This window comes from Streptosporangiales bacterium, assembly GCA_009379825.1.
In the GTDB taxonomy this organism is placed as follows: Bacteria; Actinomycetota; Actinomycetes; order Streptosporangiales; family WHST01; genus WHST01.
In genome coordinates, this window is record WHTA01000034.1 from 1 (window position 1) to 55,027 (window position 55,027).

The window sequence follows — 55,027 nt, forward strand, 5'->3', positions numbered from 1 at the left end:
AGTGGTGCGCACCAGTTGGTCGCAAGAGAAGGCCCCGACGGGCTGCCACCCGCCGAGGCCAGATGCGAAAGCCAGCTCCCCTGCGAGAGGAACAGCCATGCGTAGCCAGCCTACGGCGCGTGTAACCCTGAACGACAGTCCTGTCCCGGTCGCACCTGGATGGGCTGACCACATCGGCGATCGAGGGCCGGTCGTGGTCGACGTGAGCATGCAGGTTGGCCTCGATGCCGACGACGTCGCTGCCGCCCTGTGGATTCACCTGGACAGCTGCCCAATCAGTGACGTGGCCTTCGAGGACCCCTACACCTGGGAAATGATCGCCGACGTCCTCGTCAACAACGGTCTTGGTTCCACGATGACGGCGGCACGGGAAGCTACCGCTTACCCGGCCGGCTCTGAGAACCCGGCACTTGCGGCATGGTGCAAGCAGCGCGCCACCGAGCTGCTCACCCACCGCATCACCGGCGGCGTCGACGCTCCGGTCCTGGCGGTGGCACGGTGAGCGCCGCCAAGACCTCGCTCACTGCCCACGTGAGCCTCAACGGAGCATCGCACACGGTTCGGCCAGGACTGGCCGACGCCATCGGCCAGCGCGGCCCTGCCGCGTTCACCATGAGCATGCACGTCGAGCTGGACGCCGCCGACGTCACGGCGGTCATGCTCGTTCACCTGGACAGCTACTGCGGTACCGTCGCCGACCTGTCGAGTGACGCAGCCGCGCTCCGCATTGTCGCTACTCGTCTTGCGGACCACGGTCTGGGCACCGAGGTGCTGGAGTACCGCGACGCGATCCACCTCAAGGCCGCACCAGCATGCGAACCGCAGTGCGCCAGCCTGCCCGGCGACCGGCACGACGACGAGTGCCTGGTCCCGTGGTGCCTGACGCGGGCACAACGACTGCTCGCCACTGTGGACGGTCCCCGCGCGGAGGTCTCCGATCCTGCGGACCAGGACCGGACCGCGGACCGGGACCGGCCAATTCTGCGGTGGCCCTGTGACCGCCGGGGACCGGACCCCACCCACCAGGACCCTGCCCGTGGGGACCAGGGTCCGGCTGCGGTCCAACGTGCTCGATGCCGCTGTCATCGTCGCCACCCACGACCGGTGCCCACGTGCGGGTTGCCCGATGCGTGCGTACACGGTCAAGCGGGAGCCGGGCAGCTTCCCGCACTGGCGGACCGACGAGGGACTGTGGCACGCCTCCGACACGGTGGTGGTGGTCCCGTGATCGACCCGACCTGCTACGGACCACCCGATCCGGTCCCCATCGAGGGACCCGACGGACCGGTTGCGTTGGACCGCGAGGACCAGTGGTCCGGTGAACCGGTCGCACCGGAACCAGGACCAACCGCCAGGAGACTCGTGCTCACCCAGGCGTCGTCGATTCCACCACGACCGGTCCGCTGGCTGTGGACCGGACGCATCCCGACCGGGCTCATCACGCTGGTTCCGGGCCGCGAGGGCATCGGCAAGTCGCTGTTCATGTCCTGGCTGACCGCATGCATCACCACCGGCACACTGCCTGGCGCCAGCCAAGGAACACCACGTCCAGTGATCTACGCGGCCACCGAGGACTCCTGGGCACACACGATCGTCCCGCGACTACATGCCGCCGGCGCCGACCTCGACCGGGTCTACCGCGTCCAGGTCACCGAAGGCACCAGCACGCACCAACTCACCCTGCCGCACGACTGTGCCGACCTGGCCGACCAGATCAACGACCTCGACGTCGCATTGCTTGCCGCCGACCCGCTGCTGTCGCTGATCGCCGCCGAAATCAATACCCACCACGACCGCGATCTGCGTACCGCTCTAGAGCCGTTGGCGCAGCTAGCAGACACAACCAGCTGTGCCGTCGTCGGCCTGGCGCACTTCAACAAATCCACGACGACCACCGACGTGCTGAACCTGATCACCGGCTCCCGCGCGTTCAGCTCCCTGACCCGCGTCGTGCTGGCGATCGCCCGTGACCCCGGCGCCGATGATGACTCGTGCGTCCTGTCGCTGGAGAAGAACAACGTGGGACGCAAGGACCTACCGTCGCTGCGATACGTCATCGACAGCGTCGACATCACCACACCCGAAGGTCCCGCCGAGGTCGGCAAGCTCCGGTTCATAGGGGAGACCGACCGCACCGTCAGCGACATCCTCAACGCCGGCAACCAGCCCAAAACGCACGGCGACAACGACCGAGTCGGCCAGTGGCTGCACGACCAGCTGACCGCACTCGGCGGACAGGCACCGACTGCGCAGCTGCTCGAACTTGCTGCCGAGAACGGGATCGCAGAGCGCACGTTGCGGAGGGCACGGGAGCGGATCGGCGTGATCGCCACACGCTCCGGGTTCGGCACAGGCTCGGTCTGGCAACTCGCCGAAGATCGCGCTCCGTCTGCCTCCACGCAACCCGGCCACGTTCCGGCCAACTCCGGCCAGGACACAAACGCTGGCCGGAATGGCCGGAATGGCCGCAACGACACCGCCACCGACCACACGCCGTCACTGCACGTCGTCAAGAACCCCGCCGGAGACGCCTCATGACCAGCCCTGCCACCATCGCCCAAGACGACCAGTACAAGGCCGCCTGCCGCGACGCTCTCGGCGTCCTCCACGCCCTGGCGTGCGCCCAGAAGATCCCGGTCCACCACGGCGCCACCGATTGGCTCAGAGAACACCTCCGAGCCCTTGAGGGCGCCATCAGGGCCGGCACAGCCCGACCTTGCCCACACCTACGGCCAGCACCGCGAGTCATCCACGCTGCGGTCTGGGCACCCGGCCGCCTGACGTGCGGTCAGTGTGCCCATGAGCTGACCCCAGACGCCATCGAGGACGCCACCTGCGACCGGTGCCGCCGCTACGTCACCCGCATCCATCCCTGCATGGTCGCAGCCGGCCCAGTGCTGTTCAGCTACGGGCTGTGCCGCGCCTGCCACGCCGTCACGATGCCGCACCGCGTTCGAGAGGACCGCCACTCATGACGAACGTCCTGCCCTTCACTGCCCGCCAGAACGGCGACGACGGCGCCGAGCATGCAGAGCTGGCGGCCGTCCTGCGGATGACGAACTCCCCCGCCGTCTTCACCGTCCACGAGGTCGCCCACCTGCTCTCGCTCTCCCCCGGGAGCACCTACCAGCTGTGCCGAAGCGGCGAGATACCCGCGCTGAAGCTCGGCAACCGGTGGGTCATCCCCAAGCGCAGGTTCCACGCCTGGCTGGACAACCTGCCCACCGCTGACCCGGACGAGGAGGTCTGACATGGGCTGGGAGATGCGCACACCAGCCGGAACCTGGCGCGCGAACTGGCGCGACCCGTCGGGCCGCCAGCGCTCCAAGACGTTCGCCACGCGGCGGGCTGCCCGGGAGCACGTCGCAGCCATGGAGTCCGCCAAGAGCCAGGGTGGCTATGTCGACCCCGCCGCCGGCAAGCGACGGTTCGGGCCGTACGCGCGAGCGTGGCTGACTGGGCAGAGTCACGAGAGCACGACGCTGGCGCGGGACCGCTCGATCCTGGAACACCACATCATCGAGCGGTGGGGTAGGTGGCCGATCGGCGCTGTCACGTTCTCGGGGTTGCAGAGCTGGACCACCGAGCTCGGGAGGAGTCTCGCCCCGGCGACCGTGGCTCAGTGCCACCGGATTACCCGAGCGGTCCTCGCGGCAGCGGTGCGGGACCGACTGATCACGCACAACCCGGCCGACGGAATCAAGCTGCCGCGAGCCCGCAAGCGAGACATCGACTTCCGGGTCATCAGTCGCGAGGACCTGCTGACGAAGCTTCTGCCGGCCGTGCCGGAGCGCTACCGGATCCTGCCGTCGCTCGCGGCTGGCGCCGGACTGCGGTGGGGTGAGTGCCTGGGGCTCCAGTGGCGGTCGGTCAACCTGGACTCGGAAACGCTGGACGTAGGCCGCGTCCTCGTCGAGGTCGCAGGACGGGTCACGGAGAAGCCGTACCCGAAGACTGCCGCTGGTCGGCGGACGGTGCCGCTCGCGCCGTTCCTGTCGTGTTTGCTCCGCGACCTGGCCAAGTCAGCCGACCCCGCCCCGTCCGACCCGGTCGCCGTAGGCCCAGCCGGCGGCAACCTGCTACGGGGTAACTTCCGCCGCCGGATCTGGATACCGGCTCTTGTGGACGCAGGCCTGCTGCCGGGTCTCTCGCTCGCCACCGAAGACGGTCAGCTCGTGGCCACCTGGCCTGACGAGGCCGGACGTCCGTGCCGCCGGGCGTACCGCACACGGCGGGCGGCGTACTCAGCGCTCGGGACGCACCTACCGCCGGGTGCCCTGCGGTTCCACGACCTCAGGCACTCCTACGCGACCTGGCTCGTGTCCGCCGGCGTGCCCATCAACGACATCGCAGCCATCCTCGGACACGCCAAACCGACGACGACGCTCAGCATCTACGTGCACCGCTCCGACGACCGATTTCAGCGGGTCCGAGAGGCGCTTGCTGACTTTTCGCTGACTTTCGACGACGACGAGGGCGACGAAGGTGAGTGATGGAGAGCCTCGTTGTGGCTCTCACCTGCGGAAACGTGGGGGTGGGGCTACCTGGACTTGAACCAGGGACCTCTTCCTTATCAGGGAAGCGCTCTAACCGGACTGAGCTATAGCCCCGAGGACCTGCGAACCGGCCCGTGGTGGTGCGGCCGTGGTCAGCGAGCTTACCGCACCCGGTGGCGGCGAGGCGGGACGGGCCCCGTTGGATCGGCCGGGGTTACTCCGCCTCGGAGAGGGTGACCTCGATGCCGCCGACCAGGCTGGTGACGAGGTTGTAGACGAAGCCGCCGAGGGTCGCGAGGGCGGTGATGAGCACGACGTTGACCGCGCCGAGTACGGCGGTCCAGCCGAGGATGGTCTTCGCCGAGAGCCAGGTGGCGACGTCCCAGGTGTCGTTGCCGCCGGCGAGGTCCCTGGCGGTGCTGATCAGCGAGTCGAAAACGCCCATCGCGGACAGCACCGAGTAGAGCACGGCGACGGCGACGAACAGCACCACGAACAGGACGAGCGAGACGACGAAGCTGAACTTCATCACCGACCACGGGTCGATCCTGCTCAGCAGCAGGTGGGCCCGCCGGGGCGCCCGGGAACGGCCGCCGCCGATACGCGGCTGGGTCCCCGTCGTCCTGGTGGGGATCAGCTTGCCCTGCGAACCTGTCTGCGGACCAGACGACTGTTGCGCACCGCCCGACTGTCCAGTCTGGCCGCCTTGCTGGCCGGACTGTTCCTGCGTCGGACGCGCGGCACCCTGCTGCGCGGAACGTCCCTGCGTGCCGGTCGCCGTGGTGCCACGCGTGGCGAAGCGCTTCAAGTCGCTCACGCGTCCCCCTCTCCGGGTTCGTCGACCACCGCCTCGGCGTTCCTGGCGATGCCAACGACCTCGTCGCCATCAGCCAGATTGATGAGACGTACCCCCATGGTGTCACGACCCAACGGGCGGAGTTCACCCTCCGTCACCCGGGTGCGAATCACCCCTCCGGCTGCCGTGATCGCATAGAGCTCGTCGCCCTCCTCCACGATCAAGGCACCGACCAGTGAACCACGTTCGTCCGTCGTCCGCATAGCTTTGATGCCGAGCCCACCGCGGCCCTTCACCGTCCACTCGTCGACGGGGGTGCGCTTGGCGTAACCGGCGGACGTCGCGGTGAACACGTACGAGTCCTGCCGCACGACCTCGAGCGCGAGCAGCTCGTCGCCGTCCCTGAACCGCATGCCGATGACGCCGCTGGTCGCCCGGCCCATCGGCCGCAGCGCCTCGTCGGACGCGTGGAACCGGATCGACATGCCGTCCCTGGAGACCAGCAGCACGTCGTCTTCCGGCCCGATCAGGCGGGCGCCGATCAGCTCGTCGCCGTCGCGCAGGTTGACCGCGATCAGGCCGCCGGTGCGCGGCGAGTCGTAGTCGGTGAGCTTGGTCTTCTTCACCAGCCCGCGCTTTGTCGCGACGACGAGGTACGGAGCTTGCTCGTAGTCGGTCAGCGCGAGCACGCCAGCGATGTGCTCGTCGGGCTGGAACGCGAGCATGTTCGCCACGTGCTGGCCGCGCGCGTCGCGTACCGCCTCAGGCAGTTCGTACGCCTTCAGCCGGTAGACCCGGCCCATGTTGGTGAAGAAGAGCAGCCAGTGGTGGGTGTTGGTCACGAAGAAGTGGTTGACGATGTCGTCCTGCTTCAGCGCGGCCCCACGTACGCCGCGCCCACCGCGTCGCTGCTCCCGGTAGAGGTCCGACTTGGTGCGCTTCGCGTACCCGCCATGGGTGATGGTGACGACGACGTCCTCGCGCGGGATGAGGTCCTCGGCCGTCATGTCGCCCTCGTGCGGGACGATCTGCGTACGGCGCTCGTCGCCGTACTTGTCCACGATCTCCGCGAGCTCCTCGCTGACGATCTCCCGCTGCCGCTGCGGCGACGCGAGGATCGCGTTCAGCTCGGCAATCTCGGCGACCAGCGCGTCGTGCTCGTCCTGCAGCTCCTGGCGTTCCAGCGCGGCCAGCTTGCGCAGCTGCATGTCGAGGATCGCCCGCGACTGCACCTCGTCGATCTCAAGGAACTCCATCAGCGCGGTCTGCGCGACCGCGGCCGACTCGCTCGACCGGATCAGGTTGATGACCTCGTCGATGCGGTCGATCGCCTTGAGCAGCGCCCGCACGATGTGCAGCCGCTCCTCCCGCTTGCGCAACCGGTACCTTGTGCGCCGGACGATCACGTCGATCTGGTGGTCGACCCAGTTCCTGACGAACCCGTCGAGCGAGAGCGTGCGCGGCACGCCGTCGACGAGCGCGAGCATGTTCGCGCCGAAGTTGTCCTGCAGCTGCGTGTGCTTGTAGAGGTTGTTGAGCACGACCTTCGCTACGGCGTCGCGCTTCAGCACCACGACGAGCCGCTGCCCCGCGCGGGCGCTGGACTCGTCCCTGATGTCGGCGATGCCTTGCACCCGGCCGGTGCTGGCGAGGTCCGCGATCTTCTGCGCGAGGTTGTCCGGGTTCACCATGTACGGCAGCTCGGTCACGACGAGGACAGTGCGGCCCCTGTTGTCCTCGTCCACCTCGACGACCGCGCGCATGGTGATCGAACCGCGGCCGGTGCGGTACGCCTGCTCGATGCTGTCCTTGCCGACGATCAGCGCGCCGGTCGGGAAGTCCGGGCCCTTGATCCGCTCCAGCAGCGCTTCGAGCAGTTCCTCGTTGGTGGCGTCCGGGTTCTCCAGGAACCACTGCACGCCGGCGGTGACCTCACGCAGGTTGTGCGGCGGGATACTCGTCGCCATACCGACGGCGATGCCGGAAGCCCCGTTGACCAACAGGTTCGGGAACCGCGCCGGCAACACGTCCGGTTCCTTGGTCTTGCCGTCGTAGTTGTCGGAGAAGTCGACGGTCTCCTCGTCGATGGAGCGGACCATCTCCATCGCCAGCGGTGCCATCCGGCACTCGGTGTACCGCATGGCCGCGGCGGGGTCGTTGCCGCGGGAGCCGAAGTTGCCCTGGCCGTCGACCAGCGGGTACCGCATCGACCACGGCTGCGCCAGCCGGACGAGAGCGTCGTAGATCGCGCTGTCACCGTGCGGGTGGTAGTGGCCCATCACATCGCCGACGACGCGAGAACACTTGCTGTGACTGCGATCCGGGCGATAACCGCCGTCGTACATCGCGTACAGCACGCGCCGGTGCACGGGCTTGAGTCCGTCGCGCACGTCCGGTAGCGCGCGGGACACGATGACGCTCATCGCGTAGTCCAGGTACGAGCGCTGCATCTCGACCTGGAGGTCGACGGGTTCGATCGAGTCCCTGCTGGGCACCGTGGCGTCTTCGGTCACGCTGATTCCCTCCGTGATACGCAGCCACTCACCGGCGTACGTACATCGCTATCGCTCGACTGCCACATGTCCATCAGATGTCGAGAAAACGTACGTCCTTGGCGTTGCGCTGGATGAACTTGCGACGGCTCTCGACGTCTTCGCCCATCAGCACGCTGAAGAGTTCGTCGGCCTGTGCCGCGTCGTCCAGGCTGACCTGAAGCAGTACGCGCTTCTCCGGGTCCATCGTGGTGTCCCACAGCTCGTTGGCGTTCATCTCGCCCAGGCCCTTGTAGCGCTGGATGCCGTCGGCCTTGAGACGCCTGCCTTCCTGCTGGCCGAGCTTCAACAGCCCGTCGCGCTCGCGGTCGGAGTAGACGTAGTCGTCCGCGGCGTTGGTCCACTTGAGGCGGTACAGCGGCGGCTGCGCCAGGTAGACGTAGCCACCCTCGATCAACGGGCGCATGAACCGGAACAGCAGCGTCAGCAGCAGGGTGCGGATGTGCTGCCCGTCGACGTCGGCATCCGCCATCAGGATGATCTTGTGGTAGCGCAGCTTCGCGACGTCGAAGTCCTCGTGGATACCCGTGCCCAACGCGGAGATCATCGCCTGGACTTCTTGGTTCTGCAGCACCTTGTCGATGCGGGCCTTCTCGACGTTCAGGATCTTGCCCCGGATCGGCAGGATCGCCTGCGTCCGAACGTCCCTGCCACCCTTGCCAGAACCACCCGCGGAGTCGCCCTCGACGACGAACACTTCGCATTCCTCGGGCACGGTGGACTGGCAGTCGGCCAGCTTGCCCGGCAGGCCGCCGGCGGAGAGCAGACCCTTACGGTTGCGGGCCAGGTCGCGCGCCTTGCGTGCGGCGATACGTGCGGTGGCCGCGGCGAATCCCTTGCGCGCGATGTCCTTGCCCTCGGTGGGGTTCTTGTCCAACCAGGCGCCGAGCATCTCGCCGACCGCGGTCTGGACGAACGTCTTCGCCTCGGTGTTGCCGAGCTTGGTCTTCGTCTGACCCTCGAACTGCGGCTCCCGCAGCTTCACGGAGATGATGGCCGTGAGGCCCTCACGGACGTCGTCACCGGTGAGGTTCGGGTCCTTCTCCTTCAGCAGGCTCCACTGGCGCGCGTACCGGTTGATCAGAGAAGTGAGCGCTGCGCGGAAGCCTTCCTCGTGGGTGCCACCCTCGACGGTGTTGATGGTGTTCGCGAACGTGTACACGCTCTCCGCGAAGGTGGTGTTCCACTGCATGGCGACCTCGAGCGAGATGCCTCGCTCGAGGTCCTCCGCCGTCCACGAGATCACCGAGCTGTGCACCGGGTCCTTCGTCGCGTTGAGGTGCCGGACGAAGTCGACGATGCCTTCCTCGTAGTGGTACGACACCTCGCGCGGCTTGGCCGGCTCGCCGGAGCTCTCCGCCTCCGTGACGTCCTCGGCGCCCGGGCGTTCGTCGCGCAGGCTGATGCGCAGCCCCTTGTTCAGGAACGCCATCTCCTGCAGCCGCCTGGCCAGGACCTCGAAGACGTAGGTCGTGGTCTCGAACATCTCCGTGTCGGCCCAGAACGTCGTCGTGGTGCCGGTGCGGTCGGACTCGCCGTCGGCGGTCACCGGGCCGGTCGGCTCACCCCGTTCGTACGACTGCCGCCAGATCTTGCCGTCGCGGTGTACCTCGACGTCGACCCGGCTCGACAGCGCGTTCACGACGGACACACCGACGCCGTGCAACCCACCGGAGACCGCATACCCGTCGCCGCCGAACTTCCCGCCGGCGTGCAACGTAGTCATGATGACCTCGAGCGCCGGCCGTTTCTCTACGGGATGTTCGTCCACGGGGATGCCGCGACCGTCGTCGACGACGCGGAGTCCGCCGTCGGCAAGCAGCGTGACCTGGATGATGGTGCAATAACCGGCAAGTGCCTCGTCGACCGAGTTGTCCACGACCTCGTTCATCAGGTGATGCAGGCCGCGCTCCCCGGTGGAGCCGATGTACATGCCGGGCCGCTTGCGTACCGCCTCGAGACCCTCGAGAACGGTGATCGACGTTGCGTCGTAGGACACGGGTCGCTAGTCCCTCCTTGCCAGTGCCGCACCAGCGGCATGGCACTGCCACGACCGCACTCCGCGCCAGGCAGCGTGAGCAGGCCCACGCCGACGGGAGTGGCCGCGCCGAAGACGGCGCGAGTGCCCCGAACTACTCAGGACCGTGCTGCCCCCAGGGTCTTGTACCGAGCAGATTCAGGGCTAACGGGCGGCCAGCCGGCCCCCCGTCTCGATGCTGCCCCCATCCTACCCGTACGCCAGTTCTAGAAGGGTCACCAGAGGTCCATAGAGGCCGCTGTCGGCCTTTCGTGCGGGAGTCGCGGGACGGGGGACGCGGCCGACCCCCGCTCGACCGCGAGAGCAGCCTTACCGCGGCGACGCTCAGGCACCACCGATCAGCCGTACGTGTCCCTCGGCCCGCGCCCGCGGACGTGCCTGGGACCGTGTCGCCAGCTCGGGGCCGTCGGGCCGGTAATCCGGACATCTTGGACAATGTTCGGGCCCAGCTCCTCCGCCAGCCGCTCCAACAGCCGCGGCGCGAGCGCCCGCAGGTGCGTGGCCCAGACGGTGGAGTCCGCCGTGACGTGCAGCTTGCCCTCGTCGTAGCTGCGCGGCCGGCAGTGCTCGGCCAGCTGGGCACCGACCAGCTCCGGCCAGCGCGCGAACAAGGACGCGATGGTGACCCGCTGGTTCCAGCCGCGCTGGGCCAGCAGGTCGCCGATCGTCGCACCGACCAGCTCGGGGTCGCCCGGACGGGCCTTGGCCGGTGCCTGGCCACGGTCGCGAGACCCGCCGGCCGAACCCGGCCGCGCACCGCGGCGCTGGGCGGCCTCCTTCACCCGCACCAGGGCCTCCCTGGCGAGCTGCTCGGGCCCCGGCTCCGCGCTCACGTCATCGGACACGGGTGACCTCCCCGTCTGCGACGTCGAACCTGGCGCCGGTCAGCACCTCGGGGACGTCCGCCGGCACCGCCGCCGTGACCAGCACCTGGTCTGCCCTGGCGGTGAGCTCGGCGAGCCGGTGCCTGCGGTCGGTGTCCAGCTCGGCGAACACGTCGTCGAGGATCAGCACCGGGTCGCTGTCGAGCTCGCTGCGGAGCAGGTCGTACGCGCCCAGCCGGAGCGCGAGCGCGAACGACCAGGACTCGCCGTGGCTGGCGTACCCCCGTGCCGCAAGCTCGCCGAGCTGCAGTTCCAGCTCGTCGCGGTGCGGGCCGACGAGGCTCACGCCGCGGTCCAGCTCGTCCTTGCGCCGCGCCGCGATGCTCGCCGCCATCGCGGCGGCGAGCACGCTGGCATCCGGCTCGGCGGGCAGCCCCTCGACGGACGAGCGGTAGATCAGCTCCGCCGGGCCGCCGCCGCTCGCGATCGCCGCGTACGCCTTGCGCACGTGCGGCCGGAGCGCATCGATCAGCTGCAGCCGACCAGCGAGCAGCTCGGCGCCGGTGCGCGCCAGGTGGCCGTCCCACACGTCGAGCGTGGACAGCTGCGGCGCACGGCGGGCACCGGTGGCGGCCGCGGACTTCAACAACGCGTTGCGTTGCTTCAGCACGCGGTCGTAGTCGGCGCGCACGCCCGCGTAGCCAGGGCGCCGTGCTATGAGCAGCTCGTCGAGGAACCTGCGGCGCTCACCGGGATCGCCGCGGACCAGCGTCAGGTCCTCGGGGGCGAACAGGACGGTACGGAGGATGCCGAGCACCTCCTTCGCCCGCGGCACCGCACCCCGGTTGATCCGTGCCCGGTTCGCCTTGCCCGGGTTCACCTCGAGCTCGACCAGCGTGCGGCGGCCGTGCTGGTCCACGGCCGCACGGATGATCGCACGGTCCGTGCCCGACCGCACCAGCGGCGCGTCGGTCGCGACCCGGTGGCTGCCGAGCGTCGCCACGTAACCGACCGCCTCGACCAGGTTGGTCTTACCCTGCCCGTTCGGGCCGACGAAGGCCGTCACGCCAGGCTCGAGCGGCACCTCGGCGCCGGCGTACGAACGGAAGTCGGTGAGCGACAGGTGCGCGACGTGCACGGCAGCTCAATCCGTGCCGTCGGCTCGGCGGACCGAGTGCCCGCCGAACTGGTTGCGCATCGCCGCAACCGCTTTCATGGCAACGGATTCCTGCTGCCTGGACGCGAACCGTGCGAACAGCGCGGCGGAGATGGTGGAGATCGGCACGGCGTTGTCGATCGCCGCCTCCACCGTCCAGCGGCCCTCGCCGGAGTCTTCTGCGTAGTCCTCGATCTTCGTCAGCCCGGGGGCGTCGTCGAAGGAACGGGCCAGCAGGTCGAGCAGCCAGGACCGGATCACCGTGCCGTCGCGCCAGCTGCGTACGCACTCGTCCGGGTCGGTGACGATGTCGGCCGCGGTGAGCAGCTCGTACCCCTCGGCGAGCGCCTGCATCATGCCGTACTCGATGCCGTTGTGGACCATCTTCGCGAAGTGTCCGGCACCGACCGGCCCGGCGTGCACGAAACCGGCGTCGTCGCCTGGCGGGGTGAGCGCGTCGAAGATGGGCCGCAGGCGCGCGATGTCGTCGTCGGTGCCGCCGCACATCAGGGCGTAGCCGTTCTCCAGCCCCCAGACACCGCCGGATACACCGCAGTCGACGAACCCGATGCCGCCTTCGTCGAGCGCCGCGGCGGTGCCGGCGTCGTCGGACCAGCGCGAGTTGCCGCCGTCGACGACCAGGTCGCCCGGCTCGAGCAGCTCACCGAGCTCGGCGACCGTCACGGGCACGAACTTCACCGGCACCATCACCCAGACCGCGCGGGGTGGCGACAGCGCCTGCACCAGCTCCGCCAACGACGCGACATCGCGGTTGCTGTCGGCGTCGACGTCGTAGCCGATCACCGTGTGGCCGGCACGGCGGACGCGTTCGGCCATGTTCGCGCCCATCCGGCCCAGCCCGATCATGCCGAGCTCCATGGCCCCCTCCCGGCGGTCGTCGCGTGCAGTGTCGAGCTACTCGGGCAGCCGCATCGGCATCAGCAGGTAGCGGTAGTCGACCTCGCTGGCCGTCTCGCCTTCCCGCGCGCCCGGGGTGATAACCACCGGCTTCTTCGACGTGGTGAACGACATGATCGCCACCGGCGCGTCGAGCACACCAAGCCCGTCGAGCAGGTAGCCCGGGTTGAACGCGATCTTTACGTCGTCGCCCTCGATCGCGCAGTCGAGGGACTCCGCGGCCTGCGCCTCGTCGCCGCTGCCGGCCTCGAGCAGCAGCTCGCCGCCGCTGAAGCCGAGCCGGATGGCGGAGTTCCGGTCGGCGACGAGCGCGACCCGGCGCAGCGCGTCGACCAGCGCCGCGGTGTCGACCTTGGCCACCGTGGCGGACTCGGACGGCAGCAACGACCGGTATTGCGGGAAGTCACCCTCGATCAACCGGGTGGTGGTGCGACGACGCGACGACTCGAACCCGACCAGGCCCTCCCCGGCGTCGCCCGAGGACAGCGCCATCGAAACCTTGTCGCCTGCGGTCAGCGCCTTCGCCGTGTCGGCGAGCGTCCGCGCGGGAACCAGCGCGGTGGCTTCCGCCCCCGGGCTCTCCGGCTGCCAGGCGATCTCGCGTACGGCGAGCCGGTACCTGTCGGTGGCCGCGAACGTGAGGCTGTCACCGGAGATCTCCAGGCGCACCCCGGTGAGCACCGGCAGCGTGTCGTCGCGGCCGGCGGCGACGGCCACCTGGCCGACGGCGCCGGCGAAGGCCTCGCTGGGGATGACACCGGACGCGGTGGGCATGTCCGGGAGCGCGGGATAGTCCTCGACCGGCAGCGTCAGCAGCCCGAACCGTGCGGAACCGCAGGTCAGGATGACGCGCGAGCCGTCGGTGCCGACCTCTACCGGGCGGCTGGGCAGGCTCTTGGTGATCTCCGCGAGCAACCGGCCGGAGACCAGCGCGCGGCCCGGCTCGTCGACCTCGATGTCGACGGAGACTCGCGCCGACACCTCGTAGTCAAAGCTGGACAGCAGCAGCTGCCCGTTGTCGGCTTCGAGCAGCATGCCGGCGAGCACCGGCACCGGGGGCCGCGCCGGCAGTGTGCGTGCGGTCCATGCCACTGCGTCGGCCAGCGCATCCCGCTCGACCCGGAACTTCACGGTGAACCGCCTCCCGTTCGTGTCACCTGGCGGGCACGGTGACGTAAGCCTTTGGTGCTGATCCTGCCTCGGAGGTCTGTCAGTGCGTTCGTCGGGTCCGACGGACGAGGGTTGTCCCCAGGCAGGGGTGGTGGAAACAAGCGAACATCATTCTGGTCTAGAGGATTGATGTATGCGCAGGGAGTCTTAGGCGTGGTGGAAACTGTGGAAAAGTCGGATCGCCGCAGCTCAGTTCCGACGGGCCCGTGTTGATCCGTTGTGCGCAGCCACCGGGGGTCGCTGGGACGGGCTGCGGACGACGCGTCGCGGCCCACGACCGGTCGACTCGTTCTCCCCAGCCGTCCCCAGCTATCCACAGACATGTCCCCATCGTGTGCACAAGGAAGTCACTTTTTGTGCTCGTCTAACTGCGATAAGTAGCCAAGGTGTCGGTAGCCGTGGGCTACCCGTGCCTGGCCTGCTGTTTGATCCTGTTGGTGAGTTCGGTGACCTGCTCGAAGACGCTGCGCCGCTCGGCCATCAGGGCGCGAACCTTCTTCTCCGCGTGCATCACCGTCGTGTGGTCGCGGCCACCGAAGGCCTGGCCGATCTTCGGCAGCGACAGCTCGGTGAGCTCCCGGCACAGGTACATGGCGATCTGCCGGGCGGTGACCAGCGTCCGGCTCCGCGACGAGCCGCAGATGTCGTCGACCGAGAGGTTGTAGTACGACCCGGTCTGGGCCATGATCGTCGCGATCGTGATCTCCGGACGCGACACGTCGGGGATCAGGTCCTTCAGCACGATCTCCGCCAGCGCCAGGTCGACCTGCTGCCGGTTGAGCTGGGCGAACGCGGTGACCCTGATGAGCGCCCCCTCGAGCTCCCTGATGTTCGTGACGATCCGGCTGGCGATGTACTCGATCACCTCGTCGTTGATGTCGAGCCGCTCGGTGGCCGCCTTCTTCCGCAGGATCGCGATCCTGGTCTCGAGCTCGGGCGGGTGCACGTCGGTCGTGAGGCCCCACTGGAAGCGGTTCTTCAGTCGGTCTTCCAGCGTGACGAGCTGCTGCGGCGGCCGGTCGGAGGAGATCACGATCTGCTTGCTGGCGTTGTGCAGCGTGTTGAACGTGTGGAAGAACTCCTCCTGGGTCTGCTCCTTGCCCTCGAGGAACTGGATGTCGTCGACCAGGAGCACGTCAACCTCGCGGAACCGGCGCCGGAAGCTCTCGCCCCTGCCGTCCCTGATCGAGTTGATGAAGTCGTTGGTGAACTCCTCCGAGCTGACGTACCTGACGCTCGTCTCGCGGTAGAGGCTCAGCGCGTACTGGCCGATGGCGTGCAGCAGGTGCGTCTTGCCGAGACCGGAGCCGCCGTAGATGAACAGCGGGTTGTACGCCCTGGCCGGTGCCTCGGCGACAGCGACGGCGGCGGCGTGCGAGAGCCGGTTGCTCGAGCCGATGACGAAGGTGTCGAACGAGTACTTCGGGTTGAGGTGGCTGGCGTAGAGCTTGGTCGTGTCCGGTTGGACGAAGGACGTCTGGTTTGGCCCGGAATCCTCGGATTCGTCTACTTCGTCATCCGGATCCGGCATCTCGGGCGGAGGTGGCGGGGCGGTGCCGTTCGCCGCCGGCGGCAGTATCGACCCGTCGACCGCGTCCGGTCCGCCGATCGGGTGCTCGCGCGGGGGCTCCACCCCAGCGTCATACGGTGCGTACGCTGCGTCGGCGATCGGCGCAGGTTCCTGCGGGGCCGGCTCGCTGTACGCGACGTCGACCACGATGCGTACCTGCCGGCCGAGCGCGGTGCTCACCGCGTCCGTCACGACCGCACGAAGTCGCTGTTCGAGGACGTTCTTGACGAACTCGTTCGACGCGGCGAGGAGCGCCGTCTCCTCGCCGATGGCAAGCAGGCGGCACTGCCGCAGCCATTCCCGGTGCTGCGGCTGGACGCTCTCGGCCGGGATCTGTTCGAGCGCACGCGTCCACAGCGTGCCCAGATCCTCGCTGGTGTCGGGCACCGTTCCCCCTCCGCTGACGCACCGCCGGCCCGAAGACCGGACCGGCGCGGCTATCCCGCAACGCTGGTCGACTGCCGGTCGCTCGATGCGCCGCGTACTCCCCGCTACGGACGCATACGGGCCTCCGGGTCCACACGTTTGTCCACAGGTTGTGAACGGAGTGTCGCAGCCGCTCTGCGTCACCCGCGCGTGCCCGTATCGAGGCCATCGAACCGCCACGAACGATCCATGATGGCCTAGCCAGAAATCGGGCCATGCACGGGGTTTCGCGCACCACAGGCGGTGACGGCCGGCCACCGTACTGGCGTGGTGGGGGAAGGGTCCGAGCGTCGCACAGTAGTCCGCCTGACGGTGACCAGGCAACCCGTCATCCACAGGCAGCTCATACCTTGGTACAACGGGCCATCCGGGCAATGGACCGGGCCATCGGGGTCAGGCTCCGGTCCCGTACGCTAGATTGGTTACCTAGACGTCTGTCCGGGGCGTGTCGTCCGTGCGTCAGCGCCACTTCCACCTGGCCGGCCGACGTAGCCTTCCTCGACGATTCAGCGGAGTTCTCAAGTGAGCAAGCGTACGTTCCAGCCGAACAACCGGCGCCGGTCCAAGAAGCACGGGTTCCGGCTGCGCATGCGTACCCGCGCCGGCCGGGCCATCCTCGCGGGGCGGCGGCGGAAGAGCCGCAACAAGCTCAGCGCCTAAGCGATCCGCGACGGACTCGAGAAGGCGACCGGTGTTACCCGCGTGTGCGCGAATGCGAAGGCGGCGGGACTTCGACGCCACGGTACGCCGGGGGCGGCGCACCGGGCGGGCCCTGCTGGTGGCACACCTGGGCGACGCGGCCGACGATCTCCGGTCACCGCAGGTCGGGTTCGTGGTGAGCCGCGCGGTGGGGAACGCACCGACCCGCAACCTGGTACGGCGGCGGCTGCGGCACCTGACGTCTGACCGGCTCGACGCGCTCCCGGAGAACGCCCGGCTGGTGGTCCGGGCGAAGCCGCCGGCGGCGCGAGCGGGCTTCGACGAACTCGGCACCGAACTGGACGTACTGCTCGGCCGGTTGCTCACCCGGTCGCCGGACGGAGCGGATCGGCGATGACCACGGCGACTGCGCGCTGGACCGGCCGGGTGGCGAGCCTTCCCACCCGGCTGCTGATCGCACTGGTCACCGGGTACCGTCGGTTCATCAGTCCGTTACTGGGTCCCCGCTGCCGGTTCTATCCGTCGTGCAGCGCGTACGCACTCGAGGCGTTGCGTACGCACGGCGCACTGCGGGGTGGCTGGCTGACGGTATGGCGGATCCTGCGGTGCCAGCCGTTCCATCCCGGTGGCTTCGAGCCGGTACCCCCAGCTGTGCAGAAAAAGAGGAGCGTGGACGCTGAGCGGGCGTCCGCTGAGACGGAGCGTTCGTGGACGTAAGCTTCGACACCTTTGACTGGTTCTACAGCGGTTTCGCGTGGGTCCTCATCAAGATCCACGCGATGTGGAGCATGGTCTTCGGCCCGGACAGCGGGCTGACCTGGGGGCTTTCCATCGTCGTCATGACGATGCTGGTGCGCCTGCTGATCTTCCCGCTGTTCGTCAAGCAGATCCGCAGTCAGCGGGCGATGTCCGTGCTTCAGCCGCAGATGAAGGAGCTGCAGGCGAAGTACAAGGACGACAAGCAGAAGCTTCAAGAAGAAATGATGAAGCTCTACAAGGAGAACGGGGCAAACCCGCTCTCCGGCTGTCTTCCTGTGCTCGCCCAGGCGCCGTTCCTGATCGCCATGTACCACGTGCTCAACGCGATCTCGCGGCACCACGTGAAGTACGGCCTGACCCAGGAGCTGGTCGACTCCGGGTCGCGGGCGAAGATCTTCGGCGTCCCGATCGGCGCGATCTTCCGCGAGCCGGAGCGGATGGCGGAGCTCGGCGCGAACGTCGACCTGGCACGGGTCGTCATCGGCATACTCGTGGTGATCATGGCCGTCACCACGTTCATCGCTCAGCGGCAGCTGATGCTGAAGCAGACCGAGCAGCAGAAGGCGGCCGGTCAGCCGACACCGTTCCAGCAGCAGCAGAAGATCATGCTGTTCATCTTCCCGGCGATGTTCCTCATCTGGGGCTTCTTCTTCCCGATGGGCCTGATCGTCTACTGGACCACGTCGAACGTCTGGACCATGGGTCAGCAGTTCTGGGTGCTGCATCGCATCCCCCACCAGCCGGTCGAGAACGGCAAGTCGACGACGGCCGCGAAGGGCGCGAAGACGTCCGGCGGCTCGGCCGCCACGTCGAAGTCGGGGAAGTCGTCGGGCTCGGCGAACGGCAAGTCGAGCGCCAGCGACACGAAGTCCGGCGCACCGTCGAACGGCTCCTCCAGGCTGTTCCGGCGCCGCAAGTCCGAACCGGAGCCCGAGCCGGCTGCCCCTGCGCCGAAGGTCGTCCGGAACCAACCCACCCGAGTGCCGCGCAGCAAGCGCAGCGGCGCGAAGAAGGGCACCAGTTCCAAGAAGAGCTGACCTGGTGCGCCCCGAGACCTGCAAGATGAATCCTGCTACGGGCAACACAAGGAGCTTCTTTCGTGACTGACGCACCCCCTGAGTCATCGGCGGTTTCGTCCGAGGACGACGACGCGGCGGTGGCCGCGGAGCCGACCGATGAGGCATCGAGCCGCTCCGGCCAAGCTGCTCTGGAAGAAGAAAGCGAAGTTGCGGCCGACTACGTGGAGGGCCTGCTCGACATCGCGGACCTCGACGGCGACATCGACATGGATGTGGAAGGCAGCCGCGCGTTGGTCGCGGTGGTCGGTGAGGACCTTGACCACCTGGTGGGCGACGACGGCGCGGTGCTCGAAGCGCTGCAGGAGCTGACCCGGCTGGCCGTGCAGCAGCAGATCGGCGAGCGGAGCCGGCTGATGCTCGACGTCGGCGGTTTCCGGCAGCGGCGGCGCGAAGAGCTGACGAAGCTCGCCGACGACGCCGTGCAGGAGGCGCAGCGTACCGGTGAACCGCAGCGGTTGGCGGCGATGCGGCCGTTCGAGCGGAAGTGCGTGCACGACGTCGTCGCGGCGGCCGGGTTGAAGAGCGAGTCGGAAGGCGAAGAGCCGGCGCGGCGGGTCATCGTCCTGCCGAGTTGACCGTGGATCAGGACGCGGCGGGAGTGCCGCCGACGGCCAACGCGGTCTTCGGTGCGCGCCTGCCGGTGGCTGAGCGGTACGCGGAGTTCCTCGCTACGGCCGGCGTCGAGCGCGGGTTGCTCGGGCCGCGTGAGGGTGCTCGGCTATGGGAGCGGCACCTGGTGAACTCGGCCGTGCTGGTCGAGCTCTTGCCTGGCACCGGAGACGTCATCGACGTCGGGTCGGGCGCAGGCCTGCCGGGGATACCGCTGGCAATCCTGCGGCCGGAGCTGTCGGTGACGCTCGTCGAGCCGATGCAGCGGCGGACCGCGTTCCTCGAGGAGTGCGTCTCGCTGCTGGAGCTGGAGAACGTCTCGGTCGTGCGTGGCCGGGCGGAAGATCTCGCCGGGGAGATCGCCGCGGACGTCGTAGTCGCGCGTGCGGTGGCGCCGCTGGACCGACTCCTCCGGTGGACGCTGCCGTTGGTGCGTCCCGGCGGCCAGGTTTTGGCGATCAAGGGCGCGAAGGTTGCAGAGGAACTGACCGCTCTCGGTCTGTCCACCGAGCCTGGACGCCAGGTACCGCGTCGCGCCTTACGGACACTGGGCGTCGAGACTGTTGAACTGGTGTGTGTCGGAGATGAGATCGTCGACCCGCCGGCCACAGTGGTCCGTGCGACGAGGTCTGGTCGATGACCGGCACCAAGGGGGTGACAGATGCATTCTGCCGTGGGTTGGCCGGAAGAACCGGCCCCTCACTACACGAGTGGTGACCGCGCGGGCGAAGAAGCATCAGGACTAGGCTGGGTCCCTAGTGGGGGGAATGACGACGGGGGCCATGTTTCACGTGAAACGGACGCGATTCGAGTGGACGGCCAGACCGCAAGGTGGGCAGCGCCAGACGACTCCTCGGGCCAGCAGGACGGCACGACGGCGGCGTACGACGATATGGCGGGACCGGGCGGGGTTTCACGTGAAACCTCCACCACGCCCACCTTCTCCACCGCGGCCAGTATCGCCGCCGGCATCGCCGACGGCACGGATGACTTCGCAGACACCCCCATCGCTCGCGAGACGCACGCACTACTGCGTGGGCGCGCGGCGGTGACGGCCGGCAACTGGCCGCGACCGGAACGACCGAGGGTGCTCGTGGTCGCCAACCAGAAGGGTGGCGTCGGGAAGACCACCACCACGGTGAACCTCGCGGCGTCGTTGGCTCTCAACAACCTCCGCGTGCTCGTGGTCGACCTCGATCCACAGGGCAACGCCTCGACGGCCCTCGGCGTTGAGCACCGCACGGGGACGACGTCCGTCTACGACGCGCTTCTGGGTGACACCTCGCTCCTGGACATGGTCCAGCCCGCTTCGGACATCTCCAGGTTGTGGTGCGTCCCCGCCACGATCGATCTGGCGGGCGCGGAGATCGAGCTGGTGCCGGTGGTGTCGCGGGAGAGCCGGTTGAAGCGCGCGCTGGCCGACGTGATCGATAAGGGCGAGTACGACTACATCTTCGTCGACTGCCCCCCGTCACTCGGCCTGCTGACGGTGAACGCGTTGGTCGCCAGCGGCGAGGTGCTGATCCCCATCCAGTGCGAGTACTACGCGCTCGAGGGACTCGGTCAGCTCCTCCACAACATCGACCTGGTGAAGGCTCACCTGAACCCGAGCCTCAGCGTCTCGACCATCCTGCTGACGATGTACGACGCCCGGACCCGGCTGTCCGCTCAGGTCGCCGACGAGGTCCGCGGACACTTCGGTGACAGCGTGCTCTCCACCGTGGTGCCGCGCAGCGTCCGGATCTCCGAGGCGCCGAGCTATGCCCAGACCGTCATGACGTACGACCCGAGCTCGACGGGCGCGCTCTCCTACCTGGAGGCAGCACGCGAGATCGCCGTACGGACCTCCTAGCGGTGACCAGATTTCGCTGGGGATACCGACGGCCGCTCCCGGCCGACTCGGTAGCTTGTGACTGACAGGCTCACGGCGCAGTAAGACCCCGAAATGGTGAGGTGCGGATGAACGACCAACGGCGCGGCCTCGGACGCGGACTCGCCGCCCTCATTCCCACGAGCGGCGAGCCTCCCGTCGTGCCGAGCACCGACGACGCGGTCGCGCACCAACCGGCGGAGGTCCCCGGCGCGCGCCTGGTCGAGGTGCCCATCGCGTCGATCCAGCCGAACCCCCGCCAGCCGCGCCAGGTGATCGACGAGGAGGCACTCAACGAGCTCGTCGCCTCGATCAAGGAAGTGGGTCTCCTCCAGCCGGTCGTCGTGCGCCACCTCGGCGACGGCACGTACCAACTCGTGATGGGTGAGCGTCGCTGGCGCGCGGCCACCCAGGCCGGCCTCGAGAACATCCCCGCGATCGTCCGGGAGACCGGTGACGACGCGTTGCTCCGCGACGCGCTCCTGGAGAACCTGCACCGGGCCCAGCTGAACCCGCTGGAGGAGGCCGCCGCCTACCAACAGCTGCTGGACGACTTCTCCAGCACCCACGACGAGCTCGCGCGGCGGATCGGGCGCTCCCGCTCCCAGATCACGAACACCCTCCGACTGCTCCGCCTCTCGGCACCTGTGCAACGACGGGTCGCCGCCGGCGTGCTCTCCGCCGGGCATGCCCGCGCGCTCCTCGGGATCGAGGACAGTGCGGCGCAGGACAAGTTGGCGTCCCGCATCGTCGCCGAGGGCCTGTCCGTGCGCAACGTGGAAGAGCTGGTGACCCTCGGCGCCGCCGACACCTCGGACGACCGCACTCCCCGCGCGCAGAAAAAGAAGAAGCCGGTGGCCCCCGGCGTCCAGGACCTGGCGGAGCGCCTCTCCGACCTCTTCGAGACCCGGGTCCGAGTCGACCTCGGCGCACGAAAGGGCAAGATCATCGTCGAGTTCGCCTCGGTGGAAGACCTGGAGCGCATAGTCGGCCTGATGGCACCGTCCCTGGACCAACGCGCCCCTGGCGCCGAGTGACCGCGGCCCAATCCTCAAGGTTTCACGTGTAACTGCGCCAATGCCCGATCCGAGCTGCCGCCCCCGCGCCGGCCCGAAGTGATCGCCGCCCTGGATGCGGCGACGGCCAGCCGGCCTCGGTGCGGCGTTCCTGGGAGTCACTCGCTAGGTCGGCGACCGCGGCAGGGGTGCGGAGTGTCCGCGGGTCGGTGTCTGCGATGAGAGGCGACCTCCGGGCTGGCCTGCTCGCCGGGCCTGTCACCGCACGTGGCGGGGAATGGCGGCGAGCAAGCGTGCGTGGTGATTGCCGGCCTCGGTGCGGCGTTCCTGGGAGTCACTCGCTAGGTCGGCGACCGCGGCAGGGGTGCGGAGTGTCCGCGGGTCGGTGTCTGCGATGAGAGGTGTCCTCGAGGTGGCCTGCTTGCCGGGTCTGTCACGGCACCCGGCGGGGAATGGCCGCCAGTGGGTGTCCGCGCCACCGGTGCGGAGTTGGCGTGCGATAGGTGACCGCCTGCCTCGGGGCGGCGTCGATGCCGGTTAGGGCGCTGATGCCACGGCGACCTCGATGAGGTCGCGGCAGAGTTGGCCGAACGGCTTGCCCGCGTGGGTGGCGGCCATCGGTAGCGTGCTGGTCTCCGTCATCCCCGGGGCGACGTTCACCTCGAGGAGGTAGACCTCGCCGCGTTCGTCGACGATTAGGTCGCTGCGGGAGATGTGGCGCAGGCCGAGCGCCGCGTGTGCCCGCAGCGCCGTCTGCTGGACGGCTTCGATCACCGCGTCATCGAGTCGGGCCGGGCAGAAGAACTTGGTCTCCCCCGCGGTGTACCTGGCGGCGTAGTCGTAGCCGCTGGCGTCCTCGGGCACGATCTCCACCGGCGGCAGTGCCTCCGGGCCCGAGCCGGTGTCGACGACGCCGACCGCGAGCTCCGTCCCGGCGATGAAGTGCTCCACCAACGCGGTGTCGCCGTACGAGAAGCAGCCGACCATGGCCGCCGGCAGTTCCGCCGTGTCATGGACCACCGACATGCCCAGCGCGCTCCCCCCACGTGCCGGCTTTACGACCAGCGGTGGCTTCAGGCGCGCGGCGATGCGCTCCAGCACGGCCCCGGCGCCGAGGTCGCGGAACGTGGCATGCGGCAGCGCGGTGCCCGCCGGCGTGGTGATGCCGGCCTCGGCGACGACCGCCTTGGCGATGGTCTTGTCGAACGCGAGCCGGCACGCGTTCGGGCGGGCACCGACGTACGGCACGCCGAGCAGCTCGAGCACTTCGCGGACGGCACCGTCCTCACCGGTGGCGCCGTGGACGACGGGGAAGACGGCGGCGGGATGGTCGTCGGTGAGCGCAGGGATCAGCTCGGCGTCCACGTCGCGCTGGTACACCTCGACGCCGACTTCGCGCAGCGCGTCCACGATCCGCACGCCGGAGCGCAGCGAAACGTCGCGCTCGTTGGAGAGGCCGCCGGCGAGGACGACCACGGGACCGGACAGATCACTCATGACGGGCTCACTTCAGCTAGGGATGATCAGGCCAGGTTGGGCGGCGGCCGGTCGAGCCCACGCGCTGGCGTACCGCCCGTGCCGAACGTCTCGTGGACCTCCAGCTCTTCCTCGATCACACCACCGAGCCGCCTGATGCCCTCCCGGATCCGGTCCGGCTCGGGGAAGCAGTACGACAGCCGCATGTGGCGAGCGCCCAGCGCGCCGTCGGCGAAGAACGCGCTGCCCGGTACGTACGCGACCCTGGCACCGATGGCCCGGGCCAGCATCGCCTTCGTGTCGATGCCTTCCGGAACCGTCAGCCACACGTAGAAGCCGCCGGCCGGACGGGTCCACGTGCAACTCTCCGGCATCACGGCGTCGAGCGTGCCGAGCATCGCGTCCCGCCGCTCCCGGTACAGCTCCCTGAACGACTTGATCTGGTCGCGCCAGGCGTGGTTGTCCAGGTACTTGCTGATGGCCAGCTGGCAGATGGCCGAGTGGCTCAGGATGCCCGCTTCCGCGGCGAGCACGAGCTTGTCCTTGACGCCCTGCGGCGCCAGCGCCCAGCCGATGCGCAGGCCGGGGGCGAAGGTCTTGGAGAACGAGCCCAGGTAGACCACCCCGTCGGGGGCGTCCGCCTGCATCGCGCGCAGCGGCTCCTGGTCGAAGCCGAGCAGGCCGTACGGGTCGTCCTCCAGGATCAGTACGTCGGCGGCGCGGGCGATCTCCAGCACCTCGGCGCGACGGCTCGCGGTGAGCGTGACGCCGGCCGGGTTGTGGTAGTTCGGCACCGTGTAGAGCAGCTTCGGCTGCTTACCCGCCGCGGCCAGCCGCTGCAGGGTCTCCCTCAGCGCCTCCGGCTGCAGACCCTGGTCGTCGGTGGGCACGTGGACCACCTCGGACTGGTACGAGGCGAACACGCCGAGAGCGCCCACGTACGACGGCGCCTCGGCCAGCACGATGTCGCCCGGGTCGAGGAAGATCCGGCCGATCAGGTCGAGTGCACCCTGCGAGCCCACCGTCACGACGAGGTCGTCGGCGTGCGCGCTGATGCCGGACAGCGCCATCACCTCGCAGATCTGCTCGCGCAGCCGCGGGTCGCCCTGCGCGCTGCCGTACTGCAGCGATACGGCGCCGTGCTTGGCGACGAGGTCGTCGAACATGTCCCCGACGACGTCCAGCGGCAGCGCGGACACGTACGGCATGCCGCCGGCCAGGCCGACGATCTCCGGGCGGGACGCCACGGCGAACAGCGCGCGGATCTCCGACGCCACCATGCCGCGAGCTCGGGCGGCGTAGCGCTTCACGTGGGGGTCGAGCTGAACCTGCGGTGAGCTGGGCACCTGGTTACCTGTGGACACGTGTGCGCCTCCTCGGTGGACGCGGGAGCGGTGGAGCACCGGGATCGGGGCCCCGGTGGCGAGCTGCGCCGTGTCGAGCGTACCTGGCGGACCAGCACATATCGCCGCCACGTCCACGTGTCGAGATAGCGATAGGTCCACATCTCGCTATGTCGACAATTGGGTTCGGCTCAGATCGGCCGCAGCGCCCGCTCCCCCGCGGGCAGCGAGCCGAGCAGCCGCTCCAACGCCACCTCGACGTCCTCCCGCCAGCTGACGGCGTTCTTCAGCTCCAGCCGCAGCCGCGGGAAGTGGTGGTGCGGACGGACAGTCTTGAAGCCGACGGAGAGCAGGAAGTCCACGGGGAGCAGGCAGCCGGGGCCGTCCCAGTGGGCGTCGCCGAAGGCCTCTACGGCCTTCACACCGCGCCGCAGCAGGTCCTTGGCGACGTTCTGGATGAGCACCCGGCCGAGCCCGGACCCGGCGAACTCGGGGAGCACGTGGGCGACGGTCAGCAACGCTGCGTCCGCGCTGACCGGGCTGGTCGGGAAGGCCGAGGATCGCGGGACGAAGGCCGGCGACGCGTACATCACGTACCCGGCGAGCATCTCGTCCACGTAGACGACGCGCCCGCAGCTGCCCCACTCGAGGAGGACGCCGGACACCCAGGCTTCCTTCTCGAGCTCGGTGGTGCCGGCGACGCGGGCCTGGTCCGCGCTCACCGGGTCCAGCTCCCAGAAGACGCACCGTCGGCAGCGGATTGGTAGAGCGCCGAGGTTGTCCAAGGTGATCTGTGCGACGCGTCGTGCCACTGCGACCCCTACGGAGAACGATGGATGACCGACTCGGATGTACTCGTCACATCCAGTATGCCTGACCTGCCGCGAACTGGCCGCCGACCTGTGCAGATACCTTCGGCCGGCTCAGCCGGCGCGGAGGGCCGCGGGAATATGCAGAGTTCCGGTTGGTGCGTCATGGTCGGGAGGCAGGAACAGCCGCTGCACCGCCGCACAGACCGACTCGGCGATCGTGTCCCGGAACTCCGGTAGCCGCAGCCGTTCTCGGTCGCCGGGGTTGGTCAGGTAGCCCGCGTCGATACGTACCGCGGGCATCTTCGTGAGCCGGAGCAGGTCCCAGCTCTTCGGGTGTGCGCGGCAGTCGAGCAGATCGGTCCTTGCGACCATCTCGCGCAGCACCAGCTCCGCGAACCGTTTCCCTGCCGCGGAGTGCTGGCCGGTCGTCGGGCTGCCGAAGTAGTACGTGGCGACGCCCGAGGCGGCCGGATTCTCGTGTCCGTCCATGTGCAGCGAGACCACCATGTCCGCGTCCGTCTCGTTCGCGAACGTGGCGCGCGTCTGATCGTCCGGGTCACCGTGGCGGCCGCGCGACAGGTACGCCTGCACACCGAGAGCCGTGAGCCTGCCCTCGATCCGTGCGGCGATGTCCCACACCAGCTCCGCCTCGGTCACCCCCTCGCAGCCGATGCCAGGATCGGCCGGCCCGTGCCCGGGGTCGATGATCAGCACGCGCCCGGCGTGCTGGTGCCCGTTCCGGTACAGGCGCGCGGACTCCCAGAGTGCGTGCGGTTGTCCGCCGACGACCGTACGGGCCAACCGGCTGAACGCCTTGAACGTCCGCGGACCGCACGTGCCGTCCACCTGCAGCCCGGTATTGCGTTGGAAGTCGCGAAGCGCCGTCTCTGTCTGGGTGCCGAAGAAGCCGTCCGGCTTACCGCAGTTGAACCCGAGCTCGAGCAGCCGGCGCTGCAGCTCCCCCACGTCGTCGCCCGTCATCAGGCGGCCGGGACTGTAGAACAGCACCCGGTCGCCGAGCCGCCACCGCGAGTCCTCGAGCGCGCGGAAGGTCTCCGGCCCGACGATGCCGTCGACGGTGAGGCCGCGGGACTGCTGGAAGTAGCGCACCGCCGTCGCCATGGTCGTGTCGAAGAACGGCACCGCGTCGTCGGTGGCGGGCTCGTCGGTCAACAGGCCAAGCTCGACCAGCCTCGCGTGTACGGCGCCGACCTTGTCGCCACGTGCGCCGCGTCCGAACGGGTGGAATGACATCATCCTGGGTCACCAGTTACTAGGGTGCGGCCTTCCATGGTCACATCATGGCCCGGCCGCTATCGACTCTGGTGGCGACGAAACGCGCTGTCGGCGTGGCGATCGCGGCCTGCGCCTGCACCAACTGGATTTCGTACGCACCGACCCGATGCGTCTCTTCGAGCACGCCATACACGGCGTTCGCGGTGTCTTCCAGCGACCGCCGCAGGTCCTTCGTCCGCAGCCAATGGGCGAGGAACAACGCTGCGGTCATGTCGCCGGAACCGTCTACGTCCAGTGGCAGGCGTGGGGTGGTGACTACCCACACCTCATCGTCGGTCGCCGCGAGTAACTCGATCTGGTCGGCGTCGGCGTCCGCGCGGCGCAGGCTGGTGATGAGCACCGCCGCCGGTCCTGCCTGCCTGAGCTCCGCCGCCGCCCGGAGAGCGTCCGCCATGGTCCGCACCGGGCGGCCGACGAGGTACTCCAGCTCGAAGTGGTTGGGCGTCACGATGTCCGCGGCGTGCAACGCCCGGTCGCGCATGAACTCGGGGATCCCCTGGCGTACGTACATGCCTGTGGCGGTGTCGCCCATCACCGGGTCGCAGCAGTACAGGGCGTCCGGGTTGGCCGCCCGCACCCGGGCCACGGCGTCGAGCACCACCTCACCGATGGTCACGTCGCCGACGTACCCGGACAGTACGGCGTCCACGGTCGGCAGCACCCCGAGGTCCTCGAGGCCGGTCAGCACGTCGGTGAGGTCGGCGGCGGTGAGCACCGGCCCGCGCCACTTCCCGTAACCGGTGTGGTTCGAGAAGTGCACGGTGATGATCGGCGACACCTCGACGCCGAGCCGCTGCAGCGGGAAGGTGGCCGAGGAGTTGCCTACGTGACCGTAGGCAACCGAGCTCTGGATGGAGAGAACGTGCACGTCCTGAGCGAGGCGTGGCTCAGATGACGTCCTGCAGATCGTTCAACAAGGCGGCCTTCGACTTGGCGCCGACGATCTGCTTGATGATGTCGCCGTTCTGGAAGACCAGCATGGTCGGGATCGACATCACGCCGTACTGGGTGCTGATCGTCGGGTGCTCGTCGATGTTCAGCTTCGCGACGGTCAGCTTGTCGGGGTTCTCTGCGGCGATCTCCTCTAGGATCGGCGAGACCTGGCGGCACGGTCCGCACCATTCGGCCCAGAAGTCGACGAGTACCGGAGTACTGCTCTGCAGCACCTCGGTCGCGAACGAATCGGCCGTCACGGTCTTGGTCGCGGCTCCCATTGGACAGTGAGCTCCTTAACTCGAGGTCTGTCGACGCCCTGTACGTCGACCGTAGCGTGTCTGCATCGGCGATCGACGCCACCGGGGTAGCTACCCGGCTACCTGTTCAAGTGACGCGAGATACCGCTCGGCGTCGATCGCTGCTGCACAGCCGGTGCCCGCGGCCGTGATCGCCTGCCGGTACGTGTGGTCGACCAGGTCGCCACACGCGAAGACACCCGGCAGGTTCGTCTTGGTGGTCGGTTGCTCGACCAGCGCATACCCTTCGGCGTCCAGGTCCACCTGGCCGCCAAGCAGCTCGCTGCGGGGGATGTGGCCGATCGCGACGAAGAGCCCGGTCGCCGGCAGCGTCCGCTCGGCACCGGTCTGGGTGTCCTGCAGCACCACCCCCGTGACCCGGTCGTCGCCGAGGATCTTGCTGACCGTCGAGTTCCAGGCGAAGCTGATCTTCTCGTTCGCGAACGCCCGCTCCTGCATGATCTTGCTGGCCCGTAGCGTGTCCCGCCGGTGCACGACGGTCACCGACTTGGCGAACCTGGTGAGGAACAGCGCCTCCTCCATCGCCGAGTCGCCGCCACCGACGACCACGATGTCCTGCTCGCGGAAGAAGAACCCGTCGCAGGTCGCGCACCACGAGACGCCGTGCCCGGAGAGCCGCTGCTCGTCCGGGAGGCCGAGCTCCCGGTAGCTCGACCCGGTGGCGAGGATGACGGTGCGGGCCTGGTACTCCGCGTCCCCGACGAACACCCGCTTGACCTCGCCGGCGAGCTCCACCCTGGTGACGTCGTCCGCGACCAGCTCGGCCCCGAACCGTTCCGCCTGCTTACGCAGCTGGTCCATCAGGTCGGGACCCATGATGCCGTCAGGGAAGCCCGGGTAGTTCTCCACGTCCGTGGTGTTCATGAGCGCACCGCCCGCGGTGACCGAGCCTTCCAACACCAGCGGGTTCAGCTGGGCGCGCGACGCGTAGAGCGCCGCGGTGTACCCCGCGGGACCTGAACCGACGATGATCACGTCGCGAATGTCGCTCACGAATTGACTCTCCTTGCCGCACAACCCTCTAGCCGGATAACCGATCGTACGGCCGGTGCATTCCTTGGCTGCGGGTGGCAGGCCGGCGCGTCTGCGAGGTCAGGCCTTCGCGACGAACGTGCGGTAGATGACCTGCGCGTCGCCGGCAGTGCAGCCGGGCCCGACAACGGCGACCTCGTACTTGTCGGCCTCGCCCGCGACGCTCATCACGACGACCGCCGCGGGCTTCTGCTCGAACTCGCCGAGGTCGACGGCGACGATCCGCGACGGCTCCCCGCCGGTGAGCGCGGCGATGCACTTCTTCAGCTCGGCCGGCTCGGAGAGCCGCTCGATCTCCCCGCTAAGCTGGGCGCTCGCCTGGGGATCCGGGGTGTAGTCGTCGTCCTGCCGGTCGGCGACCAGCGCCCTGGCCTGGTTGGCCACGCGAGCCTTGGTGTAGTGCCGGCCGGTGATCAGCGGATCATCCTGTTTGGGGGGAATTGCCTGATTCGTCTGGCCGTTGTCCGAGCTCTTCTCGGGGCCGCTCTGGGTGGCGAGGTAGCCGCCGAAGAAGGCCAACACGACGACGAGCGCGGCCGCGCCCGCCAGCAGCTGCGGGCGGGTGGTGAACAGCGAGATGAACCAGGGCCGCTTCCGGGCGGTGGGTGCGTCGCCGCGGCTGAGCTCGGCGCGTTCCTGCTGCGCATGGGCCAGGCTGGCGTCGATCCGGTCGGCGACGTCCGGCGGCAGCGTGGGTTCGGGCAGCGACGAGAGCATGGACTGCACGGACCGCAGCTGGTCGACGACACCGCTGCACTCGGTGCACCACTCCACATGGGCACGGACGTGCGCGTCCCGAGCGCCTTCCAACACGCCCTCGGCGTGGTCGGCGAGTGTGTCGGTATCGAAGTGGTCAGACATGTCACCGTATTCGGTGGGTGTGTTCCGGTGTGGAGGCCCACCGTGTTGATCGGTCACGGTTCTCCCTCACCCCCTTTCGTCGCCTATCGCGTACGACGTCCTTGCGGTCGCACCTGGTTCCGTCCATCTGCCTGCGGTTATGCACTGTCTTTGAGATGTCCGAGCAGCGGCAGCAAGCGGGCCCTCCCCCGCGCGCACCGGCTCTTGATCGTGCCCGGCGCGCAGTCCAGGACCCTGGCCGCGTCGTCTACCGAGTATCCCTGCATATCGACGAGAACGAGGGCCGCCCGTTGCTCGAACGGCAACGCGTTGAGCGCCGTCTGGACCTCCATGGCGAGCTCCTTCGCCACTGCGGGGTCCGGCCGGGAGATGCTCTCCGGCGCGGCGCCGACCTCCTGGGTCTCGTACTCGGGCAGCGGCTGGGTGGGACGGGCCGACCGCCTGCGCATCCGGTCGACACAGGCGTTGACCACGATCCGGTGCAGCCAGGTGGTGACGGCGGCGTCCCCACGGAAGGTGTGCGCCCGGCGGAACGCCGACAGCAGTGCGTCCTGCAGCGCGTCCGCCGCCTCCTCCCGGTCGCCCAGGGTGCGGAGCGCGACCGCCCACAGCCGGTCCCGGTGACGTCGGCAGATGACGCTGAAGGCTTGCGGGTCACCGTCGACGTGGAGGCGTAGCAGCTCTGCGTCAGGGAGCTCCTCGCTGTTAGCTGGCACGCTACTCACTCGACTAGGGGGCTGGACGGAACGTGGCTTCGCCGATGCCCGCCCGGTAGCCCTCGCTCGTGTTGGGGAGCTCAGTGAACCACACGAGCCAGTACCTCGCCTTTTCGTCACCCTTCTTCGGCTGCAGCTCGACCCGCTCATCGTCCGCCGAGCCCTTGGCGACGACGTCGAAGTCGTCGACCGACGAGCCGGTCGAGTTCGAGCTGCGCAGCTCCAGCTGCGCGCCGGCGTCGGGCATACGGAGGAGGACGGAGTCGACCTTCTTGGGGGAACCGAGGTCGAAGACGACACCGACGCCGGGCTTGAGGTTGCCGAACGCCGACGAGTTGTACCTGTCGCTGTACCAGACCGTGCGCGGCGTGCCGTCGTGCATCCTGGCGACGTTCTCGTTGTGCTCCACGCCGTCGCCGAGCGGGTCGAACGCCTCCGCCGACACCACGGGGATCTGCCGCTTGCCGGCCGGCGTCGCGCTGTCCGACGGCGCGCTTGAGGTCGCGCTCGGCTCTCCCGACGGGCCGCCGGTGAAGCCGGCGAGGCCGAACCGCAGCCCGCCCACCGCGAGTACCGCGACCAGCGCGATGCCGGCCGGGATGGCGAACAGCGCGCCGCGCCGGCGGCGCTGCGCGCGGGCCGCCTGCTGACCGGTGAACGGCGTGCCGGCGACCGCGGGGATCCGGTCGGTGGCCGGGGCCTGGTTGGTAGCTGGTTGTGGCTGCGTGTCGCCGAAGAGGTCCAACGGCGTCGGGTCGGGGAAGTCGGCGAGCGCCTCCGCGACGGCCGCGGGCGTGGCGAGCGGGGCGAGGCCGCGGCGGCTGTGCTGGCTCACCGCGCGGTCGGTAGTCGCGTCCAGGTCGAGCGGCACCCCGGCGCGTACCTGCCGCGGGCTCACCGGAGCACCGTCGCCGTTCAACGGTGCGGCGGCCAGGTTGCCGGTTTCGCCGAACGGCCAGCGCGCGGTCAGGGCCGCGTACAGCAGGGCGCCGAGGCCCTCGGCGTCGGTGCGGGCCGGGTCGTCGCTGACGGAGCCGTCGAGCGCGGCGTCGGTGCCCACGCCGGTGAGCTTGACCCCGCCGGCGGAGGTCCAGACCAGGTTGTCGGGAGTCAGCCGCAGGTGTGAGACGGCCATCCGGTGCGCCTCGGTGAGCGCCTCGGCGGCCTCGCCGACCAACGCGCCGGCGCGGTCCGGGTGCAGCGGGCCGGATTCGGCGAGCAGATCACGCAGGCTGCGGCCGGACACCCACTCGGTGATGACGTACGTGTTGTCCTCGAAGTTCGCGGTGTCGTAGACCTGCGCGATCCGGGAGTCGCGGATACGTGCCGCGCGCCGGGCCGCGGTGAGTATGCGCGCGGTCTCCGGGGCCTCCGAGGGCATTACCATGATGCTCACCGTGCGAGCCAGCACGGTGTCCATGCCACGCCAGAGGGCAGCGCAACGTTGCTCGCCGACCGGCTCGTCGAGACGGTACCGGTCGTCGAGCACGTATCCCTGTTCGAGGCGTGCCGTCACGTAACCCGCAAATCCTTCCCCGTTCTTGGGTCAGGCAGCCCCATGGTAGTTCTCCCCGACCGATGAGACACGCCTGGGCGGTCTCCCCGCCGACCTTACCTGCCTCGGCCGATTCGATCCCGGAATGTGCCTGCGAGGGTTTGTACTTCAGTGACGCGCAGTACCCGCGCGAGGATGACGAAGCCGAGCAGAATTATCGAGCCGCCCGCCACGACTGCGACGGCGCCGCCGAGCGAGTGCCTGCCGACCGCTGCGGTGATGCCGGTGGCGGCGAACCAGGCCACCACGGCCGCCGGTGCCGCCGCGGTGACCATCCGGGCCAGCGAGCCGAGGATCTTCCTGGCGTCCACGCCGCCGAGCCGCCGGCTGAGGATGTGCGCGGCCAGCACGGTGTTCACCAGGTAGCCGAGCCCGTACGACAGCGCGAGCATGATGACCACGTACCGCAGCGGGAGCACCAGGTAGCCGATCGCGCCGATGGCGATGGTGCTCAGCGTGCCGACGAGGTTCACCAGTGCGGGCGTACGGGTGTCCTGGAGCGCGTAGAACACCCGGAGCAGCAGCTGGAAGATGCTGAACGGCACCAGGCCGAGTGCGAAGGCGGCGAGCACCAGGCCGGTGTAGCCGGCGTTGCCCGCCGTGTAGTGCCCGTGGTTGAAGATGGTGAGCCCGATCGGCTCGCCGAGCGCGATCATCGCGGCGGCGGCGGGGACGATAAGCGCCGCCGATAGCCGGACACCCGTGGACAAATCATCTCGTACGAGATGAAACATCTCATCTGCCGCATGTGAGCTCATTCTCGGTAGCAGCGCGGTGATCACCGAGACGGCCGCGATGGCGTGCGGCAACGCGAAGACCGTGAAGGCGTTCTGGTACGGGGTGTACCCGTAGTTGATGGCGCTGTCGTCGGGCAGCGCGCGGTCGACGGCGCCGGCGATGTTCGTCACCACGAACAGCTGGGCCAGGTTGCTGAGGACGAACACGATCGTCCAGGTGCCCATCCGGCCGATCGCGCCCAGCCCGAGCTTGCCGAAGCCCAGCCGGGGCCGCGGCCGGAAGCCGGCGCGCCACAGCGGCGGGATGAATGCAAGTGTCTGCACGACGATGCCCGCCGATGTGCCGATGCCGAGCAGGGCGGTCTCGCCCGGCGTGATGGTCTGCGGTGTCGGCTGGCCGTGCACGACGTACGCGAAGACGAGCCCGGTCGTGATGACCGTGAGGTTATTCAGCACCGGCACCCACATCGGTGCGGCGAACCGGCGCCTGGACTGCAGGACGGCGATGAGGACCGCGCCGATGCCGAGGAACAGGATCTGCGGCAGCAGGTAGCGCAGGAACGCGATCCCGACCTCGCGCTGGTCGCCGGCCATCCGGTTGGCGATGAGGCTCATGATGGCCGGCGCGCCGACCACGCTCAGGACGGCGAGCCCGAGCAGCACGAGCGCGACGAGGGTCAGCAGCCGCTGCGCGTACACGGTGCCCTCGTCCAGGCTGCGCTTGTTCGCGCGGACGAACAGCGGCACGAGCACTGCGGAGAGCACGCCGCCGAGGAACAGCTCGTAGATCGAGTACGGGGCGTTGTTCGCCGTGTTGTACGCGTTGGACAGCGGGCCGCTGCCGAGCGCCGCCATGATGACGACCACGCGGAGGAAGCCGGTGACCCGGGAGACGACGGTGCCGGCGGCCATCACCGCGCTGGACTTCAGCAGGCTCCCCGTGTTGTCGACCGACGACTCGGCGGCGTCGCCCGGGGACTCCTGTGCGGTCATCCGGCGGCCTCGCCTCGCTGTCGGCGGGCTCGCATGACGCGGCGCACCACCCGGTAGCCGGAACCGGCGAACAGCACCACCAGCGCAGAGCCGGTGATGATGAGCGCGACGCTGCCGTACACGGTCGCGCGCACGTTGAACGTTACAGGCGTGTCGTACGGCTCGCGGTCCGGGGTGAGCAGCTGGGTCCGCAGCTCGATCACGCCGCTCGACGCGGCGTTCATCGGCACCTTCACCGTGGTCTTCTGTCGCGGGCCGATGGTGGTCGACTTGGGCAGCTTCCCCACTTTCATCCGGCGTTCGTTCGCGGACCGGATGCTCAGCCGGACCGTGACCGGGTGGTCGAGGTTGTTCTCGATGGTGAGCGGTACGGAGCTCTCCGCGCTCGCCAGCGAGAGCTGCCGGTCGTTCTTAAGGATGCGCACCTGACCGCGTTGATGCGCGACGCGGGCGGCGACGGAGTCGAGCAGCTCGCGGCCGCGGTGCCTGTTGCTGCGCCAGGCGCTCGACTCGGCGCGCAGCACGGCCAGGTTGTAGTCCTCGAACTCGCTGGGCAGCGGGTTGAAGAGGGAAGAGAACACGTCCAGGGAGCGGTGCAGGGTGCGGACCTTCTTCAGGTGCGACCGGCCAAGCTCCTGCCGCTTCCAGTTCTTGCCGTAGGTGAGGCCGCCGCGGGCCTGGTCGTCGGCCGGCTTGCCGGCGCTGAGGTCGTCCAGCGAGGTCGGCTCGAGCCATGGCACGCTGCCGGTCGCCTTGACCAGGTCGCTGCCGAGCTCACCGCGGGGGTTCCAGTCGCGGGATGGTGCCACCACGAGACCGCGCGAGACGCTCGGCAGCTCCGCGGTGATCAGTGCCGTCTCGGCGAGGAAGCGCTGCTCGGTGAGCGCGGCGCTGCCCGGGCGGTTGCGCGCGGAGCCGACGATGTCGGTCAGCTGCGAGTCCGCGAGCAGTGCCTTGACGTTGCCGCTCGACGTACGCACCGTGCCCAGCGGGTCCGGCGTGTAGCTCAGCTGTTCGGTCAGCGGCAGCGCGTCGTCGTCCAGGATCGCCGTGCGGGTCCCGGTCGCGGCCAGCGCGTCGAGGCCGCGTTGGTCGACCTTGCCGCTGGTCGGCCAGGCGAGGTCCTCGGACGGGGTGGTGCCGAGGATGTCGGTGGTGACCTCCTTGCCCTGGCTCAACGCGGAGGTCACGTCGCTGGACAGGCCGGCGCGGGCGAGCGCGACGGTGTCCACGTCGGCGTACGGCAGCGCGAGCACGGACCGCCCCTCCGTCGCCACCTGGATGTCGCTGAGGAACTCGCCGGCCTGCTCGCCGCCGGCGCCCTCGACCAGCTTGTCCTTGGACTCCGCCGACCTGACCCGGTACCCCTTCGTCATGGTGGACGCCGCGTCGAGCACGGCGGGGTCGACCGCCCAGGTGACGGGCACGTCCTCCGCGTTCGCCGTCTGCCCGGTGGCTACCAGGCGGTTGATCCGGCCGCCGCCGGCGAACGAGCTGGCGAGCGTGTCGTCGCTGAACGTGTTGCCGATCTCCTGGTGCGGCCGGTCCACCACGGGCAGCACCCAGCCGATCTTCGTCGGGCTCGGCACCGACTTCTTGTCCGGCGAGTAGACGAGGAACGTCCGCTGCAGGGCGACCGACGTGCCGTCGGCCTGCACCACCTCGACGGCCACCGCGTAGACCCCGAACGAGGTCAGCCCCAGGTCGGCGGCGGGCACCTTCAGGTCGTACCCGCCGACGCCGCCGCGGGCGACCTTGTCGATCTCGTCGGTGCGGGTGTAGATCGGCGAGCCCATCGTCTCGGTGCCGGACGCGCCCACGTCCTGGAGCAGCCCGCGGCTGGTCAGTGGCGTCTGCAGGATCCGCAGCCGGACGGTGAGGTCGCTGAGCACCGAGTTGCTCGGGTTGTGCAACGCGCCGGTGAACCGCAGCTTGCTCTTGGCGGTGGGCGCCTTCGGCGTGACACTGTCGATCGCCACGAACGGTGCCCGCGCGGCGTCCGCCGGTGCCGGGCCGATCACCAGCCCGGGCAGCGCTACGAGCGCGACGACGAGCAGCAGCAGCGGCCACCGCGTGAGGCCGGTCGGACCGGGTCTGGAGGTCACGTCAGTCCTGCCATCAAATCGGCGTCACCGGTGACGAGGTCCCGTTCATTCTGGTATGCGAGCCGGATGGGCACCTCGTCGAGGGGTACCCACGCTACGTCGTCCACCTCGATGTCGTCGGTGGAGAGCGCGCCGCCGGTGGCGCGGACGAGGAAGTGGTGGACGGTCTTGTGGATGTACAGCTGCTCGTGCACGAAGTGGTAGGAGACCGTGCCGAGCGGTCGTACGACGCGTCCGCTGATCCCCGTCTCCTCCGCGATCTCGCGTACGGCGGCCGCCTCGATCGACTCGCCCGCTTCCAGGTGTCCCTTCGGCAGGGCCCACAGCAGGTCCCCGCCGCGGACGCGGCGCGCGATCAACGCCGCCTTCGGGCGCCCGCCGTCGGGGTCCACGATGAGCCCACCGGCCGAGACCTCCTCGACCGGCTCGGGTCGGGTGGACGGTGGTTTGCTCGAGCGGGAGCGGTGCCGGGATGACACCCGACCGATGGTAGACGGGGACCGCACGGCGCCCGTGACCACGACCCCGCACGCGCTCGCGGACCGGCTGACTACCCTTGTCTGTCGTGTCCCCCAACTCGACCGAGGAGTCGTCCGTCCACGCCCAGCGGCGGGCGGTGGCCGAGCTGCTCCGTATCACCCCGGTAGCCGACGAGCTGAGCCGGTTGTTCACCGCCGCCGGCCACCAGCTGGCGCTCGTAGGCGGTTCGGTGCGCGACGCGCTGCGCGGGTCGCTCGGCGCCGACCTGGACTTCACCACCGACGCCCGGCCGGAGGAGATCCTCGCGGTGGCCAGGCCCTGGGCGGACGCCGTGTGGGAGGTGGGCATCGCCTTCGGCACGGTCGGGTTGCGCAAGGGCGACTACAAGCTCGAGGTCACCACGTACCGCAGCGAGCAGTACGACAAGGACTCCCGCAAGCCCGAGGTGCAGTACGGGGACTCGCTGGTCGCCGACCTGGCGCGCCGTGACTTCACCGTCAACGCGATCGCCGTGCCGCTGCCGTTGCGCACCGAGCAGCCGTTGCTCGATCCGCACGCCGGGCTGGAGGACCTGATGGCCGGCGTGCTCCGCACCCCCGGCCGGCCGGAGGACTCGTTCGCCGACGACCCGCTGCGGATGCTGCGCGCGGCGAGGTTCGCGTCGCAGCTGGGCCTGGAGGTGGCGGCGCCGGTAGTCGAGGCGATGACCAGCATGCGGGACCGGCTGGCCATCGTCTCCGCGGAACGCATCCGCGACGAGCTGACCAAGCTGCTGCTCGGCAACGAGCCGCGGCGCGGCTTCACCCTGATGGTGGACACCGGGCTCGCCGAGCACGTCCTCCCCGAGTTGCCCGGGATGCAGCTGGAGATCGACGAGCACCACAGGCACAAGGATGTCTACGAGCACACCTTGAAGGTGCTCGAACAGGCGATGGGCCTGGAGGGCGACGACGGCCCCGACCTCGTGCTGCGGCTGGCCGCGGTGATGCACGACGTCGGCAAGCCGCGCACCAGGCGCTGGGAGCCGGACGGGCGGGTCAGCTTCCACCACCACGAGGTCGTCGGCGCGCGGATGACGAAGAAGCGGCTCGCCGCGCTGCGGTACCCGAAGGACGTGGTCGCCGACGTCACGCACCTGGTCGAGCTGCACCTGCGGTTCCACGGCTACGCCGAGGGCGAGTGGACGGACTCCGCGGTCCGGCGGTACGTTCGCGACGCCGGGCACGTGCTTGCCCGTTTGCACAAGCTCACCCGCGCCGACTGCACCACGATGAACAAGCGGAAGGCGCAGCGGCTCGCGCGGGCGTACGACCATCTGGAAGAGCGCATCGACCGGCTGGCCGAGGAGGAGGAGCTCGCGAAGATCCGGCCGGACCTGGACGGCAAGGTCGTCATGGCCGAACTCGGCATCCCGCCAGGCCCGCTGGTCGGCAAGGCGTTGCAGCACCTGCTCGAGCTGCGGATGGAACACGGCCCGCTCGGCGAGGAGCGCGCCAAGGAAGAGCTGCACCGCTGGGCGGTTCAGCAGCGCGACGACACCTGACCCGAGTACGGCGTACGTGCGGGATAGATACGCTCACCGGCATGGGGAACCTGCCGCCGTACGACGCTCATCGGCCGCCGCATGGACCGGGTCCGGCGCCCGGCCCGTACGGTGCGGGTCCGCCGCCACCGGGAGGGTCGATCGCGCCGCAGCACTGGGGCCAGCTGCCCCCGCCGCCGGCGCCCGTGCAGTTCACCGACCGCGGTGAGCCGAGTGGTGCGGCAGCCGCCGTGATCCTGGCCTTCATCGGCCTGTGGACGGCCCTGCTCGCGGTCGTCGGCCAACTCGCCGGCTGGTTCGTGGACCAGCAGTCGATCGGCGAGGAGGGAGCGGCGCCATGGGTGGCGGTGCTGGCGCTCGGGCTGCTGGCCGGGCTGCCCAGCCTGATCTTCTGGCGGCTGAGCCGGCACCCGCAGGGGCGGCTGGTGGCTCGGACGTGGACGATCGCGGCGGCCGCCGTCACGCTCCTGGTTCCGGTGCGGCTGCTGCCGAGCACGTCGAGCCTGCTCAGCACGCTCGTACTCGCCGCCGCGCTCGCAGTGTTCGCGGTCGCGCTCTCCGTGGTACCCGCGTTCCGCGTCGGCAGGTCCGGCGGCGACGGCGGCACGCTTCTCGCCCTGGCGGCGGGGCTGCTGACCGTGCTGCCGTGGACGTACTTCGGTGCGTTCGGCGGCCTCGCTGAGACGGTGGCCGTGGTGCTCCTCGCGCTGGCGCTCGGCTGGTTCACCGCGGTGGTCCTTGCGCCGGTGTGGCATGCGTTCGCCGGCGCCTGGTCGCGGCTGCGCGCCAGCATGCTCGGCGGCCTGGTCGGCAGCGTGACCGTACTCGTGGTCGTCGCCGGCGCGACGCCTCGCGCCACAGCGGTGCTGCTCGCCGTCTGCGTGCCCGTCGTGGGGTTCGTCTGCGCGGCAGTGTCGTACGCGAAGCCGCGCAGGTTGCCGACGATCGCGGCGGTGGCGGCGTTCTCGTTCGGGCCGTTGGCGTTCTTCGACCCGGACGAGGTGAACGCCGCCCAGGTCGTACCCACCACCGTGGCGGACGCCGGCGCGGCCACCGGGCTGGGGCTGCTGGTCGGGCTGGTCGTCGCGGGCGCCATACTCGCGCTGGCCGGCGTCGTGCGGCGCCGGTTGATCGCAGCCGCGGTGCTGGTCGTCGCGCTCGTGGTGTCGGTCGGCGGCTACGCGGTGGCCGGCCAGCACGGGTTCAGCGGCGACCGGCTGTTCGTCGTGTTGAAGTCGCAGTCCCCGCTCGGCGACGTCGAGGCCGGTGGCGCGCTCGACGTGCGGCGACAGACGACGTACGACCAGCTGGTGTCGCACGCGGAGCGCACCCAGCGGCCGCTGCGCGGCGCGCTGGACCGCATCGGCGTGGACTACACGCCCTACTACCTGGTCAACGCGATCGAGGTGGAAGCCGGCGCGGAGCTGCGGCCCTGGCTGTCGCGCCGGGCCGAGGTGGCGAAGGTGCTCGACAGCCCGCGGCTGCGGCCGGTGCGCGAGACGTCGAGGTCTCCGGAGGGTCCGACCAGCCCGCCGGAGCGGTCCAATTGGAACCTGACCATGATCCGGGTGAACGACGTCAGCGAGGAGCTCGGCGTCACCGGGAAGGGCGTGGTGGTCGGCCAGTCCGACAGCGGGGTGGACGGCCAGCATCCCGCGCTGCGGGGCAGCTACCGGGGCAGGGACGGCGACGACGACTACAACTGGCTCGACCCCTGGTTCGGCACCTCCCGGCCGACCGACCGCGGCGGCGGGCACGGCACGCACACGCTCGGCACCGCCGTCGGCAAGGACGTGGGCGTCGCGCCGGGCGCGGAGTGGATGGGCTGCACCAACCTGGGTCGCAACGTCGGCAACCCCGCGCTCTACCTGGACTGCTTGCAGTTCATGCTGGCGCCGTACCCGGCCGACGGCGACCCGTTCGAGGACGGCGACCCGAAGCGGGCTGCGGACGTACTGAACAACTCGTGGGGGTGCCCGCCGTCGGAAGGGTGCGACCCGAACGTGCTGCGGTCGGCGATACGTGCGCTCACCACCGCGGGCATCTTCGTGGCTGCGTCCGCGGGGAACACCGGCCCGGACTGCAGCACGATCGAGGACCCGATCGCGATCTACGACGACTCGTTCACCGTGGCGGCCGTGAACGACCAGCGCGACCTGTCACCCTTCTCCAGCCGCGGCCCGGTGGCCCTGGGCGGGAACGCACGTGGCAAGCCGGACCTCGCCGCCCCCGGGCAGGCGATCTGGTCGGCGGTGCCGAACGGGCAGTACACCACGATGGACGGTACGTCGATGGCGACTCCGCACGTGACGGGCACGGTCGCGCTGATGTGGTCGGCGAACCCGGAGCTCAAGGGCGACGTGGAGCAGACCGCGAAGATCCTCCGGTCGACCACCCAGGACGCGGTGCTGAACACGCCGAGCGGCTGCGGTGGCAGCCAGCACCTGATCGGCTCCGGCATCCTGGACGCGTTCGCCGCGGTCAAGGCCGCCGAGCGGGCCGACTGACCGGTCCGCTCGTCAACCCCGGCCCTCCCAGACCGGCTCCGGGGTCTCGCGTACGGTGCCGTCCGCGCCGAACAGCAGGTACCGGTCGAAGCCGCGCGCGAACCAGCGGTCGTGCGTGACGGCGAGGACCGTGCCCTGGTACTCGGCCAGGCCGCGCTCCAGCGCCTCGGCGCTCTCCAGGTCGAGGTTGTCGGTCGGCTCGTCGAGCAGCAGCAAGGTGGCGCCGGACAGCTCGAGCAGCAGCACCTGGAACCTCGCCTGCTGGCCGCCGGAGAGCGTGTCGAACGGCTGTTCCGCGCACGGCGCCAGCCCGTACCTGGCGAGCGCGTGCATGGCGTCGTGCAGCTGGAGCGAGTGGTCGCGCCAGAGTGCCTCCGCCGGTGTGACGCCGACCAGGTCGGGACGCTCGTGCGTCTGCGCGAAGTGTCCTGGCACCACCCGCGCGCCGAGCTTCCACGTCCCGGTGTGCGCGACGGTCGGCAGGTCGTCCGGCCAGCCGGCGAGCAGCCGCAGGAAGTGCGACTTGCCGGTGCCGTTGCCGCCGAGTACGGCCACCCGCTCGCCGTACATCACCTCCACGTCGAACGGCTCGGTGAGGTTGGTCAGGGCGAGCTGCCAGCAGGTGGCGACCCGTACTCCCGTACGTCCGCCGGCCAGCCGCATCCTGATCCGCTGCGCCTTCGGCCGCTTCTGCGGCGGGCCGCCTTCCTCGAACCTGCGCAGCCGGGTCTGTGCCGCCTGGTAGCGGCTGGCCATGTCGGCGTTGTACGACGCCTTCTGCTTCAGCGTCGTCACCAGCTACTTCAGCTTGGCGTGCTCCTCGTCCCAACGCCTACGCAGCTCGTCCATCCGCTCGTGCCTGGCCTCGCGGGCGTCGTCATAGCTGGCGAAGCCGCCGCCGTGCACCCACGCGGTGCCGCCCTCCACGGTGAGGATCTTGTTCGCCGTCTGCGCGAGCAGCTCCCGGTCGTGCGAGACGAACAGCACCGTCTTCGGCGTCTCGCGCAGTGCCCCCTCCAGCCACTGCTTGCCGGGGACGTCGAGGTAGTTGTCCGGCTCGTCGAGCAGCAGCACCTGGTCGGCGCCGCGCAGCAGCGCCTCGATGGCCAGCCGCTTCTGCTCGCCACCGGAGAGGGTACGTACGGGGCGCCACTTCACCTTGTCGAACGGCTGCCCGAGCGCGACCAGGCAGCAGGTGTCCCACTCGACCTCGGCGGCGTAGCCACCGGCGTCGGCGTACGCGGTGAGCGCGTGCGCGTACCGCAGCTGGGTGGGCTCGTCATCGCGGTCCATGACCGCAAGCTCGGCGGTGTCGAGCTCCTCCGCAGCCGTACGGACGGCGGTCGGCGCCAGCCCGACGAGCAGGTCGCGGACGGTCGACTCGTCCCTGATGGAGCCGATGAACTGCCGCATCACGCCGATGCCGCCCGAGCTGGTGACCGCACCGCCCGTCGGGGTCAGGTCGCCGGCGATGGTCCGCAGCAGCGTGGTCTTGCCCGCGCCGTTCGCCCCGACCAGCGCTACGGTGTCGCCGTCACCTACGCGGAACGAGACCTCGTCGTAGAGCAGCCGGCCGTCGGGCAGCAGCTGCCGCAGCCGCGACGCCCCAATATGTCCCACAACCGCCCAGTCTGCGCGAGCGCGTCAGCCGGGCGCCACGGAATTACCCGAACCGCTCGGTGAGCGCGGCGGCGTTGCGGTCCGCGAGCGCGCGGGCGGCGTCGCGGAGCGAGCCGCCGTCGGCGTCCTCGGCCACCGTGCCGACCAGCCGGCGCATGACCGTTGCGATCTTCGCGAAGCCCTCGTCCGGCTGCGGCCCGATGTCGCCGAAGACCAGCCAGTACCACCACGCGTTGGTCGCGACGTTGGCCAGGAAGTCGGGCAGGACAGCGACGCCGCGGGCGCCGAGAGCGGCCTCGGCGTCCGGCAGGGTCGGCATGTTCGCACCCTCGACGACGACGCCGGCGCGCACCCGGTCCGCGTCGGCGCGGTCGATCACGTACGACACGGCGGCCGGCACGAGCACATCGCAGGGCACGTCCAGCCACTCGGCACCTGGACACAGGGTGACCCCGTCGAGGGCGCGGTCGATCCGACCGCCGCCGTCGCGTGCCTGCAGCAGCCGTTCCACGTCGAGACCTGACTCGTCCACGATCAGCCCGTCGCGGTCGGCCACGGCGACCACCCTGGCGCCCGACCTGGCCAGGTAGCGGGCGGCGGCGCCGCCGATCGAACCGAAGCCCTGCACGACGGCCGACGTGCCGGTGAGCCCACGACCCTGGCTGGCCAGGTACGCCTCGGTCGCGACGGCCACCCCGTAGCCGCCGACGAGCTCGTCCAGCGGCACCCCGTCGACGTCGGCGCCGAACGCGTCCTTCATCCGCTGCCGTGCGCTGGCGGGGTCGTCCAGCGTGGCGAGCAGCGGCTCGATGGTCGACGGCAGGTCGACATCCGCGGCCACCGCGTCCAACAGCTCCTGGCGCACCCCGAAGTCCTCGCCGAAGCACCACTGCGCGTGCGCGGTTGGCCGTACGTCCCTGAGGAAGCGGCGCAGCACGTCCGGCTTCCGCGGGTCGTCGGGATCCAGGTCGACCGCGCCCTTCGCCCCGCCGAGCGGGACGTAATGGTCGGCCGGGTTGTAGACGAGCGTCTCCTTCAGCGACATCGCCCGCGCCAGGCCACGTGCCTCGTCCATCGTGCAGCCGCCGCGTACGCGCAGGCCACCGCTGGCCAGGCCACGGATCAGCTGGTCGAGGACGAGGTAGGCACGGGTTCCCGTGACGGGGTCGGTCCAGGTCAGTTCGACGACAGGGGTCCGCTCCATCGAATCCTTTCTCGGTACGCCGCCTGCTGCGGCTTCAGGTCAACTTCTTCTCGAACAGGGTCACCGACCCGATGGGCGCCGGTGTCGAAGGGCTTCCCTGTCTCGAACACCCGCTCGCCGACCTCCGTGTAACCGGCGGCGCGGTAGTACTGCCTCAGCGCGCTGTTGCTGGTCACCGTGTCGAGCCTGGACAGGCTGCGCCCGCTCTCCTCGATCGTACGCTCGGCGAAGGCCAGCAGCTGCTGGCCGAGCCCGTCGCCCTTGTACCTGCGGTCGATCAGCAGGCCGTGGGTGTAGCCGGCGTCGCCGTCGCGTTCGCCCCACACATCGGGTCGGCCCACATGAGCATCAGCCCGCCGACCAGCTCGCCGTCGAGCCTGGCAGCGTAGATCCGGCCGTCGCCGAGCCAGTCGAGCAGCATCGGCACGGTCAGCTCTCCCGGACGCCACTGCACGATGCCGTTCGCGACCATGTCCTCCGCGGCCGCGTCGCGGATGCGGAGGTACACCGGCAGGTCCTCATCGGTCGCCGGCTCGATCGTCAGTCGAGGCATGCGGCCAGTCTGCCGCATCAGCGGATGGCGCCGGCCGCGTGCAGGTCGGTGACCTCGGCGGCCGTGAACCCCCCAGGCGGTGAGCGCCTCGGCCGTGTGCGGGCCGGCGGGCGGGCCCTGCACCTCGCCAGGTGTGCGGGAGAACCGCGGCGCGGCCCCGGGCTGCACGACGCCCGCGACGTCCACGAACGTGCCGCGCGCGGCGTTGTGCGGGTGCCCGGCCGCCTCCGCCGGCGGCAGCACGGGCGCGACGCAGGCGTCAGTGCCGTCGAACACCGCGACCCACTCGTCCCTGGTCTTCGACGCGAACACCTCCGCCAGCCGCTCGGTGAGCACCGGCCACCGAGTGGGGTCGTACTGGTCGGGCAGCTCGGCCGGGTCGAGCTGCAGCCCGTGCAGCAGCGCGGCGTAGAACTGGGGCTCGATCGCGCCGACCGCGACGTAGCCGCCGTCGGCGCAGGTGTAGCAGCGGTAGAACGGCGCTGCACCGTCGAGCGGGTTGCCGTCGCGGCGGTCCTGCCAGAGTCCGGAGGCGCGGTAGCCGTACAGCGCGGTGGACAGCAGCGCCGCGCCGTCGACCATCGCCGCGTCCACCACCTGGCCCTCGCCGGACTGCGCCCGCTCGACGAGCGCGGAGAGCACCCCGACGACGGTGAGCAGCCCGCCGCCGCCGAAGTCGCCTAGGTAGTTCAGCGGTGGCGGTGGTGGCCGGTCGGCGGGCCCGATCGGCCACAGCGCGCCGGCGACGGCGAGGTAGTCGATGTCGTGCCCGGCGGAGGCCGCCAGCGGCCCGTCCTGGCCCCAGCCGGTCAGCCGCGCGTAGATCAACCGCGGGTTCCTGGCCTGGCAGTCCGCCGGGCCGACGCCGAGCCGTTCGCACACGCCCGGCCGGAACCCCTCCACCAGCACGTCGGCGCCCGCTACGAGCTTGAGCACCGCCTCCCGCCCCTGCGGGTGCTTCAGGTCGACGGCCGCGACCCGCCGGCCGCGGGCCAGCGGGTCGGTGCCCGGCTGCTCGGCGGCGTCCGCCCGGTCGACGCGCAGCACCTCGGCGCCGAGGTCAGAGAGCACGGTGCAGGCGAACGGCACCGGTGCCAGGTTCGCCAGCTCCAGCACGCGGATGCCCGCCAGTGGCCCGCTCATGCGGTCAGCCTAGAGGTCCATGGAGCGGCCGATGATCTCGCGCATGATCTCCGACGTGCCCGCGTAGACGCGCTGGATGCGCGCGTCCGCGTACATCTTCGTGATCGGGTACTCCCACATGTACCCGTAGCCGCCGAACAGCTGTACGCAGTCGTCGACCACCTCACCGAGCGTCTCGCTCGCGAACAGCTTCGCCTCGGCGGCCGCGTCCGCGGACAGGTTGCCGTCGACGTGGGCGATCGTGCACCTGTCCACGAGGGCCTGCGCCGCGTCGACCTTCGTCCGCAGCGACGCGAGGGTGAACCTGGTGTTCTGGAACCTGCCGATCGGCCGTCCGAACGCGTTGCGCTCCCGCACGTACGCCAGCGTGGTCTGCAGCGCGGTCTCGGCCGACGCCGCGCTGGCCATGGCGATGACCAGCCGCTCTTGGGCGAACATCGACATGATCGCCTTGAACCCCTCGTGCGGGTCGCCGAGCACGTTCTCCCTCGGCACGACCGCGTCGTCGAAGAACAGCTCGGCCGTGTCCTGCGTCCGCAGGCCGAGCTTGTCGAGCTTGCGGCCGCGGGAGAAGCCAGGGGTGTCGCCGTCGACGAGGAACAGGCCGACCGTGTGGCTGGCGTCCCGGTCGGTGCGTGCGGCCACCACGAGCAGGTTCGCGTTGATGCCGTTGGAGATGAACGTCTTCGCGCCGTTGAGCACCCAGTGGTCGTCCTTCTCCACGGCGGTGGTGCGCATGCCGGCGACGTCGGAGCCGGCCTCCGGCTCGGTGATGCCGATGGCCAGGATCGACTCGCCGCTCACCGCAGGCGGCAGGTAGCGCCGCTTCTGCTCCGGCGTGCCGTACGCGTCGAGGTACGGGGCGACGATCGCCGAGTGCAGCGGCCCGCCGAAGCCGGTCTCGTCGACCCGGCAGAGCTCCTCGATGAGGACCTGCTCGTACCTGATGTCCGTAAGGCCGAGGCCGCCGCACTCCGGGTCGGCCCACGGCAGCAGGAAGTCGTGCTTGCCGGCCAGCCGCCAGATGTCGGTGTCGACGATGCCGGCGACCTCCCAATCCGGCTGCCTGGGCACGATCTCGCGCTCGACGAACTCGCGGAACGCCCGGCGGTACTCCTGCTGTTCGGCGGTGAAGTGCTGCGCGCGTAGTTCGGACACTGCTCCTCCGCATCGAGTCGACCTGGGAACAGCGTCCGCGATCCGAGACGGCCGGGCCATGGCGGGAACGCTCACGGTCGCTGACCGAACCGATACCGGCGAACTCATGGGTAACTTGGGTGGCTATGGACCTGCGGACCATCGGTGGTCACCACGTCATGGCCGCGCTCGCCGGGGCGCGGCGTGCCGGCGTGGACCCGGTGCCCGTGCTGAAGGCGGCCGGCATCCCCGCCGCGTTGCTCGACGACCCGCGGGCCAGGGTGACGCCGGCACAGTTCACCGCGCTGGCGCAGACGCTGTGGGAGACGCTGGACGACGAGTTCATGGGGCTGGGCCCGACGCCGTCGCGGCGCGGCACCTTCGCCATGATGTGCCACGCCACCATCCACTGCCCCAACCTCGGTGCCGTGCTACGGCGCGGGTTCGCGTTCTACCGGCTGTTCCCCGGTGCGCCGCGGATGGACCTGGTGGTGACCGCCGGGGAGGCATCGGTCGAGGTGACGACGCACGTCGCAGACCCCGACCGGTTCCTCGCCGAGTCGATCCTCGTGATCTGGCACCGGTTCTCCAACTGGGTGACCGGCCGGCGGATCCCCCTGCGGCGGGCGGAGCTCGGCTACCCGGAACCGGTGCACAGCGACGAGTACGACTCGCTGTTCGGCTGCCCCGCCGGGTTCGACCGGCCGCGAACGGCGCTGACGTTCGACGCCGAGCTGCTCGACCTGCCCGTGCTGCAGGACGAGCGGTCGCTCGCGGTGTTCCTGCGGGAGGCGCCGGCCGGCCTGCTGGCCAGGCGCGACTACGGCACGAGAGTGGCGGACCAGGTGCGCCGGCTGCTCGACCGCCCGGGCGAGCAGCATCTACGTAGCCTGCGCGAGGTGGCCGCCGACCTGGCGATGAGCGAACAGAACGTGCGGAAGAAGCTGCGCGACGAGGGCACGTCGTTCCGCGCCGTACGCGAGGACGTGCTGCGCGACGCGGCGGTGGCGGCGCTGGCGCGCGGCGACGAGCCGGTCGAACAGCTCGCCGCCCGGCTCGGCTTCTCCGAGGCCAGCGCGTTCCACCGGGCGTTCAAGCGGTGGACGGGCACGACCCCGGGGTCGTACCGCGGCCGGGTCGACGGCGCGCCCGTCGACCTACCGGTCCAGTGAGCCCCGGACCTTGCCGACGACGAACACGATGCCGCCGACGAGCAGGGCGCCGATGAAGACGTAGAACAGCAGGTGCAGCGCGACCTTCAGGAACGCGATCAGCACGGAGCCGACGACGATGACGCCGATGACGGCTGCGACGGCAAGCAGCACGGTACGCAACATGGACTGTCTCCCAAGGTTTCTGTTGACCCCGCCATTCTCACCGGATGGCGGCCACGGTGGCCATCGGGAGGAACCCTGAACCACCCCGGAGACGTCAGGTCAGCTCGCCACCCTGGGCGGCGAGGTCCCGCAGCAGTGCCGGCGGGGTGAACCTCGGCCCGTAGCGTCCGGCCAGGTCATCGGCGCGCTCGACGAACGCCGCCGCGCCGTAGCTGTTCACGAACTGGGCCGCGCCACCGGTCCAGGCGGGGAAGCCGAGGCCGAAGATGCTGCCGATGTTCGCGTCCGCCACGGAGCCGAGCACGCCGCCTTCCAGGCAGCGCACCGTGTCGACCACCTGCGCGAACAGCAGCCGGTCGCAGATGTCCTGCTCGGCTACGTCCGCCGCGGTGCGAGGGTAGCGCGAGGCCAGCTCCGGCCACAGGTACTTCTTGCCGCCGTCCGGGTACTCGTAGAACCCCGCCCCGGCCGCCTTGCCCGTACGCTGCAGCTCATTCACGAACGTGTCGACGACCGCGAACGCCGGGTGGTCGACCAGGTGGTTCCCCTCGCCCGCCTCGCCGGCGGCCTCCAGGTCGGCGAGCGTCTGCTCCCTGATGTGCCAGATCAGCGAGTGGGTCACCTCGTCGGTGACGGCCAGCGGGCCGACCGGTTGGCCGGCGCGGCGTGCGACGTTCTCGATCAGCGCGGGCGGCACGCCCTCGGCCAGCATGGCGATGCCCTCGAGCGCGTACGCCGCGAACACCCGGGAGGTGAAGAAGCCGCGCCCGTCGGCGACCACGATCGGGGTCTTCCTGACCTGCTGCACGTAGTCGAACGCGCGGGCGAGCGTCTCGTCGGAGGTCTGCTCGCCGCGGATGATCTCGACCAGCGGCATCTTGTGCACGGGCGAGAAGAAGTGCAGGCCGACGAACCGCTTCGGGTCCGGCACGGCCTCCGCCAGGCCGGTGATCGGCAGCGTGGACGTGTTCGAGGCGATGACCGCGTCCGACGCCGCCTGCTGCTCCGCAGCGGCGGTCACCCGGTGCTTCAGCCCGCGGTCCTCGAACACCGCCTCGATCACCAGGTCGCAGCCGGCCAGGTCGACGTCGTCGCCGGTGGCGACGACCCGGGCGGCGACCGTGTCGCGGCCGTCGGCGGTCAGCTTGCCGCCGGCCACCCGCTCGTCGAGCAGCTCCACGATCTTGTCCTTGCCGCGCTGCGCCGCGGCCCGGTCGACGTCCTTCAACACCACGTCGACGCCGACCAGCGCGCTGGCGTAGCCGATGCCCGACCCCATCATGCCGGCGCCGAGCACGCCGACCTTGCGTACCTTGCCGGCCTGGATGCCTTCCGGTCGGGACCTGCCGGACTTGATCGCGTTCAGCTGGAACCAGAACGCGCCGATCATGTTCTTCGCGACCTGACCTGTGACCACCTCGGTGAGGTAGCGGGTCTCGACGGCCAGCGCGGTGTCGACGTCGAGCAGCGCGCCCTCCACCGCGGCCGAAAGGATCGCCTTCGGCGCCGGCAGGTTGCCGTGCGTCTTCGCCTGCAGCATGGCCGGCGCGGCCGCGAGCAGCGAGTACTTCGACGGCGACGCCGGGGAGCCGCCAGGCAGCTTGTACCCGCGCGTGTCCCAGGGCTGCTGTGCATCCGGGTGGCTGAGCACCCACGCCTTCGCGTCCGCGAGCAGCGTCTCGCGGTCGGGCACGAGTACGTCCACCAGGCCGGCGTGCTCGGCGTCGATCGGGCGCAGCTGCTTGCCCTCGGTCAGCAGCGGGAAGGCGGCCTCCAAGCCGAGCATCCGCACCATCCTCGTGATGCCGCCGCCACCGGGGATCAGGCCGAGGGTGACCTCGGGCAACCCCACCCGCACGCTGTCGTCGGCCACGCAGATCCGGTGGTGGCAGGCGAGTGCGATCTCGTAGCCGCCGCCGAGTGCGGAACCGTTCAACGCCGCGACGACCGGCCGGCCGAGCCGTTCCAGCCGCCGCAGCTGGTCCTTCATCCTGGCCACCTCGGTGGTGAACTCCGCCGCCTGCTCGGGGCGGATGGAGGCGAGCATGGCGAGGTCGCCGCCGGCGAAGAACGTCTTCTTCGCGGACGTGACGACCACGCCGGCGATGTCGTCGCGCTCGGCCTCCAGCCGGTCGACCGTCGCGCCCATCGCCTCGGTGTACTCCGCGCCCATGGTGTTCGCGGACCTGCCGGGCTGGTCGAAGGTCAGCGTGACGACGCGGTCGGCGTCGACGGCGTAGCTGATCATGTCGTCACACCCTCTCGATCACGGTGGCCACGCCCATCCCGCCACCGATGCACAGCGTCGCGACGCCGCGGTGCAGGTCCTGCCGCTCCAGCTCGTCGAGCAACGTGCCGAGCAGCATGCAGCCGGTCGCGCCGAGCGGGTGGCCGAGTGCGATGGCGCCGCCGTTCACGTTCACCCGCTCCGGCGCTACGCCGAGCTCCCGCTGGAAGAGCAGGACGACGGAGGCGAACGCCTCGTTCACCTCGAACAGGTCGATGTCGTCCAGGCCCAGCCCGGCGCGCGCGAGCGCCTTTCGGGTGGCGGGCATCGGGCCGGTGAGCATGATGGTCGGCTCAGTGCCGACGGCCGCGGTGGCGAGGATCCGTGCCCGCGGCCGCACACCGAGCGTCTCGGCCGCGTGCTCGTTGCCGATGAGCATGGCGGCCGCGCCGTCCACGATCTGCGACGAGTTGCCCGGCGTGTGCACGTGCTCGATCCGCTCGACCTCCGGGTACTTGTCGACGGCGACCGCGTCGAAGCCGGCGGCACCCATCTGCGCGAAGCTCGGCTTGAGCCCGGCGAGGCCGGCGAGCGTGGTGTCCGGCCGGATCGTCTCGTCCTGGTCGAGTACGGTCAGCCCGTTCCGGTCCAGCACCGGCACCATCGACCGGTCGAAGAGGCCCTTCTCCCTGGCCAGCGCCGCCTTCTCCTGCGAACGCAGCGCGAACCCGTCGACGTCCTCGCGGTCGAAGCCGGCGCGGGTGGCGATCAGGTCGGCGCTGATGCCCTGCGGTACGAAGCTCAGCTCGCTGTTGGTCTCCGGGTCGATCACCCAGGCGCCGCCGTCGGACCCGATCGGCACCCTGGACATCGACTCCACGCCGCCGGCGACCACGACGTCCTCGAACCCGGACCGTACCTTCGCGGCGGCCATGTTCACGGCCTCGAGGCCGGAGGCACAGAACCGGTTGAGCTGCACGCCTGGCGCGTCGAGGTGCCAGCCGGCCAACAGCGCGGCGGCGCGGTTGATCACGCCGCCCTGCTCGCCCACCGGCGAGACGCAGCCGAACACCACGTCGTCCACCGCGGCGGTGTCCAGCTCGGTGCGTTCGGCGAGCGCGCTGAGCACGCCGGCGGCGAGCGCGACCGGTTTGATCTCGTGCAGCGAGCCGCGTTTGCCGCGACCGCGTGGCGTACGTACCGCGTCGAAGATGTAGGCTTGTGGGTCAGCCATCCCGCACCGTCCCTGTGCTGAGGTCGTCCCCCACGCTAGCCCGCGGCACCCGGCCCCGGGATGACCGCACTGCTAGGCCGGGCTGGCGCAACCGCTCAGGGCAGCCGCCAGTCGACGGGGACGCCGCCGCGCTCGGTGAGCAGCTCGTTCGCGCGGCTGAACGGCCGGGAGCCGAAGAAGCCACGGTCGGCGGACATCGGGCTGGGGTGCGGGCTCTTGATGACGGGGGTGTCGCCGAGCAGCGGCTGCAGCGACTGCGCGTCCCTGCCCCACAGGATCGCGACCAGCGGCGCGCCGCGTTCGACCAAACCGCGGATGGCCTGGTCGGTGACGGCCTCCCAGCCCTTGCCGCGGTGCGACGCCGGCGCGCCCGGCCGTACGGTGAGGCTGCGGTTGAGCAGCAGCACCCCGTTCTCCGCCCAGGCGGTCAGGTCGCCGTTGGCCGGCGTCGGGTACCCCAGGTCGTCGGAGTACTCCCTGAAGATGTTCACCAGGCTGCGCGGGACCGGCCGTACGTCCGGCGCGACGGAGAACGAGAGGCCGACCGGGTGGCCGGGCGTCGGGTACGGGTCCTGACCGACGATCAGTACCCGGACGTTGTCCAGGGGCTGCTGGAACGCGCGGAGGACGTGCTCACCTGCCGGCAGGTAGCCGCGACCTGCCTCGAGTTCGGTGCGCAGGAAGCCGCCCATGGCAGTGATCTGTTCGGCGACCGGCGCGAGCACCTTCGCCCAGCCGGTGTCCACGAGCTCTTCGAGTGGTCGTGCGGGCACGCACCGGACCCTACCGCGACGCCTCACCCGCCGCCGAGACGGTGCTGCCACGGGACGAGCGGCGGTTCACCGCCGCGTACCCCAGCCCGGTCGCGCAGTGGCCGAGCGCAATGAGCGTCAACACCGCGTACGACTTGCCGGTGGCGGGCAGGGCCACCGCCGCGACGGCCGCGGCCGAGACGAACGAGACGTTGAACAGCACGTCGTAGAACGAGAACACCCGGCCGCGGAACGAGTCGTCCACTGTCTCCTGAACGAGCGTGTCGACGCAGATCTTCATGCTCTGCGCCGCCAGCCCGAGCAGCAGCGCCGCAGGGACGAACAGCAGCTCCCGGTACGGCAGCCCGAAGGCCAGCTGTGCCACGCCGGCGCCGACGAGCACGACGGTGATCCAGGTCTGCTTCCGCAGCCGCCTGGTGGCGACCGGCGTGATGAGTGCGGCGAGGAACAGCCCGACGCCGGTGGCGCCGAGCACCAGCGCGAGCCCGCCGATCCCCGCGGCGACCTCGTCCGCGTGGAAGTAGTTGCGGTAGAGCAGCAGCACGGAGAGCGTTGCCAGGCCGTACCAGAACCGCTGCGACGCCATCACCAGCAGCGCGTGCCCGGCCGGGCGCCTGCTCCACACGTGCTGTGCGCCCGCGGCGAGCCCGTGGGCGACGTCGCCGAGCGCCGTCCGTAGCGCCAGCCTGGTCGGGCCGTCGTCCGGGCCGAGCAGCTGCTTCGCCATGGTGAGCGCCACCAGCGACGAGCAGAGGTACCACACAGTGGTGGTCGCGAGCAGCAAGGCGGTGCCGGTCGCGCCCTCGCCGAACACCAGCCGCAGGCCGTAGCCGAGGCCGCCGCCGGCGAACGCGGCGATCGTGCCGGACGTGGTGGACAGCGAGTTGGCCGTCACCAGCTCCGTACGCGCGACCACGTGCGGCAGCGCCGCGGACAGGGCGGCGAGGAAGAACCTGTTGACGCTGACGACGGCGAGCCCGAGGCCGAGCAGCACGGCCAGCGGTGCGCCTGCGGCGATCACGCCGGCCATGACCAGCACAAGCGAGCCGCGTACGAGGTTCGCGAAGACCAGCACCTGCCGGCGCCGCCAGCGGTCGAGGAAGACCCCGGCCCAGGGGCCGACGAGCGAGTACGGCAGCAGCAGCGCGGCGAACGCGCCGGCGACGGCCGGTGCGGTGGGCTGCCGCTGCGGGTCGAAGAACGCGTACGCCGCCAGCGCCACCTGGAACAGGCCGTCGCCGGACTGCGAGATCAGCCGGGTGGCGTAGAGCCGGCGGAAGTCGCGTCCGGCGAGTACCGACCGGAGCCCACGGAGTCGTCGCACCTGTTCACACTAGGGCGTAGCGTTTGAACCCGGCCGGCGCGATCGGAGGAGGTCGTCGTGGCGGTGAGCCTGAAGGACGTCGCAGCCGTCGCCGGCGTCTCCATCAAGACCGTGTCGAACGTCGTCCACGACTACCCGCACGTCACCCCGGCGACCCGGCAGCGCGTTTTGGACGCGATCGAGTCGCTCGGCTACCGGCCCAACCTCTCGGCGCGGAACCTGCGGCGCGGGCGTACCGACCTGATCGCGTTGGCGCTGCCCCAGTTGGACGCGCCGTACTTCGCCGAGCTGGCTCGGTTCGTCATCAAGGCGGCCGAGGAGCAGTCGTGGACGGTGCTGATCGACCAGACCGACGGGTTGCGTGACCGCGAGCTGGTCGCCGTCCAGGGCCTCGGCACGAACCTGGTCGACGGGGTGCTGCTCAGCCCGCTCGCGCTCGGCCGCGACGACCTGGCCGAGATCCGGGTGGACATCCCGCTCGTCCTGCTCGGCGAGCTGGTCTCGCACGGGCCGGCCTGCCACGTCGCCATCGACAACGTCGCCGCGGCCAGGCAGGCGGTCGACCATCTCACCGGCCTCGGCCGGCGGCGGGTCGCGGCGATCGGTGCGCAGGAGACCGCGGCGGGCGAGACCGCGCGGCTGCGCCAGGCCGGGTACGAGGCGGCCCTGACCGCGGCCGGGTTACCGGTCGTTCCCGAGCTGATCGCGAGCGCCGACGACTTCTCCCGCGCCACGGGCGCGGCGGCGATGCAGGCGTTGCTCGCGCTGCCCGATCCCCCGGACGCGGTGTTCTGCTTCAGCGACCTGCTCGCGCTCGGCGCGGTGCGTACCTTGTACGAGCGCGGCCTGCGGGTGCCCGACGACGTCGCGGTGATGGGGTTCGACGACATCGAGGAGGGCGCGTACAGCGTGCCCACGCTGAGCACGGTGGCGCCGGACAAGGAACAGATCGCCGCGGAAGCCGTCCGTACGCTGGCCGCCCGGGTGCGCGGCGAGGAGGAGGAACCGCGCGAGCTGACGGCCGACCACCGGCTGGTCCTGCGGGAGAGCACACTCAGCTGCGACGCGTCGTAGGGTGTGGCCCATGCCGACGAGCAGCATCGACAAGGACGCAAGCGTCGCCACGTTGATCAACGTCTTCACGGTGGCGCCGGACAAGCAGCAGCAGCTGGTAGACGCCCTGGTGCGCGCCACCGAGGACGTCATGCAGCACTACCGCGGCTTCGTCTCGGCGAACATCTACGCCAGCCTGGACGGCCAACGCTGCGGTGAGCGGCAGGCCCTCGCCGCCGGTAACGCCGTTCATCAGGAGGCTCCTCGCTTGGCCCTGCCCCGTACCGGGGCACGCCGAATTGGAGCCCTCCTGGCTTTTCTCCCTTAAGGTGTGGGCCGGCCGTACGGCCGGTTCCTGGCGCCGCTCGGTCCAGACCCCGCCGCCTTCATTGTGCGTGGCCGGTGCTCCCGACAGCAGGCGACGAACGGAACCCTAGGCGCAACCACGTGCTACTCCCACCGTAGCGGGACAGATAGGCTGACGCACACCAGGAGGGCTCGCATAGTGGCCGAGTGCGACGGTCTTGAAAACCGTTGAGGCGCGGGAGCGTCTCCGTGGGTTCAAATCCCACGCCCTCCGCTCGCCCCACAAGAATCGGCCCCTCACCAGGGTAAACTCCGGTGAGGGGCCGGTCTCCGCTGTCCGGTGACGTCCGGCGCTGTCCGACCGTCAACGGCTGGCTGCGGCGAATACGTGGTGAAGTTGGCTACCCGGTATCGCCGTCAGCGGTCCGCTGGCCTGCCGTGGACCCGGCGGCGAGGGCGGCCTCTATG

The 55,027-nt window shown here is 70.1% G+C and carries 47 protein-coding genes, 2 tRNA genes and 1 pseudogene; 18 read left to right on the forward strand and 32 right to left on the reverse strand.

The window, feature by feature from the left end; genetic code table 11:
- Positions 1-193: 193 nt before the first annotated feature.
- The 4 genes from GEV07_16950 to GEV07_16965 all read left to right on the forward strand — a co-directional run bounded on the left by GEV07_16950 (position 194) and on the right by GEV07_16965 (position 4,493).
- Positions 194-502: a hypothetical protein gene (locus tag GEV07_16950; protein ID MQA04331.1), complete on the forward strand. Its 309-nt coding sequence runs from the start codon at positions 194-196 to the stop codon at positions 500-502.
- 155 nt (positions 503-657) lie between these two features.
- Positions 658-2,538, forward strand: a complete 1,881-nt coding sequence (locus tag GEV07_16955; protein MQA04332.1) for an AAA family ATPase — start codon at positions 658-660, stop codon at positions 2,536-2,538.
- 433 nt (positions 2,539-2,971) lie between these two features.
- Positions 2,972-3,250: a helix-turn-helix domain-containing protein gene (locus tag GEV07_16960; GenBank protein ID MQA04333.1), complete on the forward strand. Its 279-nt coding sequence runs from the start codon at positions 2,972-2,974 to the stop codon at positions 3,248-3,250.
- Position 3,251: 1 nt separating this feature from the next.
- Positions 3,252-4,493, forward strand: coding sequence for a tyrosine-type recombinase/integrase (locus GEV07_16965; GenBank protein ID MQA04334.1), 1,242 nt, complete (start codon positions 3,252-3,254; stop codon positions 4,491-4,493).
- Positions 4,494-4,535: 42 nt separating this feature from the next.
- On the opposite strand, the gene GEV07_16970 is transcribed toward GEV07_16965, so the two are convergent.
- The 9 genes from GEV07_16970 to dnaA form a co-directional block, all read right to left on the reverse strand.
- Positions 4,536-4,610 (reverse strand) — tRNA-Ile (locus GEV07_16970).
- A gap of 100 nt (positions 4,611-4,710) precedes the next feature.
- On the reverse strand, positions 4,711-5,313 hold the full coding sequence (locus tag GEV07_16975; protein ID MQA04335.1) for a DUF3566 domain-containing protein: 603 nt from the start codon (positions 5,311-5,313) through the stop codon (positions 4,711-4,713).
- Positions 5,310-7,742: a DNA gyrase subunit A gene (gyrA, locus tag GEV07_16980; GenBank protein MQA04336.1), complete on the reverse strand. Its 2,433-nt coding sequence runs from the start codon at positions 7,740-7,742 to the stop codon at positions 5,310-5,312. Before gyrA ends, GEV07_16975 begins: the two co-directional genes overlap by 4 nt.
- A 136-nt stretch (positions 7,743-7,878) precedes the next feature.
- Entirely contained in the window at positions 7,879-9,843 is a 1,965-nt protein-coding gene (gyrB, locus tag GEV07_16985; protein ID MQA04337.1) for a DNA topoisomerase (ATP-hydrolyzing) subunit B, read from the reverse strand.
- Positions 9,844-10,220: 377 nt separating this feature from the next.
- Positions 10,221-10,727: a DUF721 domain-containing protein gene (locus GEV07_16990; GenBank protein ID MQA04338.1), complete on the reverse strand. Its 507-nt coding sequence runs from the start codon at positions 10,725-10,727 to the stop codon at positions 10,221-10,223.
- Positions 10,717-11,844: a DNA replication/repair protein RecF gene (gene recF, locus GEV07_16995; protein MQA04339.1), complete on the reverse strand. Its 1,128-nt coding sequence runs from the start codon at positions 11,842-11,844 to the stop codon at positions 10,717-10,719. The genes GEV07_16990 and recF overlap by 11 nt, the downstream gene beginning before the upstream one ends.
- A gap of 6 nt (positions 11,845-11,850) precedes the next feature.
- Positions 11,851-12,741, reverse strand: coding sequence for a decarboxylating 6-phosphogluconate dehydrogenase (gene gnd, locus GEV07_17000; GenBank protein MQA04340.1), 891 nt, complete (start codon positions 12,739-12,741; stop codon positions 11,851-11,853).
- A 36-nt stretch (positions 12,742-12,777) separates the two neighbouring features.
- A complete protein-coding gene (locus GEV07_17005) occupies positions 12,778-13,911 on the reverse strand; it encodes a DNA polymerase III subunit beta (GenBank protein MQA04341.1) in 1,134 nt (377 codons plus the stop codon).
- Between the two features lie 442 nt (positions 13,912-14,353).
- Positions 14,354-15,907 carry a chromosomal replication initiator protein DnaA gene (gene dnaA, locus GEV07_17010; protein ID MQA04342.1) on the reverse strand — a complete coding sequence of 518 codons (1,554 nt, stop codon included), beginning with the start codon at positions 15,905-15,907 and terminating at the stop codon, positions 14,354-14,356.
- A 561-nt stretch (positions 15,908-16,468) separates the two neighbouring features.
- Between dnaA and rpmH the strand changes: the two genes are divergently transcribed.
- The 8 genes from rpmH (at position 16,469) to GEV07_17050 (ending at position 21,960) form a co-directional block, all read left to right on the forward strand.
- Positions 16,469-16,606, forward strand: coding sequence for a 50S ribosomal protein L34 (gene rpmH, locus GEV07_17015; protein MQA04343.1), 138 nt, complete (start codon positions 16,469-16,471; stop codon positions 16,604-16,606).
- A gap of 31 nt (positions 16,607-16,637) precedes the next feature.
- Positions 16,638-17,003, forward strand: coding sequence for a ribonuclease P protein component (gene rnpA / locus GEV07_17020; protein ID MQA04344.1), 366 nt, complete (start codon positions 16,638-16,640; stop codon positions 17,001-17,003).
- Positions 17,000-17,323, forward strand: coding sequence for a membrane protein insertion efficiency factor YidD (gene yidD / locus GEV07_17025; protein ID MQA04345.1), 324 nt, complete (start codon positions 17,000-17,002; stop codon positions 17,321-17,323). The genes rnpA and yidD overlap by 4 nt, the downstream gene beginning before the upstream one ends.
- On the forward strand, positions 17,314-18,402 hold the full coding sequence (gene yidC / locus GEV07_17030) for a membrane protein insertase YidC (protein MQA04346.1): 1,089 nt from the start codon (positions 17,314-17,316) through the stop codon (positions 18,400-18,402). Before yidD ends, yidC begins: the two co-directional genes overlap by 10 nt.
- Positions 18,403-18,650: 248 nt before the next feature.
- Positions 18,651-19,019, forward strand: coding sequence for a single-stranded DNA-binding protein (locus GEV07_17035; protein MQA04347.1), 369 nt, complete (start codon positions 18,651-18,653; stop codon positions 19,017-19,019).
- Between the two features lie 23 nt (positions 19,020-19,042).
- Positions 19,043-19,693, forward strand: a complete 651-nt coding sequence (gene rsmG, locus GEV07_17040) for a 16S rRNA (guanine(527)-N(7))-methyltransferase RsmG (GenBank protein ID MQA04348.1) — start codon at positions 19,043-19,045, stop codon at positions 19,691-19,693.
- 252 nt (positions 19,694-19,945) lie between these two features.
- The gene (locus tag GEV07_17045; GenBank protein MQA04349.1) at positions 19,946-20,905 is read left to right on the forward strand and encodes an AAA family ATPase; all 960 of its coding nucleotides are present in this window, start codon (positions 19,946-19,948) and stop codon (positions 20,903-20,905) included.
- A gap of 107 nt (positions 20,906-21,012) precedes the next feature.
- Positions 21,013-21,960, forward strand: a complete 948-nt coding sequence (locus GEV07_17050) for a ParB/RepB/Spo0J family partition protein (protein MQA04350.1) — start codon at positions 21,013-21,015, stop codon at positions 21,958-21,960.
- Between the two features lie 516 nt (positions 21,961-22,476).
- On the opposite strand, the gene GEV07_17055 is transcribed toward GEV07_17050, so the two are convergent.
- The 13 genes from GEV07_17055 to GEV07_17115 all read right to left on the reverse strand — a co-directional run bounded on the left by GEV07_17055 (position 22,477) and on the right by GEV07_17115 (position 36,606).
- Positions 22,477-23,436, reverse strand: a complete 960-nt coding sequence (locus GEV07_17055) for a D-alanine--D-alanine ligase (GenBank protein MQA04351.1) — start codon at positions 23,434-23,436, stop codon at positions 22,477-22,479.
- A 26-nt stretch (positions 23,437-23,462) separates the two neighbouring features.
- The gene (locus tag GEV07_17060; GenBank protein ID MQA04352.1) at positions 23,463-24,695 is read right to left on the reverse strand and encodes an aminotransferase class I/II-fold pyridoxal phosphate-dependent enzyme; all 1,233 of its coding nucleotides are present in this window, start codon (positions 24,693-24,695) and stop codon (positions 23,463-23,465) included.
- Between the two features lie 254 nt (positions 24,696-24,949).
- The gene (locus GEV07_17065; protein ID MQA04353.1) at positions 24,950-25,570 is read right to left on the reverse strand and encodes a GNAT family N-acetyltransferase; all 621 of its coding nucleotides are present in this window, start codon (positions 25,568-25,570) and stop codon (positions 24,950-24,952) included.
- A 111-nt stretch (positions 25,571-25,681) separates the two neighbouring features.
- Complete coding sequence (locus GEV07_17070) at positions 25,682-26,824, reverse strand: N-acetylmuramoyl-L-alanine amidase (protein ID MQA04354.1); 1,143 nt, start codon at positions 26,822-26,824, stop codon at positions 25,682-25,684.
- Positions 26,825-26,864: 40 nt separating this feature from the next.
- On the reverse strand, positions 26,865-27,734 hold the full coding sequence (pdxY, locus tag GEV07_17075) for a pyridoxal kinase PdxY (protein ID MQA04355.1): 870 nt from the start codon (positions 27,732-27,734) through the stop codon (positions 26,865-26,867).
- Between the two features lie 19 nt (positions 27,735-27,753).
- The gene (trxA, locus tag GEV07_17080) at positions 27,754-28,080 is read right to left on the reverse strand and encodes a thioredoxin (GenBank protein MQA04356.1); all 327 of its coding nucleotides are present in this window, start codon (positions 28,078-28,080) and stop codon (positions 27,754-27,756) included.
- 90 nt (positions 28,081-28,170) lie between these two features.
- Positions 28,171-29,112, reverse strand: coding sequence for a thioredoxin-disulfide reductase (gene trxB, locus GEV07_17085; protein MQA04357.1), 942 nt, complete (start codon positions 29,110-29,112; stop codon positions 28,171-28,173).
- Positions 29,113-29,211: 99 nt separating this feature from the next.
- The gene (locus GEV07_17090) at positions 29,212-30,012 is read right to left on the reverse strand and encodes a hypothetical protein (protein MQA04358.1); all 801 of its coding nucleotides are present in this window, start codon (positions 30,010-30,012) and stop codon (positions 29,212-29,214) included.
- Between the two features lie 137 nt (positions 30,013-30,149).
- Positions 30,150-30,878 (reverse strand): RNA polymerase sigma factor SigM, encoded by a 729-nt coding sequence (sigM, locus tag GEV07_17095; GenBank protein MQA04359.1) that lies wholly within the window; start codon positions 30,876-30,878, stop codon positions 30,150-30,152.
- On the reverse strand, positions 30,742-32,244 hold the full coding sequence (locus GEV07_17100; protein ID MQA04360.1) for a serine/threonine protein kinase: 1,503 nt from the start codon (positions 32,242-32,244) through the stop codon (positions 30,742-30,744). Before GEV07_17100 ends, sigM begins: the two co-directional genes overlap by 137 nt.
- 95 nt (positions 32,245-32,339) lie before the next feature.
- Positions 32,340-34,013 carry a murein biosynthesis integral membrane protein MurJ gene (gene murJ, locus GEV07_17105; GenBank protein MQA04361.1) on the reverse strand — a complete coding sequence of 558 codons (1,674 nt, stop codon included), beginning with the start codon at positions 34,011-34,013 and terminating at the stop codon, positions 32,340-32,342.
- A complete protein-coding gene (locus tag GEV07_17110; GenBank protein ID MQA04362.1) occupies positions 34,010-36,118 on the reverse strand; it encodes a hypothetical protein in 2,109 nt (702 codons plus the stop codon). The genes murJ and GEV07_17110 overlap by 4 nt, the downstream gene beginning before the upstream one ends.
- On the reverse strand, positions 36,115-36,606 hold the full coding sequence (locus GEV07_17115; protein ID MQA04363.1) for an NUDIX domain-containing protein: 492 nt from the start codon (positions 36,604-36,606) through the stop codon (positions 36,115-36,117). The genes GEV07_17110 and GEV07_17115 overlap by 4 nt, the downstream gene beginning before the upstream one ends.
- Before the next feature lie 77 nt (positions 36,607-36,683).
- Here GEV07_17115 and GEV07_17120 point away from each other — a divergent pair, with 77 nt between their 5' ends.
- Together GEV07_17120 and GEV07_17125 are read left to right on the forward strand one after the other, a co-directional pair.
- Entirely contained in the window at positions 36,684-38,141 is a 1,458-nt protein-coding gene (locus GEV07_17120) for a CCA tRNA nucleotidyltransferase (GenBank protein ID MQA04364.1), read from the forward strand.
- Between the two features lie 41 nt (positions 38,142-38,182).
- Positions 38,183-40,648: a S8 family serine peptidase gene (locus GEV07_17125; protein MQA04365.1), complete on the forward strand. Its 2,466-nt coding sequence runs from the start codon at positions 38,183-38,185 to the stop codon at positions 40,646-40,648.
- Between the two features lie 12 nt (positions 40,649-40,660).
- On the opposite strand, the pseudogene GEV07_17130 reads toward GEV07_17125, so the two are convergent.
- The 5 genes and pseudogenes from GEV07_17130 to GEV07_17150 form a co-directional block, all read right to left on the reverse strand.
- A pseudogene (locus tag GEV07_17130) lies at positions 40,661-42,268 on the reverse strand (ATP-binding cassette domain-containing protein).
- Between the two features lie 43 nt (positions 42,269-42,311).
- Positions 42,312-43,472, reverse strand: coding sequence for a glutamate dehydrogenase (locus tag GEV07_17135; protein MQA04366.1), 1,161 nt, complete (start codon positions 43,470-43,472; stop codon positions 42,312-42,314).
- Positions 43,445-43,921 (reverse strand): GNAT family N-acetyltransferase, encoded by a 477-nt coding sequence (locus GEV07_17140; protein ID MQA04367.1) that lies wholly within the window; start codon positions 43,919-43,921, stop codon positions 43,445-43,447. Before GEV07_17140 ends, GEV07_17135 begins: the two co-directional genes overlap by 28 nt.
- On the reverse strand, positions 43,750-45,168 hold the full coding sequence (locus tag GEV07_17145; GenBank protein ID MQA04368.1) for a CoA transferase: 1,419 nt from the start codon (positions 45,166-45,168) through the stop codon (positions 43,750-43,752). Before GEV07_17145 ends, GEV07_17140 begins: the two co-directional genes overlap by 172 nt.
- A gap of 9 nt (positions 45,169-45,177) precedes the next feature.
- On the reverse strand, positions 45,178-46,386 hold the full coding sequence (locus GEV07_17150) for an acyl-CoA dehydrogenase (protein ID MQA04369.1): 1,209 nt from the start codon (positions 46,384-46,386) through the stop codon (positions 45,178-45,180).
- 65 nt (positions 46,387-46,451) lie between these two features.
- On the opposite strand from GEV07_17150, the gene GEV07_17155 reads away from it, so the two are divergent.
- The gene (locus GEV07_17155) at positions 46,452-47,477 is read left to right on the forward strand and encodes a helix-turn-helix domain-containing protein (protein MQA04370.1); all 1,026 of its coding nucleotides are present in this window, start codon (positions 46,452-46,454) and stop codon (positions 47,475-47,477) included.
- On the opposite strand, the gene GEV07_17160 is transcribed toward GEV07_17155, so the two are convergent.
- From GEV07_17160 to GEV07_17180, 5 genes are all read right to left on the reverse strand, one after another.
- Positions 47,463-47,642 (reverse strand): hypothetical protein, encoded by a 180-nt coding sequence (locus GEV07_17160; protein ID MQA04371.1) that lies wholly within the window; start codon positions 47,640-47,642, stop codon positions 47,463-47,465. The genes GEV07_17155 and GEV07_17160 overlap by 15 nt on opposite strands.
- Before the next feature lie 94 nt (positions 47,643-47,736).
- Positions 47,737-49,890, reverse strand: a complete 2,154-nt coding sequence (locus GEV07_17165) for a 3-hydroxyacyl-CoA dehydrogenase (GenBank protein MQA04372.1) — start codon at positions 49,888-49,890, stop codon at positions 47,737-47,739.
- A 4-nt stretch (positions 49,891-49,894) separates the two neighbouring features.
- Positions 49,895-51,103 (reverse strand): acetyl-CoA C-acetyltransferase, encoded by a 1,209-nt coding sequence (locus GEV07_17170; protein MQA04373.1) that lies wholly within the window; start codon positions 51,101-51,103, stop codon positions 49,895-49,897.
- 95 nt (positions 51,104-51,198) lie between these two features.
- Complete coding sequence (locus GEV07_17175) at positions 51,199-51,876, reverse strand: uracil-DNA glycosylase (protein MQA04374.1); 678 nt, start codon at positions 51,874-51,876, stop codon at positions 51,199-51,201.
- Between the two features lie 10 nt (positions 51,877-51,886).
- The gene (locus tag GEV07_17180; protein MQA04375.1) at positions 51,887-53,200 is read right to left on the reverse strand and encodes an MFS transporter; all 1,314 of its coding nucleotides are present in this window, start codon (positions 53,198-53,200) and stop codon (positions 51,887-51,889) included.
- A 57-nt stretch (positions 53,201-53,257) separates the two neighbouring features.
- On the opposite strand from GEV07_17180, the gene GEV07_17185 reads away from it, so the two are divergent.
- The 3 genes from GEV07_17185 (at position 53,258) to GEV07_17195 (ending at position 54,833) form a co-directional block, all read left to right on the forward strand.
- On the forward strand, positions 53,258-54,274 hold the full coding sequence (locus tag GEV07_17185; protein ID MQA04376.1) for a substrate-binding domain-containing protein: 1,017 nt from the start codon (positions 53,258-53,260) through the stop codon (positions 54,272-54,274).
- Between the two features lie 10 nt (positions 54,275-54,284).
- The gene (locus GEV07_17190) at positions 54,285-54,581 is read left to right on the forward strand and encodes an antibiotic biosynthesis monooxygenase (GenBank protein MQA04377.1); all 297 of its coding nucleotides are present in this window, start codon (positions 54,285-54,287) and stop codon (positions 54,579-54,581) included.
- Positions 54,582-54,744: 163 nt separating this feature from the next.
- Positions 54,745-54,833: transfer RNA gene (locus GEV07_17195), tRNA-Ser, on the forward strand.
- Positions 54,834-55,027: the final 194 nt, after the last annotated feature.

Coding starts and splice junctions, on each gene's coding strand:
- murJ (MQA04361.1), bottom strand. CDS start 34,013: ATGACCGCACAGGAGTCCCCGGGCGACGCCGCCGAGTCGTCGGTCGAC.
- GEV07_17060 (MQA04352.1), bottom strand. CDS start 24,695: ATGGTGGCGTCGGAGATCCGCGCGCTGTTCGCCGTGGCGTCCCGCCCG.
- GEV07_17170 (MQA04373.1), bottom strand. CDS start 51,103: ATGGCTGACCCACAAGCCTACATCTTCGACGCGGTACGTACGCCACGC.
- gyrA (MQA04336.1), bottom strand. CDS start 7,742: ATGCAGCGCTCGTACCTGGACTACGCGATGAGCGTCATCGTGTCCCGC.
- GEV07_16960 (MQA04333.1), top strand. CDS start 2,972: ATGACGAACGTCCTGCCCTTCACTGCCCGCCAGAACGGCGACGACGGC.
- GEV07_16965 (MQA04334.1), top strand. CDS start 3,252: ATGGGCTGGGAGATGCGCACACCAGCCGGAACCTGGCGCGCGAACTGG.
- GEV07_17055 (MQA04351.1), bottom strand. CDS start 23,436: ATGAGTGATCTGTCCGGTCCCGTGGTCGTCCTCGCCGGCGGCCTCTCC.
- trxA (MQA04356.1), bottom strand. CDS start 28,080: ATGGGAGCCGCGACCAAGACCGTGACGGCCGATTCGTTCGCGACCGAG.
- GEV07_17050 (MQA04350.1), top strand. CDS start 21,013: ATGAACGACCAACGGCGCGGCCTCGGACGCGGACTCGCCGCCCTCATT.
- GEV07_17145 (MQA04368.1), bottom strand. CDS start 45,168: ATGAGCGGGCCACTGGCGGGCATCCGCGTGCTGGAGCTGGCGAACCTG.
- GEV07_17135 (MQA04366.1), bottom strand. CDS start 43,472: ATGGAGCGGACCCCTGTCGTCGAACTGACCTGGACCGACCCCGTCACG.
- GEV07_17035 (MQA04347.1), top strand. CDS start 18,651: ATGGATGTGGAAGGCAGCCGCGCGTTGGTCGCGGTGGTCGGTGAGGAC.
- GEV07_17190 (MQA04377.1), top strand. CDS start 54,285: ATGCCGACGAGCAGCATCGACAAGGACGCAAGCGTCGCCACGTTGATC.
- gnd (MQA04340.1), bottom strand. CDS start 12,741: ATGGAGCTCGGCATGATCGGGCTGGGCCGGATGGGCGCGAACATGGCC.
- GEV07_17150 (MQA04369.1), bottom strand. CDS start 46,386: ATGGCCCGGCCGTCTCGGATCGCGGACGCTGTTCCCAGGTCGACTCGA.
- GEV07_17070 (MQA04354.1), bottom strand. CDS start 26,824: ATGTCATTCCACCCGTTCGGACGCGGCGCACGTGGCGACAAGGTCGGC.
- GEV07_17165 (MQA04372.1), bottom strand. CDS start 49,890: ATGATCAGCTACGCCGTCGACGCCGACCGCGTCGTCACGCTGACCTTC.
- GEV07_17125 (MQA04365.1), top strand. CDS start 38,183: ATGGGGAACCTGCCGCCGTACGACGCTCATCGGCCGCCGCATGGACCG.
- yidD (MQA04345.1), top strand. CDS start 17,000: ATGACCACGGCGACTGCGCGCTGGACCGGCCGGGTGGCGAGCCTTCCC.
- GEV07_17045 (MQA04349.1), top strand. CDS start 19,946: ATGGCGGGACCGGGCGGGGTTTCACGTGAAACCTCCACCACGCCCACC.
- sigM (MQA04359.1), bottom strand. CDS start 30,878: ATGAGCGGGTCGAGCTGCAGCCGAAGAAGGGTGACGAAAAGGCGAGGT.
- GEV07_17155 (MQA04370.1), top strand. CDS start 46,452: ATGGACCTGCGGACCATCGGTGGTCACCACGTCATGGCCGCGCTCGCC.
- GEV07_17160 (MQA04371.1), bottom strand. CDS start 47,642: ATGTTGCGTACCGTGCTGCTTGCCGTCGCAGCCGTCATCGGCGTCATC.
- GEV07_16955 (MQA04332.1), top strand. CDS start 658: ATGCTCGTTCACCTGGACAGCTACTGCGGTACCGTCGCCGACCTGTCG.
- GEV07_17090 (MQA04358.1), bottom strand. CDS start 30,012: ATGTCTGACCACTTCGATACCGACACACTCGCCGACCACGCCGAGGGC.